Origin of the sequence: Rhizorhabdus sp. (assembly GCF_018006725.1) — a bacterium.
Lineage (GTDB): Bacteria > Pseudomonadota > Alphaproteobacteria > Sphingomonadales > Sphingomonadaceae > Rhizorhabdus.
Genome location: NZ_JAGMXV010000011.1, coordinates 1 through 47,427 on the forward strand (window position 1 = coordinate 1; position 47,427 = coordinate 47,427).

General features: G+C 66.4%; 45 protein-coding genes and 2 pseudogenes. 38 read left to right on the top strand and 9 right to left on the bottom strand.

From position 1 onward, the window contains the following. The 28 genes and pseudogenes from KAY22_RS03140 to tatC all read left to right on the top strand — a co-directional run. A partial coding sequence (locus tag KAY22_RS03140; protein ID WP_296619993.1) for a proton-translocating transhydrogenase family protein occupies nucleotides 1–117 on the top strand: 117 nt, incomplete at its 5' end. 10 nt (nucleotides 118–127) lie between these two features. Next, nucleotides 128–379 (top strand): annotated as a pseudogene (locus KAY22_RS03145) (NAD(P)(+) transhydrogenase (Re/Si-specific) subunit beta); the annotation flags it as partial. 482 nt (nucleotides 380–861) lie between these two features. Then, complete coding sequence (locus tag KAY22_RS03150) at nucleotides 862–2,601, top strand: penicillin-binding protein 2 (protein ID WP_296619881.1); 1,740 nt, start codon at nucleotides 862–864, stop codon at nucleotides 2,599–2,601. After that, nucleotides 2,588–4,006, top strand: coding sequence for a UDP-N-acetylmuramoyl-L-alanyl-D-glutamate--2,6-diaminopimelate ligase (locus tag KAY22_RS03155; RefSeq protein WP_296619884.1), 1,419 nt, complete (start codon nucleotides 2,588–2,590; stop codon nucleotides 4,004–4,006). The genes KAY22_RS03150 and KAY22_RS03155 overlap by 14 nt, the downstream gene beginning before the upstream one ends. Beyond that, entirely contained in the window at nucleotides 4,006–5,418 is a 1,413-nt protein-coding gene (gene murF, locus KAY22_RS03160; protein ID WP_296619886.1) for a UDP-N-acetylmuramoyl-tripeptide--D-alanyl-D-alanine ligase, read from the top strand. Before KAY22_RS03155 ends, murF begins: the two co-directional genes overlap by 1 nt. Then, nucleotides 5,406–6,476 carry a phospho-N-acetylmuramoyl-pentapeptide-transferase gene (gene mraY, locus KAY22_RS03165; RefSeq protein ID WP_296619889.1) on the top strand — a complete coding sequence of 357 codons (1,071 nt, stop codon included), beginning with the start codon at nucleotides 5,406–5,408 and terminating at the stop codon, nucleotides 6,474–6,476. Before murF ends, mraY begins: the two co-directional genes overlap by 13 nt. Next, entirely contained in the window at nucleotides 6,473–7,753 is a 1,281-nt protein-coding gene (gene murD / locus KAY22_RS03170) for a UDP-N-acetylmuramoyl-L-alanine--D-glutamate ligase (protein WP_296619892.1), read from the top strand. The genes mraY and murD overlap by 4 nt, the downstream gene beginning before the upstream one ends. Then, entirely contained in the window at nucleotides 7,750–8,967 is a 1,218-nt protein-coding gene (locus KAY22_RS03175; RefSeq protein WP_296619895.1) for a putative peptidoglycan glycosyltransferase FtsW, read from the top strand. Before murD ends, KAY22_RS03175 begins: the two co-directional genes overlap by 4 nt. Continuing rightward, nucleotides 8,964–10,124, top strand: coding sequence for an undecaprenyldiphospho-muramoylpentapeptide beta-N-acetylglucosaminyltransferase (gene murG / locus KAY22_RS03180; RefSeq protein WP_296619898.1), 1,161 nt, complete (start codon nucleotides 8,964–8,966; stop codon nucleotides 10,122–10,124). Before KAY22_RS03175 ends, murG begins: the two co-directional genes overlap by 4 nt. Continuing rightward, nucleotides 10,121–11,542, top strand: coding sequence for a UDP-N-acetylmuramate--L-alanine ligase (murC, locus tag KAY22_RS03185; RefSeq protein ID WP_296619901.1), 1,422 nt, complete (start codon nucleotides 10,121–10,123; stop codon nucleotides 11,540–11,542). Before murG ends, murC begins: the two co-directional genes overlap by 4 nt. After that, the gene (locus KAY22_RS03190; protein WP_296619905.1) at nucleotides 11,539–11,739 is read left to right on the top strand and encodes a hypothetical protein; all 201 of its coding nucleotides are present in this window, start codon (nucleotides 11,539–11,541) and stop codon (nucleotides 11,737–11,739) included. Before murC ends, KAY22_RS03190 begins: the two co-directional genes overlap by 4 nt. Next, the gene (gene murB / locus KAY22_RS03195) at nucleotides 11,736–12,656 is read left to right on the top strand and encodes a UDP-N-acetylmuramate dehydrogenase (protein ID WP_296619908.1); all 921 of its coding nucleotides are present in this window, start codon (nucleotides 11,736–11,738) and stop codon (nucleotides 12,654–12,656) included. Before KAY22_RS03190 ends, murB begins: the two co-directional genes overlap by 4 nt. A 283-nt stretch (nucleotides 12,657–12,939) precedes the next feature. Then, nucleotides 12,940–13,896 (top strand): D-alanine--D-alanine ligase, encoded by a 957-nt coding sequence (locus KAY22_RS03200; RefSeq protein WP_296619912.1) that lies wholly within the window; start codon nucleotides 12,940–12,942, stop codon nucleotides 13,894–13,896. Further along, a complete protein-coding gene (locus tag KAY22_RS03205; RefSeq protein WP_296619915.1) occupies nucleotides 13,893–14,807 on the top strand; it encodes a cell division protein FtsQ/DivIB in 915 nt (304 codons plus the stop codon). The genes KAY22_RS03200 and KAY22_RS03205 overlap by 4 nt, the downstream gene beginning before the upstream one ends. 36 nt (nucleotides 14,808–14,843) lie before the next feature. Further along, a complete protein-coding gene (gene ftsA / locus KAY22_RS03210) occupies nucleotides 14,844–16,103 on the top strand; it encodes a cell division protein FtsA (protein WP_296619918.1) in 1,260 nt (419 codons plus the stop codon). A 139-nt stretch (nucleotides 16,104–16,242) separates the two neighbouring features. Then, entirely contained in the window at nucleotides 16,243–17,718 is a 1,476-nt protein-coding gene (gene ftsZ, locus KAY22_RS03215) for a cell division protein FtsZ (RefSeq protein ID WP_296619921.1), read from the top strand. Nucleotides 17,719–17,834: 116 nt separating this feature from the next. Then, nucleotides 17,835–19,271 (top strand): tetratricopeptide repeat protein, encoded by a 1,437-nt coding sequence (locus KAY22_RS03220; protein ID WP_296619924.1) that lies wholly within the window; start codon nucleotides 17,835–17,837, stop codon nucleotides 19,269–19,271. A gap of 82 nt (nucleotides 19,272–19,353) precedes the next feature. Continuing rightward, a complete protein-coding gene (locus tag KAY22_RS03225) occupies nucleotides 19,354–19,596 on the top strand; it encodes a hypothetical protein (protein WP_296619926.1) in 243 nt (80 codons plus the stop codon). Nucleotides 19,597–19,660: 64 nt separating this feature from the next. Beyond that, entirely contained in the window at nucleotides 19,661–20,824 is a 1,164-nt protein-coding gene (locus KAY22_RS03230; RefSeq protein ID WP_296619928.1) for a deoxyguanosinetriphosphate triphosphohydrolase, read from the top strand. After that, the gene (locus KAY22_RS03235) at nucleotides 20,824–22,659 is read left to right on the top strand and encodes a M20/M25/M40 family metallo-hydrolase (RefSeq protein ID WP_296619932.1); all 1,836 of its coding nucleotides are present in this window, start codon (nucleotides 20,824–20,826) and stop codon (nucleotides 22,657–22,659) included. The genes KAY22_RS03230 and KAY22_RS03235 overlap by 1 nt, the downstream gene beginning before the upstream one ends. Before the next feature lie 51 nt (nucleotides 22,660–22,710). Continuing rightward, entirely contained in the window at nucleotides 22,711–24,447 is a 1,737-nt protein-coding gene (gene argS, locus KAY22_RS03240) for an arginine--tRNA ligase (protein WP_296619936.1), read from the top strand. After that, entirely contained in the window at nucleotides 24,448–25,251 is an 804-nt protein-coding gene (locus KAY22_RS03245; protein WP_296619938.1) for an SPOR domain-containing protein, read from the top strand. Nucleotides 25,252–25,320: 69 nt separating this feature from the next. Further along, the gene (gene nagZ / locus KAY22_RS03250; RefSeq protein ID WP_296619995.1) at nucleotides 25,321–26,340 is read left to right on the top strand and encodes a beta-N-acetylhexosaminidase; all 1,020 of its coding nucleotides are present in this window, start codon (nucleotides 25,321–25,323) and stop codon (nucleotides 26,338–26,340) included. A gap of 62 nt (nucleotides 26,341–26,402) precedes the next feature. Further along, on the top strand, nucleotides 26,403–27,170 hold the full coding sequence (locus KAY22_RS03255; protein ID WP_296619940.1) for a ScpA family protein: 768 nt from the start codon (nucleotides 26,403–26,405) through the stop codon (nucleotides 27,168–27,170). Next, entirely contained in the window at nucleotides 27,170–27,769 is a 600-nt protein-coding gene (gene scpB / locus KAY22_RS03260) for an SMC-Scp complex subunit ScpB (protein WP_296619942.1), read from the top strand. Before KAY22_RS03255 ends, scpB begins: the two co-directional genes overlap by 1 nt. Before the next feature lie 152 nt (nucleotides 27,770–27,921). After that, on the top strand, nucleotides 27,922–28,179 hold the full coding sequence (locus KAY22_RS03265; protein WP_296619943.1) for a twin-arginine translocase TatA/TatE family subunit: 258 nt from the start codon (nucleotides 27,922–27,924) through the stop codon (nucleotides 28,177–28,179). Between the two features lie 30 nt (nucleotides 28,180–28,209). After that, nucleotides 28,210–28,440 (top strand): annotated as a pseudogene (gene tatB, locus KAY22_RS03270) (Sec-independent protein translocase protein TatB); the annotation flags it as partial. A 176-nt stretch (nucleotides 28,441–28,616) separates the two neighbouring features. After that, the gene (tatC, locus tag KAY22_RS03275; RefSeq protein WP_296619945.1) at nucleotides 28,617–29,378 is read left to right on the top strand and encodes a twin-arginine translocase subunit TatC; all 762 of its coding nucleotides are present in this window, start codon (nucleotides 28,617–28,619) and stop codon (nucleotides 29,376–29,378) included. 41 nt (nucleotides 29,379–29,419) lie between these two features. Here the strand turns inward: tatC and KAY22_RS03280 are convergent, their stop codons facing one another. The 3 genes from KAY22_RS03280 to KAY22_RS03290 form a co-directional block, all read right to left on the bottom strand. After that, complete coding sequence (locus KAY22_RS03280) at nucleotides 29,420–29,560, bottom strand: entericidin A/B family lipoprotein (RefSeq protein ID WP_296619947.1); 141 nt, start codon at nucleotides 29,558–29,560, stop codon at nucleotides 29,420–29,422. Nucleotides 29,561–29,836: 276 nt separating this feature from the next. Continuing rightward, nucleotides 29,837–31,381 (bottom strand): sensor histidine kinase, encoded by a 1,545-nt coding sequence (locus tag KAY22_RS03285; RefSeq protein WP_296619950.1) that lies wholly within the window; start codon nucleotides 31,379–31,381, stop codon nucleotides 29,837–29,839. 61 nt (nucleotides 31,382–31,442) lie between these two features. Further along, the gene (locus KAY22_RS03290) at nucleotides 31,443–31,649 is read right to left on the bottom strand and encodes a NepR family anti-sigma factor (protein WP_296619952.1); all 207 of its coding nucleotides are present in this window, start codon (nucleotides 31,647–31,649) and stop codon (nucleotides 31,443–31,445) included. A 276-nt stretch (nucleotides 31,650–31,925) separates the two neighbouring features. Here KAY22_RS03290 and KAY22_RS03295 point away from each other — a divergent pair, with 276 nt between their 5' ends. From KAY22_RS03295 to KAY22_RS03310, 4 genes are all read left to right on the top strand, one after another. After that, on the top strand, nucleotides 31,926–32,726 hold the full coding sequence (locus KAY22_RS03295) for a response regulator (protein ID WP_296619956.1): 801 nt from the start codon (nucleotides 31,926–31,928) through the stop codon (nucleotides 32,724–32,726). A gap of 161 nt (nucleotides 32,727–32,887) precedes the next feature. Then, nucleotides 32,888–33,517 (top strand): sigma-70 family RNA polymerase sigma factor, encoded by a 630-nt coding sequence (locus tag KAY22_RS03300; RefSeq protein ID WP_296619959.1) that lies wholly within the window; start codon nucleotides 32,888–32,890, stop codon nucleotides 33,515–33,517. A 332-nt stretch (nucleotides 33,518–33,849) separates the two neighbouring features. Further along, nucleotides 33,850–36,543, top strand: coding sequence for a bifunctional [glutamine synthetase] adenylyltransferase/[glutamine synthetase]-adenylyl-L-tyrosine phosphorylase (locus KAY22_RS03305; protein WP_296619961.1), 2,694 nt, complete (start codon nucleotides 33,850–33,852; stop codon nucleotides 36,541–36,543). A 303-nt stretch (nucleotides 36,544–36,846) separates the two neighbouring features. Further along, nucleotides 36,847–37,308, top strand: a complete 462-nt coding sequence (locus KAY22_RS03310) for a peroxiredoxin (RefSeq protein ID WP_296619964.1) — start codon at nucleotides 36,847–36,849, stop codon at nucleotides 37,306–37,308. A gap of 5 nt (nucleotides 37,309–37,313) precedes the next feature. On the opposite strand, the gene KAY22_RS03315 is transcribed toward KAY22_RS03310, so the two are convergent. The 4 genes from KAY22_RS03315 to KAY22_RS03330 form a co-directional block, all read right to left on the bottom strand. Continuing rightward, on the bottom strand, nucleotides 37,314–38,378 hold the full coding sequence (locus tag KAY22_RS03315; RefSeq protein ID WP_296619998.1) for a PepSY-associated TM helix domain-containing protein: 1,065 nt from the start codon (nucleotides 38,376–38,378) through the stop codon (nucleotides 37,314–37,316). After that, nucleotides 38,375–40,534, bottom strand: coding sequence for a TonB-dependent receptor (locus KAY22_RS03320; protein ID WP_296619967.1), 2,160 nt, complete (start codon nucleotides 40,532–40,534; stop codon nucleotides 38,375–38,377). The genes KAY22_RS03315 and KAY22_RS03320 overlap by 4 nt, the downstream gene beginning before the upstream one ends. 81 nt (nucleotides 40,535–40,615) lie before the next feature. Beyond that, the gene (locus KAY22_RS03325) at nucleotides 40,616–41,089 is read right to left on the bottom strand and encodes an RNA pyrophosphohydrolase (protein ID WP_296619970.1); all 474 of its coding nucleotides are present in this window, start codon (nucleotides 41,087–41,089) and stop codon (nucleotides 40,616–40,618) included. Beyond that, complete coding sequence (locus KAY22_RS03330; protein WP_296619973.1) at nucleotides 41,086–42,036, bottom strand: alpha/beta hydrolase; 951 nt, start codon at nucleotides 42,034–42,036, stop codon at nucleotides 41,086–41,088. Before KAY22_RS03330 ends, KAY22_RS03325 begins: the two co-directional genes overlap by 4 nt. 35 nt (nucleotides 42,037–42,071) lie before the next feature. On the opposite strand from KAY22_RS03330, the gene KAY22_RS03335 reads away from it, so the two are divergent. The 6 genes from KAY22_RS03335 (at nucleotide 42,072) to KAY22_RS03360 (ending at nucleotide 46,645) form a co-directional block, all read left to right on the top strand. Next, on the top strand, nucleotides 42,072–42,986 hold the full coding sequence (locus KAY22_RS03335) for a histone deacetylase (RefSeq protein ID WP_296619976.1): 915 nt from the start codon (nucleotides 42,072–42,074) through the stop codon (nucleotides 42,984–42,986). Further along, a complete protein-coding gene (locus tag KAY22_RS03340) occupies nucleotides 42,983–43,813 on the top strand; it encodes a ferritin-like domain-containing protein (protein ID WP_296619979.1) in 831 nt (276 codons plus the stop codon). The genes KAY22_RS03335 and KAY22_RS03340 overlap by 4 nt, the downstream gene beginning before the upstream one ends. 208 nt (nucleotides 43,814–44,021) lie before the next feature. Then, nucleotides 44,022–44,576 carry a M23 family metallopeptidase gene (locus tag KAY22_RS03345; RefSeq protein ID WP_296619981.1) on the top strand — a complete coding sequence of 185 codons (555 nt, stop codon included), beginning with the start codon at nucleotides 44,022–44,024 and terminating at the stop codon, nucleotides 44,574–44,576. Nucleotides 44,577–44,650: 74 nt separating this feature from the next. After that, nucleotides 44,651–44,986, top strand: coding sequence for an iron-sulfur cluster insertion protein ErpA (gene erpA, locus KAY22_RS03350; RefSeq protein WP_296619983.1), 336 nt, complete (start codon nucleotides 44,651–44,653; stop codon nucleotides 44,984–44,986). A 59-nt stretch (nucleotides 44,987–45,045) separates the two neighbouring features. After that, nucleotides 45,046–45,822 carry an exodeoxyribonuclease III gene (gene xth, locus KAY22_RS03355; protein ID WP_296620000.1) on the top strand — a complete coding sequence of 259 codons (777 nt, stop codon included), beginning with the start codon at nucleotides 45,046–45,048 and terminating at the stop codon, nucleotides 45,820–45,822. Nucleotides 45,823–45,907: 85 nt separating this feature from the next. Beyond that, a complete protein-coding gene (locus tag KAY22_RS03360; RefSeq protein ID WP_296619986.1) occupies nucleotides 45,908–46,645 on the top strand; it encodes a hypothetical protein in 738 nt (245 codons plus the stop codon). Nucleotides 46,646–46,648: 3 nt separating this feature from the next. Here the strand turns inward: KAY22_RS03360 and KAY22_RS03365 are convergent, their stop codons facing one another. Together KAY22_RS03365 and KAY22_RS03370 are read right to left on the bottom strand one after the other, a co-directional pair. Continuing rightward, complete coding sequence (locus KAY22_RS03365) at nucleotides 46,649–46,945, bottom strand: DUF1244 domain-containing protein (protein ID WP_296619988.1); 297 nt, start codon at nucleotides 46,943–46,945, stop codon at nucleotides 46,649–46,651. A gap of 25 nt (nucleotides 46,946–46,970) precedes the next feature. After that, nucleotides 46,971–47,427 (bottom strand): LysE family translocator (locus KAY22_RS03370; RefSeq protein WP_296619991.1); only part of this gene is annotated, 457 nt, incomplete at its 5' end.

The window sequence follows — 47,427 nt, forward strand, 5'->3', positions numbered from 1 at the left end:
GGCACGGGCTGGGCCCGCGGCTTCGGCTTTGTCGGCCTGATCCTGGCGGCGGTGAACATTTTCGGCGGGTTCCTGGTGACCAGCCGGATGCTCGCCATGTACTCGAAGAAGAAGTGAGCGCACCGACATGAACGCCAATCTGGTCGCGCTGCTCTATCTCGTCTCGGGTGTCCTGTTCATCCTGGCGCTGCGCGGGCTCTCCAGCCCGGTCACGTCCCGCCAGGGCAATATTTTCGGCATGGTCGGCATGACCATCGCCATTCTAACGACGCTCGGCTCCTCCCCGCCGGCCGGCCCGGGCGGCTGGGCGCTGGTGCTCGGCGGCCTCGCGCTCGGCGGCGGCGCCGGCGCGGTCATCGCTCGCAAGATCGCGATGACGCAGCAGGATATCCGCGAACTGCGCACGCAGATCGATACGCGAGGCGGCCTCGCCCAGATCGAACAGTGGAACCAGAACGTCTATGGTCTGCAGGCGCCGGGGCCCGAGCAGTTCGCGACGAACTCGGTGCGGCTCGTGGCGATGACTCAGCCGCAGGGCCAGCCGGCGCTGCAGCTCGATCCGCAGATCGTCGCTAGCCGTGGCGCGGTCGACAAGGTCAGCTTCGACAAGATCGAGGACGCGGGCGGCACCACGACGCCGTCGCGGGCCACGCCGATTCCTGCCCCTGCTCCGGCCGTCGAACAGCCGCGCCTGCGGTCGGCCAACTTTGTCCAGGCCAAGGCTCCCGCGCTCGCCGAACAGGCGCCGTCGCCGGTACATGAAGTAGCGCTGCGCAAGGTCGGCAAGCCCGTAAGCCTCGGGGACGATTTCCTCGACGGGCTGAGCGACGACCGGTCCGCGCGCAGCCGCAAAGGCAAGCAATGAACGCGCCTGCGGTCGGGCTAAACCCGCCGCGCGACCGCGCCCTCGTCAAGACCGACCAGACGGTCCAGACCGCCCATGAGCGCCTGATGGTGCTGATGATGCTGTTCGGCCTGCTGATCGGCATCATCGCGCTGCGCCTGCTCTACCTCGCCATATTCGACGGCCCCGATCGGTCGGCAGTCGCTGCCACGAGCGGCCGGCGCGGCGAGATTCTCGACCGCAATGGCAAAGTCCTTGCCTCGACGATCCGCGGGGTCAGCCTCGCCATTCGCCCGCCGCTGGTGATCGGCGACAAGGCCCGTCTCGCGACCGAACTGGCTCGTCTATTCCCGAGCCGCACGGCCGACTATTATCTGCGCATCCTCAGCGGACGGCGCAAATTCGTCTATCTGGAGCGGGGCGCAACGCCTGCCATGATCCGCGCGGTGCGACTGCTGGGCGAGCCGGGCATCGAGGAAGTACCCGAACCGAAGCGCTTCTATCCGCAAGGCACGATGGCCGCGCAGGTCATCGGCTATATGGACATCGGCGGCGTGCCGGTGAGTGGCATGGAAACCTTCCTCGACAAGCGGCTGACCAGCCCGGGCGCGAGCAACCAACCGGTCGAACTGTCGATCGACAGCCGCGTGCAGGCCGCCCTCGAAAGCGCCATCCGCAAGCAGGCCGAAAAGCATTTCGCGGTCGGCGGCGCCGGCATCGTGCTCGACGTGCACACCGGCGAGGTCATCGCCATGGCCTCCTTGCCGGTGTTCAACCCGAACGCCCCCGGCCTCGTCCCCGTGGGCACCGATCCCCTGCGCCCCGATGCGCGCTACAACCGTGCGATCAGCTCGGTCTACGAGCTCGGATCGACCTTCAAGGTGCTGACGATGGCCAACGCCATCGAGAACGGCGTGATTACCGATTTCGGCCGCCGCTATGACGCGACCGCTCCGCTCAAGGTCGGCGGCTTCACGATCCGCGACGACCATCCGCAGAAGCGCTGGATGTCGGTCCCCGATATCCTGATCCACTCGTCGAACATCGGCACCGCCCGCATCGCCGAAGAACTGGGCCCTGAGCGCACCCAGGCCTTCTTCCGCAAGCTCGGCTTCGACCGCGCCGCCGACCTGGAGCTCGGTGCCCGCGGCAAGCCGCTCTGGCCTGGCTACTGGGCGCGGACGACCGTCATGACGGTCGCCTATGGCCATGGCATCGCCGTCAGCCAGCTACACCTCGCCAATGCCTATGCAGCGATGGTCAACGGCGGAATCATGCGCCCCGCAACGCTGCTGAAGCTCGCGCCCGGCCAGGCGCCCAGGGGCCAGCGCGTGATCTCCGAGGAAACCAGCCGCCGCGTTCGCCAGCTGATGCGTCTGGTCGTCAAGGAAGGCACCGGACGCGGTGCCGACATCCCCGGCCTGCGGGTCGGCGGCAAGACCGGTACCGCCGAAAAGAATCTCAATGGACGCTATATCCACAACAGCCTCGTCACGACCTTTGCCACGGCCTTCCCGATGGACGCGCCGCGCTATGTCGTGATCGTGACGATGGACGAGCCGCAGGGCATTCCCGAGACCTATGGCTTTCGTAGCGCGGCCTGGACCGCTCTGCCCGCAGCCAAGAATGTCATCGCCAGAATCGGTCCGCTACTCGGAGTCATTCCCGACCCGAGCAAGGACATCGACGTCTCCGACCTGATGCCGTTCGTCTACAAACCCGAGAAGGAGGATGCGGGCGTCCATGCGATTGACTGACCTGATCCCCGACGCCGCGAGCGACGACCGCATCACCGGCTTTGCGATCGACCATCGCAAGGTCGCGCCCGGCACCATATTCGGTGCCTTTCGCGGAAGCCGCTTCAACGGCGAGGATTATGTCGCGCAGGCGGTACAAGCCGGCGCGATCGCCATCATCTCAGCCCCCGGCGTCACGGTCGAGGGTGCTGCGCATATCGTCGACCAGGAACCCCGGCGGCTGTTCGCCCGGCTGGCGGCGCGCTTCTTCGCGCCCTTTCCCGATACCACTGTCGCCGTCACCGGAACGAACGGCAAGACGTCCACGGTCGAACTCACCCGCCAGCTGTGGCGGATGGCCGGCTTCCACGCCGCCTCGATCGGCACGCTGGGCGTCACAACGGCGGATGACCAGGTCTCGACCGGGCTCACCACGCCGGATATCGTCACCTTCCTCTCCAACATGGCCGGCCTCCGCAAGGAGGGCGTCACCCATGCCGCCTTCGAGGCCTCGAGCCACGGCCTGTCGCAGTACCGCACCGAGGGGCTGCCGGTCCGAGCGGTCGCCTTCACCAATCTGAGCCGCGACCATCTCGACTATCATGGTACGATGGAGGCCTATTTCTCGGCCAAGCTGCGCCTGTTCGACGAGGTCGTCGATGCGGACGGCGCGGCGGTGATCTGGGCCGACGATGCCTATTCGGCCGGGGTGATCGACGCCGTGAAGGCGCGTGGCATCCGCGCGATCACGGTCGGCGGAAGCGGCGATACGATCCGCCTGCTAGACCGCGTGCCGACCGCGCTCGGCCAGACTCTGAAACTCGAGATCGACGGCAAGGGCCGCGAAGTAAAGCTACCATTGATCGGCGCCTATCAGGCGGCCAATGCGCTCGTGGCCGCCGGACTGGTGATCGCCACCGGCGGCGATGTCGACCGGACGCTCGCCGACCTGCAGCGCGTCGCTCCGGTGCGCGGCCGCCTCGAGCGGGCGGCACTGTCGAAGAGCGGTGCGCCGATCTATGTCGACTATGCGCACACGCCGGACGGCCTCGAAGCCGCCATTGCGGCGCTTCGTCCGCACACGGCGGGTCGCCTGATCACCGTCTTCGGCGCCGGCGGCGACCGCGACACCGGCAAGCGCCCGCTGATGGGCGAGGTTGCGATGCGGCTCTCCGACATCGCCATCGTCACCGACGACAATCCCCGCTCCGAAGACCCCGCCGCGATCCGCCGCGACGTGATGGCGGGCGCCCCCGGCGCGATCGAGATCGGCGGGCGGCGTGAAGCCATTGCCGAGGCCATCGCCCGCACCGAGGCCGGCGACATCGTTCTGATCGCGGGCAAGGGTCATGAGCAGGGCCAGATCGTCGGCGACCGTGTCCTGCCCTTCGACGATGTCAGCGTCGCCCGGGAATGCGCGGCCTGATGAGCGCGTCTTCCTCCCCGCTCTGGACAGCCTTTGACATCGCCGCTGCGGTCGATGGCGAGGTGCACGGCGACTTCCAGGCGTCCGGCGTCGCCTTCGACTCGCGGGAGATCGGCCCGGGCGACCTGTTCATCGCGATGAAGGGCGAGACGACCGACGGCCATGCCTTCCTCGACAAGGCTTTTGCCGCCGGGGCGTCGGGCGCGATCGTGTCCGATGCCTGCGCGGGCCCACATGTCCGCGTCAGCGACACGATGCCGGCGCTGGAAGCGCTGGGCGTCGCATCGCGCGCGCGCATGGCCGGCAAGGTCATCGGCGTCACGGGTTCCGTGGGCAAGACCGGCACCAAGGAGGCACTGTTCGCCTGCCTGGATCGCGCCTTGCGTGGCCGGGTCCATCGTTCGGTCAAGAGCTACAACAACCATACCGGGGTGCCGCTGAGCCTCGCCCGCATGCCCGCCGACACCGCCATCGGTGTGTTCGAGATGGGCATGAACCATGCCGGCGAATTGGCCCATCTGACCCGTCTCGTCCGGCCGCATGTCGCAATTGTCACCGCCATCGCGCCCGCGCATAGCGCCTTTTTCGCCAGCGAAGCCGATATTGCCGAAGCCAAGGGCGAAATTTTCCAGGGACTCGAACCGGGCGGCACCGCCATCCTGCCCTATGACAGCCCGCATCGCGATCGGCTACGGGCGGCGGCCGACGCCCATGCAGGCCGCATCCTGACCTTCGGCCACAGCCGCGAGGCCGACGTCCGCGTGCAGGACGTCGTCCCTCTCGACAACGGCACGCTGGTCTCGCTGATCCTGCCCGACGCCGAACTGACCTTCACGATCGCCCCGCCCGGCACCCACTGGGTGTCCAACGCCATGGCGGTGATGGCCGCCGTGTGGGCCGTGGGCGGCGACCTGGCGGCAGCTGGCCTCGCCTTTGCCGACATGGAGGGTCTTCCCGGACGCGGTCAGCGTAGCACCGTCGCGATCGGCAACGGCACCGCGCTGGTGATCGACGAGAGCTACAACGCCAATCCCGGATCGATGGCCGCGACCATCGGCATGCTCGGCCAGCAGGCGGCCGAGCGCCGCGTCGTCGTGCTCGGCGACATGCGCGAACTCGGGGCCGGATCGCCCGATTATCATGCCGCGCTGGCAGGACCGCTGCAGGCCGCCGGCGTAGGCTTCGCGCTGCTCGTCGGACAGGAGATGACGGCGCTCGCAAACGCCCTTGAGGGGCGGATCGATTTCGCGCATGTGCCCGACGCCCGCGCGGCGCTCGATTCGATCGGGAGCCGGCTTGCGCCGGGCGACGCCATATTGATCAAGGGATCGAACGCGATCGGCCTTTCGCGCCTCGTCGAGCATCTGCGCTCGGGGGCGTTGGCCGGCGAAAGGACGCCATGCTCTACCTGATTGCCGAACAACTCGGGTTTCCGGGCGTCCTGAACCTCATCCGGTACATCACCTTCCGGGCGGGGGCGGCCGCGCTGACCGCGCTGTTAATCGGCCTCATCATCGGCCCTCGATTCATCGGCTGGCTGCGCGTCCGCCAGGGCAAGGGTCAGCCGATCCGCGCCGATGGCCCGCAGACGCACCTTGCCAAGGTCGGCACGCCAACGATGGGCGGGCTGATGATCCTGATCGCTGTCACCTTGTCGCTGCTGCTGTGGATGGACCTCAACAACCGCTATGTCTGGGCCTGCATCGGCGTGACCCTCGGCTTCGGCCTGATCGGGTTCATGGACGATTATGACAAGGTCAAAAAGCGCAGCACCGCGGGCATTTCGGGCAAATCGCGCCTCCTCGCCGAGTTCGTGATCGCCGGCCTCGCCAGCTGGCTGATCGTGTCGGGTAACGGCACCGAACTATATGTGCCCTTCTACAATGGCCCGGTGATAGACCTCGGCCCCTTCTACATCCTGTTCGCCGCCTTCGTAATCGTCTCCTTCGGCAATGCGGTCAACCTGACCGACGGGCTCGACGGGCTGGCGATCATGCCGGTGGTCATCGCCAGCCTCGCCTTCTTCGTCATCGCCTATCTGGTCGGCAATGCGAAATTCGCCCATTATCTGGGTATTCCGCACGTGCTGGGCGCGGGTGATCTCACGATCCTGACCGCAGCGATCATCGGCGGCGGGCTCGCCTTCCTTTGGTTCAACGCACCTCCGGCCGCCGTCTTCATGGGCGACACCGGCAGCCTGGCCCTCGGCGGCGCGCTGGGCGTGATCTCGGTCGTCACCCATCATGAAATCGTGCTGGCGATCGTCGGCGGCCTGTTCGTCATGGAAACCGTGTCGGTGGTGCTGCAGGTCTTCTTCTACAAGCGCACCGGCCGCCGGATCTTCCGCATGGCGCCGATCCATCATCATTTCGAACAGCTCGGCTGGAGCGAACCGACGGTGGTGATCCGCTTCTGGATCATCTCCTTCGTCCTCGCTCTCGCCGGCCTCGCCACGCTGAAGCTGCGGTGATCAAGAGCCCCGCCTTCGCCGGAAAACGCTACGCGGTGCTCGGCCTCGCCCGGTCGGGACTCGCCGCGGTCGAGGCTCTGCTTGCCTCGGGCGCGCTGGTCACCGCCTGGGACGGCAAGGACGAGGCGCGGGCCAAGGTCACAGGCGAGGTCACGTTCGCCGACCCGGTCGAGATCGACCTGACCGGCTATGCCGGCGTCGTCGTTTCGCCCGGCGTGCCGCTCAACAAGCATCCGATCGCCAGCCATGCCGCCCGCTTCGGCGTGCCCGTGATGAGCGATATAGAGCTGTTCGCCCAGGCCCGCCCGTCGTTGCCGCCGCACAAGGTGGTCGGCATTACTGGCACCAACGGCAAGTCGACCACCACCGCGCTGATCACGCACATCGTCGAGACGGCGGGCGTCCCGACGCTGATGGGCGGCAATATCGGCCTGCCAATCCTCGGCCGCGACCCGCTGCCGGCGGGCGGCGTCTATGTGCTCGAACTGTCGAGCTACCAGATCGACATCACCCGGAGCCTCGACTGCGACGTCGCGGTGCTGACCAACATCACGCCCGACCATCTCGACCGCTATGACGGCTTCGCCGGCTATGCGGCCTCCAAGGAACGGCTGTTCACCATGCAGTCGCCAGACCGCACGGCTATCATCGCGGTCGAGGATGCACCCAGCGCCGCCATCGCGTCGCGCCGTCCGGGCGTCCTCGCGGTCCGCTCCACAGAGGTGAGCAACCAGCAGGCCTGGCCCGCGCTGCAGGGACCGCACAACGCCCAGAACGCCGTCATCGCCATTGCCGCCTGCCGGGCGCTCGGCATCGCCGAGGATGCCATCCAGCGCGGCCTCGCCAGCTATCCCGGCCTGCCCCACCGCATGCAACGCGTGGCGGAGAAGGCCGGCGTGCTGTTCGTAAACGACAGCAAGGCGACCAACGCGACTGCAACTGCACCCGCGCTCGGCGCCTATCCGAAGATTCACTGGATCCTCGGCGGCCTGCCCAAGACCGACGATCTCGACGATTGCGCCCCCTATTTCGACCATGTCGTGGCCGCCTATACGATCGGCCAGGCCGGCCCGATGTTCGCCCGCATCCTGCGCGAGGTCGGCAAGCCGGTGACCGAAAGCGAGACGCTGGAGCGCGCCGTGGCGGATGCCGCAGCGGCAGCTGGTCCGGGCGAGGTGGTGATGCTGTCGCCGGCCTGCGCCTCGTTCGATCAGTTCAGCGATTATGAGGCGCGCGGGGACGCTTTCCGTCGCGCGGTGGAGGGGCTTTCGCTATGAACGTCGCAGTGTCCTTCGACTCCTCCGCCACTCCTGCGCAGCTTCCCATTCGCCGATCGCGTTTCGGCCGGGGCAAGCGCACGCCCGTCGCGCGCTGGTTCTGGGAAATCGATCGCGTCCTCCTGCTGCTCGTCACGATCCTGATCGGCGTCGGCCTGATCGCGGTCGCCGCTGCCTCGCCCGCCGCCGGCGTGCGCTATTCGGGTAACGGCGTCACCGTCGCCTCGCGCTATTATTTCTGGATGCAGTTGGCCTGGACCATGATGGCCGTACCCGTGATGCTCGTCGTGTCCGCCCTGCCGCAGAAGGCGGCCCGGCGCATGGCGCTGATGATGGGCCTCTTCTTTCTGCTATGCCTCGCGCTGGTCCCGGTGATCGGCAGCAGCGCGAACGGCGCCACCCGCTGGATCGCGATCGGCCCAGCCAAGTTCCAGCCGTCCGAATTCCTCAAGCCGATGTTCGCGGTCGGCATGGCCTGGCTGCTGTCGCTGCGCGCGCGCAATCCAGAGTTGCCCTTCGCGTTGATCTCGGTCGTGCCTATGGGCCTGATCGCCGTGCTGCTGATGAAACAGCCCGATTTCGGCCAGACGGTGATCTTCGGGGCGGTATGGATGGTGCTGCTGATCGTCGGCGGCGCCTCGATCCGCCTGATTGGCTCGTTGATCGGCGCCGGCATGGGTGCGGTCGTCACCGCCTATTTCTTCTATTCGGTCGCGACAGAGCGCATCAACAAGTTCCTGTTCAAGCAGGGCGATACCTATCAGGTCGACCGCGCCCATGCGACGCTGACCAATGGCGGCCTGCTCGGCACCGGCCCGGGGGCCGGCACGCAAAAGTTCACCCTGCCCGAACCCCACACCGACTATATCTTCTCCGTGATCGGTGAAGAGTTCGGGCTGATCGCCTGTATCGCCATCGCCTGCCTCTATTTTGCGATCGTCGCGCGCGTCTGCCTGCGCCTGATGCGCGAGGATGACGATTTCCTCCTGCTGGCCTCGGCGGGCCTCGTCGCGCAGTTCGGTTTCCAGGCGCTGATCAACATGCTGGTCAATGTCGGCCTCGCCCCGTCCAAGGGCATGACCCTGCCCTTCATCAGCTATGGCGGCTCGTCGATGATCGCGCTGTCGATCGGCTTCGGCCTGCTGCTCGCCTTCACCCGCGAAAATCCGCACCTGAAGGAAGCGACCTACACGGTGCGGTGGACCGGGCGATGAGGGTGACTCGCCACTTCGTCCTCGCGGCCGGCGGCACCGGCGGCCATATGGTCCCGGCGCATGCGCTGGCCGCCGAACTGATGCGCCGCGGCCATCGCGTCGCCCTCGTGACCGACGAGCGCGGTGCACGGATTCCCGGCCTCTTCGACGGTGTCCAGACGCACGTCATTCCCGCCGGACGTCTGGGCGGCGGGCTGCGCGCCATGATCAAGGCGGTGCGCGACATTCGCGCCGGCACCGCGATGGCGGGTCAGCTCTACGAGACCTTCGCGCCGTCGGCGGTGATCGGCTTCGGCGGCTATCCGGCCCTGCCGGCCTTGCTCGCTGCGTTCAAGCGGCGGATCCCGACGGTGATCCACGAGCAAAATGCCGTGCTCGGCCGGGTCAACCGCTTCGTCGCCGGGAAGGTCGATGCGATCGCGACCGCCTATCCCGATGTCGAACGGCTGAAGCCACGCTATGACGAGAAGACCGTTCTCGTCGGCAATCCGGTGCGCGACAATGTGCGGGAAATCCGGGAGCAGCTCTTCCCCGAACTGGGCCCCGACAGCATCTTCCGCCTGCTCGTGACGGGTGGAAGCCAGGGCGCCTCGATCCTGTCGGACGTCGTGCCCGACGGGCTCGCGCTGCTCCCGCAAGGGTTCCGCCGTCGCCTCCAAGTGACGCAGCAATGCCGACCCGAGGATATCGAATCGGTCCGCAGCAAATATAAGGTGCTCGGCATCCCCGCCGATCTTGCCACCTACTTCACCGACCTTCCCGAACGGCTCGGCTGGGCACATCTCGTCATCGCCCGCGCCGGTGCGTCGACCATCGCCGACATCAGTGTCGCCGGACGTCCCGCCATCCTGATCCCGCTGCCTTCGGCCGCCGACGACCACCAGACCGCCAATGCGCGCGAACTGGCGCAGGTCGGTGGCGCGCGCGCGATCCGCCAGTCGAACTTCACACCGCAGGAACTGGCGAAGCAGATGCAGAAGCTGGCGCTCGATCCCCAGGCGCTGATCAATGCCGCGCGCCGTGCGCATGGCGTCGGCCGTCCCAACGCGGCCGAGGATCTGGCCGATCTCGTCGAACGCATCGGCCCTGAGCCGATCGTCGATCCCATCCCCGTGGAAAAACTGGAACTCCGTCCCTTGAAAGGCGCATTTGCATGAAGGGTGTCGCAACCGACATCGGCACCATCCATTTCATCGGCATCGGCGGCATCGGCATGTCCGGTATCGCCGAGGTGATGCACAATCTCGGCTATAAGGTGCAGGGCTCGGACGTCTCCGAAAGCTATGTCGTCGAGGGGCTGCGCAAACGCGGTATCGCCGTGATGATCGGCCACAAGGCCGAAAATCTGGGCGACGCCGCCGTGGTCGTCACCTCGACCGCGATCAAGCGCGGCAATCCCGAGGTCGAACTGGCGCTGGAGAAGCGCATTCCCGTGGTCCGCCGCGCCGAAATGCTCGCCGAACTGATGCGGCTGAAGTCGACCGTGGCGATCGCCGGCACCCATGGCAAGACCACCACCACCTCGATGGTCGCAGCACTGCTCGACGCCGGCGGGGTCGACCCGACCGTGATCAACGGCGGCATCATCAACAGCTATGGCTCCAACGCCCGCCTCGGCGCCTCCGACTGGATGGTCGTCGAAGCCGACGAGAGCGACGGCAGCTTCCTGCGCCTCGACGGCACCATCGCGGTGGTGACCAACATCGATCCCGAGCATCTCGACCATTATGGCTCGTTCGACAAGGTGAAGGACTGCTTCGTCGAGTTCGTCGAGAACGTCCCCTTCTATGGCGCGGCGCTCCTGTGCATCGACCATCCCGAGGTACAGGCGATCATCCCGCGCGTCCGCGACCGCAAGGTCGTGACCTATGGCTTTTCGGCGCAGGCCGACGTGCGCGGCGACGATGTCACGCCCATCCCCGGCGGCAACCGCTTCGACGTCGTCGTCCGCAACCGCGACGGCGACACCCGCCGGATCGAAGGCGTGACCCTGCCCATGCCCGGCCGGCACAATGTCCAGAACGCACTCGCCGCGATCGGCGTCGCGCTGGAGATGAACATCCCCGACGATGTCATCGCCAATGGCTTCGCCAAGTTCGGCGGCGTCAAGCGGCGCTTCACCAAGGTCGGCGAGGTGCCGGTGGGCGATGGCGTCGCGACGATCATCGACGATTATGGCCATCACCCGGTCGAGATCCGCGCGGTGCTCGCTGCCGCGCGTGAAGGCGCCCGGTCGCGCGTGATCGCCGTCGTCCAGCCGCACCGCTTCACCCGTCTGCGCGACCTGATGGTCGAGTTCCAGACCGCGTTCAACGATGCCGATACCGTCTATGTCGCGCCGGTCTATCCGGCCGGCGAGGCCCCGATCGAGGGCGTCGATGCCGATGCACTGGTGTCCGGGCTGAAGCAGCGCGGGCATCGCTCGGCACAGACGGTGGCCGGACCGGAGGCGCTGGCCAAGGTGCTGGCTGCGACGATCGGAGCGGACGACATGGTGATCTGCCTGGGCGCAGGTGATATCACCAAATGGGCGGCGGGGCTTTCGGAGGCGATTGCCAGGGAGAAGGCAGCATGACCGATTTCTTCGGGCCTTGGAAAATGATCCAGGATCAGACGCTGCACATGCAGAAGACAGCCGTCGATGCGGCGTTCAAGGCGATGGGCAGCGGCGAGCATTTCGACAACGCAGCCAAGGCGGCCAAGGAACTGGCCGACATGCAGGTCCAGGCGTGGGAGCGCTGGATGGCGATGTGGGGCGTGGACAAGACGTGACCGATGGAGCGGTAGCCAGCGCTGCGTCCTCGTCCCTGCCGCCGGTGCGCGGCAGGCTGACGGCTGGCGCGCCGCTGGCGCCGTTCCTGTGGTTCAAGAGTGGCGGGGCGGCCGAATGGCTGTTCGAGCCGGCCGATGTCGACGATCTCGTCGCGTTCCTCGGCGCGCTCGATCCCGCCATGCCGGTCATGGGGCTGGGACTCGGATCCAACATGATCGTCCGCGACGGCGGGGTTCCGGGCGTCGTCGTGCGCCTGGGCAAGCCCTTCGCCAAGGTGGAACGGCTCGATGGCGAAACCCTCCGCTGCGGCGGTGGGGCGAGCGGCATCCTCGTCTCCTCGGCAGCGCGCGACGCCGGGATCGCCGGCGTGGAGTTCCTGCGTTCGATCCCCGGCACGGTCGGCGGCTTCGTCCGCATGAATGGCGGCGCCTATGGACGCGAGGTGAAGGACATTCTGGTCGAGGCCGATGTCGTCCTGCGCTCGGGCGAGCGGCGAACGCTGGCCCTCGCCAATCTCGGCTACACTTACCGCCACAGCGAGCTGCCAGACGGCGCCATCGTCGTCAGCGCGACCTTCCGGGGTGAGCCGGGCGAACCGGCCGCGATCCAGGCCGAAATGGACCGCATCGCCTCCGAGCGCGAAGCGAGCCAGCCGCTGCGCAGCCGCACCGGCGGCTCGACCTTCAAGAACCCGGTCGGGCACAAGGCCTGGCAACTGATCGACGAGGCCGGCTGCCGCGGCCTGCGGCGCGGCGACGCGCAGGTCAGCGAGAAGCACTGCAATTTTCTGCTCAACCTCGGCGAGGCCAGTTCGGCCGACATCGAGGCGCTGGGCGAAGAGGTAAGGACCAAGGTGAAGGCGACGACGGGCGTGACCCTCGAATGGGAAATCCAGCGCGTGGGGGTGGCTGAATGATGGCCACCAGCGGCAACGACCTCCGCGCCCACCCCTCCACCACGCTGCGCGTGGTCCCCCTCCCCGTTCCGGGGAGGAACTGTATGACGTGGGGCTCGCATCTCCTTGCGCTGCTCAGCAGCAGCAACTCGGCCAACACGTTCCTCCCCTGCAAGGGGAGGGGGACCAGCCGCAGGCTGGTGGAGGGGCACCGCGCCAGCGGCGAAACCCTTTCCGCCCGCACCGCCCTCCCCTCCACCACGCTGCGCGCGGTCCCCCTCCCCGCTCCATGGAGAAATTTTCTGTGACGCACGCACCGCTCCACATCGCCGTGCTGATGGGCGGCTGGTCGGCCGAGCGCGAGGTATCGCTGACCTCGGGCAACGGTGTCGCCGACGCGCTCGAAAATCTCGGCCATAAGGTGACGCGGATCGACATGGACCGCGATGTCGCCGCGCGGCTGGCGGCGGCGAAGCCCGATGTCGTGTTCAACGCGCTGCATGGCACGCCGGGCGAAGACGGCACGATCCAGGGCCTGATGGACCTGATGGGGCTGACCTATACCCATTCGGGTCTGACCACCTCAGTGATCGCGATCGACAAGGAACTGACCAAGCAGCAGCTTGTCCCCGCCGGCATCCGCATGCCCGAGGGTCGCATCATCGAAAGCGCGAGCCTGTATGAGAGCGATCCCCTGCCGCGGCCCTATGTTCTCAAGCCGGTCAATGAAGGCTCTTCGGTCGGCGTCGCCATCGTAAAAGAGGGTGACAATCACGGCTCGCCGATTCATCGTGACGCCCATGGTCCCTGGCAAAGCTTCAAGACGTTGCTCGCGGAGCCCTTCATCCGGGGGCGCGAATTGACCGTGGCAGTGCTCGGCGACCGCGCGCTGTGCGTCACCGAGTTGGTCCCGACCAGCGGCTTTTACGACTATGAGGCCAAATATACCGATGGCCTGACGACCCATGTCTGCCCGGCGAAGATCCCGCAGGACATCGCGGACGAATGCATGCGCATGGCGCTCGACGCGCATCGCGTGCTCGGATGCCGGGGCACCTCGCGCTCCGACTTCCGCTGGGACGACGAGCAGGGCATCGAGGGCCTCTATCTGCTCGAGGTCAACACCCAGCCGGGCATGACGCCGCTCAGCCTGGTACCCGAACAGGCGAAGCAGACCGGCATGACCTATGCCGATCTCGTCCAGGCGATCGTCGACGAGGCGCTGGCCGACAGCAAAGCCAAGGAAGGACCCCAGGGATGAAGGCCGCCCGCGCGCGTTCCGCAGACCGTCGACCGCGCACCAGCGCGCCGGCCCGTCGTGCGCCCGCGCGCCGCACGGCTTCGACGCTGGACAAGGCGGTCGACCAGCTTCCGATCTCGCGCGATGCGCTCCGCAAGACAGGCAACTGGGCGCTCGGCATCGCCGTCACCGGCGGGATTGTCGCCGGGCTGATCGCCATGGGCCTGCCCCAGATGATCGGCCTGATGATCGCCGACGGCATCGGCAGTGCAGGCTTCAAGGTCCGTAATGTCGAGATATTGAATCGCCGCCAGGTCGACAGCGCCGTCGTTTATGACATCGCCATGCGGCAGCAGGCCCGGCCGATGCCACTGGTCGATCTTGACGGCACCCGTGCCGAACTGATGAAGCTCGGCTGGATTTCCGACGCGCGCGTCTCGCGGCGTCTGCCCGACACGCTGGTCGTCGACATCGTCGAGCGGGTACCGACCGCGATCTGGCAATATCAGCATCGGCTGGCGCTGATCGACAAGGATGGGGTGGTGATCGGCCCGGTCGACGACCGCGCCATGCCCGATCTGCCCGTCGTCGTCGGTCCCGGCGCGAACCGCCGCGCCAGCGAACTCGCGATGCTGATGGCGAATGCCCCCTCGCTCAAGCCTCTGGTCACGGCGGCCAGCTGGCAGAGCGACCGGCGCTGGGACATCATCTTTCAGTCGGGCGAGAAGCTGCTGCTGCCCGAAGGCGATGCGGAAGCGGCCAAAGCGCTGGTGTTCTTCGCACAGGAAGACCGCCGCGCCGGCCTGCTCGGCAAGGGCCTGGTCTCGATCGACATGCGCGATCCCACGAGAATGGTCGCGCGCGTGTCGCGAGAGCCTGGCAGCCGCATCGAACCGCCGACGGCACAGCTCAGCCCGAAGTCGACGACATGAGGGCTGGCAATGGCAATTTGGGGAAAGGGAGCAGCGATGGCGCAGCCGCGCAATGAAGGTCTGATCACGGCGATCGACATCGGTTCGTCGAAGGTCTCCGCCCTGATCGCGCGCCCCAACGAGGCCGGCGAACTCGAGGTTCTGGGCAGCGGCCAGCGCGAGAGCCGGGGCGTGCGCCGCGGCTATATCGCCGACATGGAGGCGACCGAGTCCGCCATTCGCGAGGCAGTCGAGCAGGCTGAGACGATCGCGCGCACCAATATCGATCATGTCTGGGTCAGCTTTTCCGCCGGCGGCCTCGTCAGCGACGTAGCGCAGGTCGAGGTCGATCTGGGCGGTGTCCAGATCGAGCAGCCCGATATCGACGAGTTGCTCCGTCAAGGCCGGCAGTCGCTCAATCCCCAAGGCCGCATGGTCCTCCATGCGCAGCCGACGCTCTACACCCTCGACGGTCTCAACGGGGTGAAGAACCCGCTCGGCCTCCACGCCGACAAGCTGGGGGTCGAAATCCATGTCATCGCCGCCGAGCCCTCCCCGGTGCGCAATCTCGCTCTGTGCGTCCGCTCGGCGCATCTCGGAGTGAAGTCCATCGTTGCCTCTCCGATCGCGACCGGCGCCTCCTGCCTGTCCGACGAGGACCGCGAAATGGGTATCGCGCTGGTCGAGATGGGAGCCGGCGTCACCAACGTTTCGCTGTTTGCCGGCGGCCTGCTGGTGGGCCTGACCTCGCTGCCGATGGGCTGCGCCGACATCACCGACGACATTGCCTCGGCCTTCAACATCCGCCGCGCGCAGGCCGAACGGCTGAAGTGCGTGCATGGCTCGGCGCAGAACAGTCCGCGCGACAATCATGAGATGCTCGAAATCGGCTCGCCCGAAGAAGCCGCCGACGGCATCGACCCGCCACGCATCAGCCGCGCCCAGCTGATCCAGGTCATCCGCCTGCGCCTCGACCACTGGATGGACGCCGTCGCCAAGGCTCTGTCGGATCTCGGCTATGTCGGCCCGGTCGGCCGACAGGTCGTCCTGACGGGTGGCGGCGCGGAGCTTCGCGGCATTGCCGACTATGCGCAGGGCGTGCTGGGACGCAGCGTCCGGATCGGTCGGCCTCGCATCCTGTCGGGCCTCCCTGACGCGCATAGCGGCCCGGCCTTCGCTACGCTGGTCGGCCTTGCCCAGGTCGCGGCCGAAAATCCGGCCGAGCTTCGTCCCTTCGTGGCCGAACAGACCGTCCACCGGCCGCAGCCTATGGGTCTCGTCGGCAAGCTGATGGCGGCGATCAAGAGCGGTTATTGAGACGGGGTACCGCCGCCACGGCTCGGTTAACCCCGAAAATTGTGGATAGGACAACTTTTCGCGTGATTCGACGAATCGCGTCTGGCAAGATTCGGCCCATCCGGTGCTTCGGCGGGCAGGGCCGCAAGGGAGATTATCTATGACGATCGAGTTCATGCGTCCGCAGGTCGACGAGTTGAAACCCCGCATCAGCGTCATCGGGGTCGGCGGCGCGGGCGGGAACGCGGTCGCGAACATGATCCAGGCCGACGTCCAGGGCGTCGACTTCATCGTCACGAACACCGACGCGCAGGCCCTCAACGCATCCCCTGCCGAGCGTCGCATCCAGCTCGGTCTCAAGATCACGCAGGGACTCGGTGCCGGAAGTCGTCCCGAAATCGGACGGGCGGCCGCCGAAGAGACGCTCGATCAGGTCGAGAAAGCCCTCGAAGGCTCGCACATGTGCTTCATCGCCGCCGGCATGGGCGGCGGCACCGGAACCGGTGCGGCACCCGTGATCGCGAAGGCGGCGCGGGACCGCGGAATCCTGACCGTCGGCGTCGTCACCAAGCCGTTCAGCTTCGAAGGCAATCGTCGCATGCGCTCGGCCGAGGCCGGCATCGAGGAACTGCAGAAGCATGTCGACACGCTGATCGTTATCCCGAACCAGAATCTGTTTCTGATCGCCAACCCGAACACGACCTTCAAGGAAGCGTTCCAGATGGCCGATCAGGTGCTGCAACAGGGCGTTCGCGGCATCACCGACCTCATGGTCATGCCGGGCCTCATCAACCTCGACTTCGCCGACGTTCGCTCGGTTATGAGCGAGATGGGCAAGGCGATGATGGGCACCGGCGAAGCAACCGGCGACAACCGTGCGATCGAGGCGGCGGAGAAGGCGATCGCCAATCCGCTGCTCGACGGCGTGAGCCTGAACGGCGCCAAGGGCGTGATCGTGTCGATCACCGGCGGCGACGACATGCGCCTGCTCGAAGTCGACGAGGCCGCGAACCACATCCGCCAGCTGGTCGACCAGGACGCGAACATCATCTGGGGTTCGGCCTTCAACAACGAACTCGAGGGCCGCATTCGCGTATCGGTCGTCGCGACCGGCATCGAGGTCGACGCCGCGACGATGCCCGAACCGTCGAAGAGCTTCAGCTTCCCGCCACGCACTCCGGCGCGCGAAGAGAAGTCGGTCGTCGTGCCGCAGGCCGCCGCCCCGGCTCCGGCTCCCGTCGCCGCAGCTCCCGAACCGGCTTCGGCCGCCACGCCGGCCCCGCAGTTCGAGGCTGCTCCGCGCGTCGCCGCGCCGACTCCTGCCGAAGAGAAACTCGTTCTCGAAGCCCCCGAAGGCCCGGCGGAGACGCTCGAGCTGACCAGCCTCTTCAACGACGAATTGCTGCTCCAGCCCGAAGCCACCGTCCCCGCACCCGCGCCCGAAGCGCGTCAGGAGGACGCCGGGACCCGCTGGACTGCCGAACCCGAGCCTGCACGCCGCCCATCTTCGACGGGTGCAACCCTGTTCGAGCGGATGTCGAACATCGCCCGCGGCGCTGCCAAGGCACAGGTCGATGCGGACGAGCCCGGCAACGGTGCGGTTCCGCGCTTCCTGAACCGCCAGAGCAACCAGTAAGCAATTGATCGGACGGGTGTTCGTGGCCGACCGCCGCGAACGCCGCCCGGTCCGGCGACAATGGCTGGAATCGACTTGCGGTCCGCCGCATTGCTGTGGTTAAGCATGGCGGCATCATGAAGAAGATATATCATCTCTTGGGCAGCTGGTCGCTGCTGGCGGCCGTCACTGCAGCCGTGCCGCTTTCGGCGCAGTCGCTTGACGATACGTCCGAGGAAGCAGTCATCACCGACCCCGTCGCCAGCGCGCGCGATGCGATGGCCCGGGGTGACCCCGCCGAGGCGCTGGCCCGCTACCTGCGCGTTCTGGCCCGCGACCCCGGTGATCTCGAAGCGCTGACCGGAGCGGGCACCGCCGCGCTCGCCGTGGGCGACGCCGATGCCGCGATCAACTTCTTCGTACGGGCCGAGAAAATCTCACCGCGTGACGGCCGGGTCAAAGCCGGTCTCGGCTCCGCGCTGATTCAGAAGGAGCAGCCGCGCGCGGCGCTTCGCCTGTTCGACAGCGCGATAGACCTGGGTATTCCGCAGGTCGACGTCGCGCTCGACCGCGGCCTCGCTTATGATCTGCGCGGCGACAACCGCAAGGCGCAGGCCGATTATGCGCTGGTCATGCGGACCAAACAGGATCCCGAGGCGATCCGGCGGCTCGCCCTGTCGATGGCGATGAGCGGCGACAAAACCAACGCACTGACCATCCTCGACCCGTTGCTGCGCAAGAAGGACATCGCTGCCTGGCGCGCGCGAGCCTTCGTGCTGGCGATGACCGGCGATACCGTGGGCGCCGAAGCGGCGGCGAATGCGGTGCTGCCGCGCTTCCAGGCCGATGCGCTCAAGCCCTTCCTCGCCCGTCTTGCATCGCTCAAGCCGGCCGAAAAGGCCGCCGCCGTGCATTTCGGCCATTTCCCCGAAGATAAGGTGCCGATGCAACTTGCCGAGGCCCGGCCCGCTCCGTCCTCGAAACCCGCGCCATCCTCGAAGGAAATTCCGGCGCCTCAGCCGGCGACATCGTCGAGCGCGAGTGCCACGCCGGCGCAGCGTCCGCAATTCGACCGCAGTGGCCGGCTCGTAAGCCGTCCCGACAGCAGTCAGCGCACGACCACCACGGCCAGCGCGCCCGAAGCGACGGTCGGCTTGTCTGCAACCGAAGAGGCCGAACAGAAGGTCGCCGATCAGCGCAGTCTTGCGCAGGACCGCCGCGCCGCTCAGAAACGCGCCGCCGCCGAGAAGGCCGAGGCCGAGAAGAAGGCCAAGGCGCGCGAGGAAGCCAAGGCGAAAAAGTCGAATCCGGAACGCTATTGGGTCCAGATCGCCAGCGGGGCCTATAAGCCCGACCTGGACAAGGAATGGGACAAGCAGAAGAAGGCGCATGCCAAGCTTCTGTCGGGCCGCTCGCCGTGGACCACGCCCTATAAGGCGACCAATCGCCTGCTGATCGGTCCATTCGCCACTAAGGGCGCCGCCCAGGATTATGTGAACGAGGCGCGCGCCGCAGGCCTGAGCTGCTTCCCCGTGACGACCTCCGCCGGGCAGAAGGTCGAACGGATCGACTGATCCCGTCCCACCCTCGTGCAATGCCCGTGTCATAAAAGGGTAACGGCAAGGCCGCATTAGCGACTCCAACATCGGAGTCGTCATGTTGCTGCGTTCTTTCGTCCTGCTGCCCCTGTTGCTCGCTGCCGCCCCTGCCCTGGCGGTGACGACGCCCGTTGATCCGACCGCGCGGCCGCAGGCGGCAGCCGCCGAGCGGCTTTATCCCGAGGTGGAGATCGAGGGCGAAGGCTGGCGCGGCCTGCTGCCCATCATGCTGATGAACGCCGATCTTTCCAGCCGCCCGCAGTCGGCAGAGACTGTTACGCCCGGCGACAGCGCGCGTTGAACTAAGCTCCCCGGCGCGCAGTCGGGAGTCGACTTGCCCGATCCGCTCGGCCATCAGGGCGCTGATGCCTGATCTTGCCCCTTATGCTTCCGACCCGACCCGCAGCCGGGGCCGTTTCCATCGCCATGGCGACGGCGAGACGCGCGGACCACGCGACCCGTTTCAGCGCGACCGCGACCGGATCATCCATTCGATCAGCTTCCGCCGGCTGCGCCACAAGACGCAGGTGTTCGTGGCACCCGATGGCGACCATTTTCGCGTCCGCCTGACCCACAGCCTGGAGGTCGCGCAGATCGGGCGCACCATCGCCCGCGCGCTCGGTCTGAACGAAGATCTGACCGAGGCGCTGTGCCTGGGCCATGATATCGGCCACCCACCCTTCGGCCATGCCGGTGAGGATGCGCTGAAGGCCGCGATGGCCGATGTCGGCGGGTTCGATCACAATGCGCATACGTTGCGGATCTTCACCCGGCTCGACTCGCCCTATCCCATGCATGAGGGACTGAACCTCAGCTGGGAGACGCTCGAAGGCCTCGCCAAGCATAACGGCCCGGTGCGTCGGCGGACCTGGGCTATGGCCGAGGTGGACGATCAGTGGCCGCTGGACCTCGACAGCTGGGCCGGGCCAGAGGCCCAGGTCGCCGCGCTGGCCGACGACATCGCCTATGACAATCACGACATCGACGATGGCGTCCGCGCTGGCCTGCTGACGCTCGATCAGGTTCTCGAAGACCCGCTGGTCCGCAGCAGTTGGGACCGGGTTCGCCGGCGTTATCCCGACGTGGCCGAAGCCCGTCTGCTGGGCGAACTGGTGCGCGAGCAGATCGGCTGCATGGTCAATGACCTGCTGGCAGAAAGCCGGCGTCGGCTGGAGGAGGAGGCGCCCCGCTCGGTCGAGGACGTCCGCGCTGCCGGGCGGCCGCTGATCGGTTTCTCCGACGAGATGGCTGCACGGGAAAAGGGGCTTACCCGCTTCATGTACGCCAATCTCTACCACCACCCGCAACAGCTGGAGATCGCGGCGCGCATGGCGGAGGTCGTATCGGGTCTGGCCGATGCCTATCGCCGCGACCCGGCGCTGCTTCCCGACAACTGGCTCGCCACGCTGCCCGAAAGCGAACCGGCCCGAACGCGCCATATCGGAGATTTCATTGCCGGCATGACCGACCGCTATGCTCTGACGCGCTATGCCGAGCATGTCGGTCCAGTCTCGCTCGAGGGCTTCTGATGGCACGGGCGGTCGCGCTGCTTATCGCCCTCGCAGGCGCTCTGCTCTGGGCGATTCTCGCAATCGTTCCGCCTGCCGCACGAGGCTTGGACGCACCGGCGACCGCCTTTTCTTCTGCACGGGCCATGCGCGACGTCTCGGTGATCGGCCGGGTACCGCATCCGACGGGATCGGCGGAAAATGAACGTGTCTCCGCCTATCTGCTGCTGCGCATGCACGCCATGGGGGCCGCCGTCGAGGTCCAGCAGATGCCTTTGGGCGCAGCCTCGCTCCGTCGGCTGGGCAAGTGGAGCGGGCGCACCGAACGGGGCGTGATCGCGCGCAACCTGATCGGCGTCTTTCCGGGACGCGACCGCAGCCTGCCGCCGCTGCTGCTGATGGCGCATCACGACAGCGTGTGGGGCTCGCCCGGCGCCGCCGATGACGCGATGGGCGTGGCCGCTGCCCTCGAAGTCGCGCGCGCCATCGGCGAGCGTGGACCGCCCGAGCGTGACCTGTTGCTGCTCTTCACCGATGGCGAGGAACTAGGGCTCGATGGCGCCGAATATTTCTTCGCCCGTCACCCGCTCGCGCGCGGCATCGGCGCCATCATCAACATGGAAGCGCGCGGCGCCGGCGGCCGAGCCAACATGTTCGAAACCGGCCCGGGCAATGGCGCCATGATGCGCCTCTATGCCGAGCATGTGCGTCGCCCGGCGACCAATTCGCTGTCGGTACTCGTCTATAACAATATGCCCAATTACACCGATTATACGGTGGCCAAGCGCCGGGGGATTCCGGGCTACAACATCGCCGTGCTCGACCGGGGCTCGGCCTATCACTCGCCGTCCGCCTTACCCGAGGTGGTCGACCCCGCCTCGCTGCAGGACATGGGGGCGCAGGCCCTGGCGCTCTCGTCGGCGCTGCTTTACGCCCCTGACCTGCCCGCGCGCACCGACGATGCGAGTTTCTCCGACCTCATGGGTCGCGCGACGATCGTCTATCCGGCCGCTGGCGGCTGGCTGATCCTGCTCGGCGCAGCGCTGCTGATCGGCTTTGCGCTGTCGCGCGAGAGGCCCCGCCGCACCGCGATCGGACGCGGGGTGCTGATCACCCTCGCCATCCTGCTCCACGCTGCCCTGCTGCTGCTGGCGTTCAACGCGCTGTCCGGCAGTGGCGGCGCCAATTATTACGACCGCCTCGCAGCCTTGCCGCGCCTCGAAGCGATGGCGGCAGCGACGCTGGCGGCGCTGCTCTGCCTGCTCCCGGCGATCCGCCGAACCGACCCGCATCCCCTGGCGCTGGGACCGGGCATGGTCCTGATGTGGGCCGGACTGCTGACCGGAGGGCCGATTGCGATCGTCCCGGTCGCGCTGCTCGCCATGGCATCGGCCTGGTTCCTGCCCTCGGATCGCACCGCGCAGGCAGAGGGCGCGATCCTTCTCCTGCTGCTGGCCGGCATCCTAGTTCAGGCGACGCTGCCCACTGCGGCCCCGCTGCTCCATTGGCCGCTGCTTCTGGCCGCCATGGCCATGGCCGCCCGTGCATGGCTGGGCGAGCGCGCGGCGCTTCCGGCGATGGCGCTGTGCGCGGCGATCGCGGTGGGACATCTGCTCGCGCAGGCGCATTTCCTGTTCCTCGGCATAGGCGCCGAACTGTCCGTCGTGCTGGTCGCCCCGCTGTTCGCGGCGCTGCCGTTGCTGCTCACGCTGTGGCCCGCCAAAGCAACGCGGCTGGGCGCAGCTTTGCTGCTCGGCGTGGCGCTCATGATCGCCCTCTGGGTGCGCTTCGATCCGGTTGCCCCAACGATCCCGACCTACAGCCTTGCCGAGGGAGGCAAGAAAACTAGGGACTGACCTTTGAGCGACGATCCGCTAAGGCGACGCTCCACCTTATCGCCAGCGGAAATGAAATTGACCACGCTCTACGCCAGCTTTGCCGACCGGATCGGCGCCATTCTCGACGACCTCCAGGCTTCCGGCGACCTGCCGGCCGGTCTCGATCGACGGAATGTCACGGTCGAGCCGCCGCGCGACCCCAGCCATGGCGATCTCGCGACCAATGCCGCGATGGTGCTGGCCAAGCCCGCCGGCAAGAACCCCCGCGCGCTGGCCGAATTGATCGTGCCGCGCCTCGCCGCGCTGCCGGAGATCGCAAGCGCCGAGGTGGCCGGGCCGGGCTTCATCAATGTCCGCCTGACCGACGCCCGGCTGCGCGAGGAGCTCGCCGACATCCTTGCGCTGGGCGGCGATTACGGGCGCTCGACCCTCGGCAAGGGCAAGCGCGTCAACGTCGAATATGTCTCGGCCAATCCGACCGGTCCCATGCACATGGGGCATTGCCGAGGTGCGGTCGTCGGCGATGCGCTCGCCGCGCTGCTGGAATTCGCAGGGCACGACGTCGTCCGCGAATATTATGTCAACGACGCGGGTGCGCAGGTGCAGACGCTCGCCCGCTCGGCGCACCTGCGCTACCGCGAGGCGCTGGGCGAGAGTGTCGAGATTCCCGAGGGCTTCTATCCGGGCGACTATCTGGTCCCGATCGGCCAGACACTCGCTGCCGAGTTCGGCGACCGTTATGTCGGCAAGCCCGAGAGCGAATGGCTCGACCTGTTCCGGGAAAAGACCGTCGCGGCGATGATGGACATGATCCGAGACGACCTCGCTCTGCTCGGCATCAAGCATGACGTGTTCGCGTCCGAAGCCGCCGTGCAGAAGGCCGGCAAGGTCGACGCGGCACTCGACCGGCTGCGCGCCGAGGGGCTGGTCTATGAAGGCACGCTCGAACCGCCCAAGGGCGAGCTTCCCGACGACTGGGAACCGACCGAGATGACGCTGTTCAAGGCGACCGCCTTCGGCGACGACAGCGACCGGCCGGTGCGCAAGTCCGATGGCGGCCTGACCTATTTCGGCACCGACCTCGCCTATCATGCGCAGAAGGCGGAGGACGCCGACGTCCTGATCGACATCTGGGGCGCCGACCATGCCGGCACGGTCAAGCGGATCAAGGCGGCGGTGCAGGCACTGACCGGCGGCAAGACGGCGTTCGACGTCAAGCTGGTCCAGATGGTCCGGCTGCTGCGCGGCGGCGAACCGGTGAAGATGTCGAAGCGCTCGGGCAGCTTCGTGACGCTGGCCGACGTCGTCCGCGAAGTCGGCAAGGACGTTGTCCGCTTCACCATGCTGACGCGCAAGGCCGACGCCCAGATGGACTTCGACTTCGCCAAGGTGGTCGAGGCGTCGAAGGACAACCCCGTCTTCTACGTCCAATATGCCCATGCGCGCGGGCGCTCGCTGCACCGGCGCGCGGCCGAGGCGGGGATCGACCTGACGCCGGCAGCCGATCTCGGCCTGCTCGACGCCGAAGAACTCGCGCTGGTGAAGCTGGCCGCGCAATTCCCGCGGATCGTCGAGAGCGCGGCACAGGCGCATGAGCCGCATCGCATCGCCTTTTACCTCTATGATCTGGCGGCGATGTTCCACGCACTGTGGAACCGGGGCAATGACGACCCGGCCCGTCGCTTCCTGCTCACCGACAGGCCCGAAATCACCCGGGCCCGGCTGGCGCTGAGCGATGCGATCGGGCAGATTATCCGCAACGGCCTCGCCGTCATGGGCGTCTCGGCCGCCGAGGAGATGCAGTAGATGGCGGATTATTCGCGCGACAGGCTCGGTCCTCAGGACGAGGACCGCCTGCCGTGGCTCGAGCCGGTCGAGGAAGAATATGACGAACCGGCGGGTCTCACGACGCCGAAGCTGATCATCTGGCTGGTCGCGGCGCTGGCCGTTGCCGGCCTCGTCGTCGGCGGCTTCTTCTGGCTGCGCCAGCGCGACGCATCGACGGCGGGCGACGGCTCGCTGATCCAGGCGCCCGACAGCTATTATAAGGAGCGCCCGGGCAATGAGAGCGCGCCCGATGATGGCGACGAGATCGTCTACAGCGCCAGCAAAGGCAATGAGGTCGAGAGCGTGATCGACATCAGCGGCGCCGCCGAGACGCCGGTCAATGTCGACCGGCCGCAGCCGGCTCCGGCCGTGCCGACAATGGCCACTCCCGCGCCCGCCCCTGCGCCGAAGGTTGCTGCGCCCGCACCAAAGCCTGCCGCTCCTGCCCCGCGCGCTGCAGCGAGCGTCGACGAGGCGGTCGTGAAGCAAGCCGCCAAGCCGGTCGCCAAGCCCAAGCCTGCCCCCGTCGCCACCCCGACACCGTCCGAGCCGGCCAACGGGTCAACGGTCCAGCTCGGCGCCTTCTCGAGCCAGGCCAAAGCCAATGCCGCATGGAAGACGCTGTCGGGCCGCTTCTCCTTCCTCTCCGGGCTGACCCAGTCGGTTGTCCCGGTCCAGTCGGGCGACAAGACGCTCTATCGCCTGCGCGCGAGCGGCGGCAACGGCGCCGACATCTGCAAGCGCCTGAAGGTCGCCGGCGAGAGTTGCTCGATCATTGGATGAGGTTATGCGCTGGCGGATCGCCCTCGCGCTCCGCCGGACGACCTTTCGACGAATGGACTGACGATGGCGATGACGCCCCTGTTTCTCGGCCTGGCCGGCACCACCCTCAGCGATGCCGAGCGCGGCTTTTTCCGCGACCTCGACCCGGCCGGCTTCATCCTGTTCAAGCGCAATGTCGAAGATCCGGAGAAGCTTCGCGCGCTGACGGACTCGCTTCGCGGCCTGTCTGGTCGCGACGATCTGCCGATCCTGATCGACCAGGAGGGCGGCCGCGTCGCGCGGATGCAACCGCCACACTGGCCCGCCTTTCCGAAAGCCGAACTGTTCGACCGGCTTTACGACATCGCGCCGATGACGGCGATCGAGGCGGCGCGTCACAATGCCCAGGCCATTGCGGCGATGCTGCGTCAGGTCGGAATCAACGTCGACTGCCTGCCGCTGCTCGATGTCCGCCAGCCGGGCGCACATGACATCATTGGCGACCGTGCGCTGGGGGCCGAGCCGCTTCGCGTGGCTGCGATGGGCCGCGCGGTGATCGAGGGCCTGCGCGCCGGCGGCGCGGTCGGCGTGGTCAAGCATGTTCCCGGACATGGCCGCGCGATGGCCGACAGCCATGTCGAACTGCCGGTGGTCGACGCCGATGCCGAGGCGCTGGAGACCGACCTCGCCCCCTTCATCAAGCTGGCCGACGCGCCGATGGCGATGACCGCCCATGTCGTCTACCCGGCCTGGGACAGCGAGCATTGCGCCAGCCTGTCGCCCACCATCATCGCCGACGTCATTCGCGGCCGTATCGGCTTCGACGGCCTGCTGATGTCCGACGATCTGGGCATGCACGCGCTGACCGGCGATTTCGGCAGCCGCGCCGCTGCGGTGCTGGCAGCGGGATGCGACATCGCGCTCCACTGTTCGGGCGACATGGCGGAGATGGAGGCGATCGCCAAGGCGGTCGGCCCGATCGGGGTTGCGGCACAAGGCCGACTGGCCCGGGCCATGGCGACGATCCAGGACAGCACCAGCGTTGCCGGCGTGGGCGTGGAGGAACTGATCGCCAAGCGCGATGCCCTGATGGCCGTTTTACCGGCCTGATCCGCTCAGCCGGCACGGCTCGGCTGTTCCCTTGGCGAGCGAATCCTGATTAACTCCCCGCGATGGGGGACGACGACGACACTCTGGATCTGCCGCTGGCGGACGAGCGCTCCGACGAGGTTCTGACGCTCGATCTCGACGGATGGGAAGGACCGCTCGATCTGCTGCTCAGCCTTGCCCGCGCTCAGAAGGTCGATCTCGCGAAAATCTCGATCCTCGCGCTGACCGAGCAATATCTGTCCTTCATCGACAATGCGAAGGCGCTGAAGCTGGAAATCGCGGCCGACTATCTCGTGATGGCGGCGTGGCTCGCCTATCTCAAATCCTGCCTGCTGCTGCCCAAGGACCCAGAGGTCGAACCCAGCCCTGAAGAGATGGCCCTGCGGCTCCAGCTGCGGCTGCAGCGACTGCAGGCGATGCGCGAGGCCGGCGCACGGCTGATGGCGCGCGATCGGCTGGGCCGGGACGTGTTCGGCCGGGGAGCGCCAGAAGGACTGAAAGTCGTCCGCAAGGCCGCCTGGGATGCCAGCATCTACGACCTGATCTCGGCCTATGGCGCCGTCCGTGCCCGCGCCGAACCGCCGGTCCATATCGTCCAGCGCCGACCGGTGATGACGCTTGAACAGGCGATCGAGCGGGTGTCGCGGATGATCGGCGCGCTGATCGACTGGACCAGTCTGGAGGCTTTCATCCCCGTCGAGGCGCAGGGGGATTATCGCCGTTCGGCGCTCGCCTCCAGCTTCCTCGCCGCGCTCGAACTCGCCAAGCAGGGGCGGCTGTCGCTGGCGCAGGAGACGCCCTTCGCACCGCTGCTCGTGCGGAGCGCGTAATGATCGAGGAACCCGACGATCTGCTCCGCGCGCTCGAGGCAGCCCTCTTCGCGGCAGAAGCACCGATGACCCCGGCCGAGTTGGTGGCGGTGATCGGCGTGGAGGCGCTGGGCGACGCCCTCCCCCGCCTCGCGCGTCTCTATGCCGGTCGCGGCATCGAGCTGGTCGAGCGCGGCGGGCGCTGGCATTTCCAGACGGCGGCCGATCTCGCCCACATATTGCGCCGGACCCGCGAGGAGCCGCGCAAGCTGAGCCGTGCGGGTATCGAGACGCTGGCGATCATCGCCTATCACGAACCGGTCAGCCGCGCAGAGATCGAGGCGATCCGGGGCGTCCAGATATCGAAGGGCACGATAGACGTGCTGCTCGAAGCAGGTTGGATCCGCCCGGCCGGACGGCGCGAGACGCCGGGCCGCCCGCTGCTCTACGCCACCACCCCCGCCTTCCTCACCCATTTCGGGCTGCAGAGCCGCCGCGATCTGCCCGGCATCGCCGACCTCAGGGCCGCCGGCCTGCTCGATCCGGTCGATCTGGCCTTCGAACAGCTGCAGATGGAGACAGGCGGACCCGACAGACCGGACGACGGCGACGCCGACTAGCGGTCAGCGCCGCGGCCGCTGTCACCGCCCTGTCGCAAATCTGTACCAAGGGGACCTCCTCCGCCGGCCCGCCCGCCACGCCAATACGCAGCCTGCGCCATTGCGATTGGCAGGGGCAGGGCTTAAATGGAGGCTATTCTAGGAGATTTTCCATGGGCGGTTTCGGCATTTGGCATTGGCTCGTCGTCGGTATTGTTGTGCTCCTGCTGTTCGGCAAGGGTCGCTTCTCCGACATGATGGGTGACGTCGCCAAGGGCATCAAGAGCTTCAAGAAGGGCATGTCGGAGGAAGACGACGCCACGTCTTCTGCGCCGCACCAGCCCGCCCCCCGCCTGCAGCAGCAACCGCCGCTGGAGCCCAGCGCCGAGCAGCGACTCCAGCCGATGCAGGACGACAGGCCCAAAAACTGATCGCGACCCGAACCCTTACGGTCGCGCTCCATGCTGGACATCGCCCCTACAGAACTGCTGCTCGTCGCGGTCGTCGCATTGGTGGTCATAGGTCCCAAGGACCTGCCCAAGGCGATGCGCGTCGTCGGCCAATGGATCGCGCGCGCGCGGGGCGTGGCCCGGCATTTCCGCTCGGGCATCGACGAGATGATCCGCCAGTCCGAACTGGAGGAGATGGAGAAGAAATGGGCGGCCGAGAATGCGCGTATCATGCGCGAGCATCCGCCCCAGCCTGCTGCCGAGTCGGACCCGCAGCATAGCGACATGATCGCGATCGGGTCGCAGCCGGGCCAGGTCGATGCGACTGAGCACCCCACGACAGAGACGGTCGCCGGCGATTCGGCGCCTGACGCCATTGCCGCCACCGACACTCAGATGCAGAAGCCGCACCCGCAGACATGACCGATCTGGACGAAACACGCGCGCCGCTTCTCGATCATCTGCTCGAACTGCGGCGACGGCTGCTGATGTCTCTGGCGGCACTGGGCATATGCTTCGGCATCTGCCTCTATTTCGCGCGGCCGATCTTTGCCTTTCTGGTCCAGCCGCTGCTGCGCGCCGGCCAGGGCAAGCTGATCTACACGCAGATCTTCGAGGCCTTCTTCGTCGAGATCAAGGTCGCCTTCTTCGCAGCGATGATGCTCGCCTTTCCGATCGTCGCCAACCAGGTCTGGCAGTTCGTCGCACCCGGCCTCTACCGCAACGAGAAGCGGGCGCTCCTGCCCTTCATCTTCGCGACCCCGGTTCTTTTCACGACCGGGGCGGCGCTCGCCTATTATGTCGCCATACCGGTAGCCCTGCACTTCCTGCTCGGTTTCCAGGGCAATCTGGGCGGCGTCCAGCAGGAGGCACTGCCCGGCGTCGGCAATTATCTCTCCTTCGTGATGCAGTTCCTGTTCGGCTTCGGCATATCCTTCCTGCTGCCGGTGCTGATCATGCTGCTGGAGCGGGCGGGCGTCGTGACGCGCAAGCAGCTCGTGAGCGCGCGCCGCTATGCCATCGTCGGCGCCTTCGCCGTCGCTGCGGTTCTCACCCCGCCCGATGTCGGATCGCAGCTCCTGCTCGCGATCCCGCTGGTCTTTCTTTACGAACTCGGCCTGATCGGCATCTGGCTCACCGAACGCAGTCGCGCCAAACAGAAAGAGCCCGAGACGGCCTGACCGTCCCGGGCTCTGCCGTTTCGGCCTTTCGGCCGAACGCTTTACTTGACGTCGTTGGCAGCGTCCGAAACCGCGCGACCAGCCGACGACACGTCCTTCCCGGCGCCTTCCACCGTATTGCAGGCGGTGACCGAGAACAGCGACAGACCGGCGAAGGCGAGGACGATAGTGCGCTTCAACATGGCAACCCTCTTTCGAAAGAACTTGGGCCTCCCGATCCGGGAAGCTCGGTGAACAAATGCACAAAGATCGGATTGGTTCCGCTCATGAAACAGAGCGGCCAATCCAAATGATTGAGATTTATAGAAAAAATGGGGGCCCGGTCACACACGGGGGGATAGGTGACCGGGCCCTTTGTTGGTTTGGATAGCGGGAGCGGGGGGGCAAAGCATCGCTATCCGAAAATAAGAACGTATCATCGTTTCCCGGGTTCCCGGCGATGACAGGATTTTTTCGAGTCAGCGATACGCGGCGATTTCGATCTCAAACCGGCCGGCATCGCGATCCTCGACCAGCGGCGCGCGGAACTGGCGGGCGATGCCGGTGACGACCCGCTCGAATCTGACGATGGCCGGGTAGCTGGCGATCGCGCCCGGCTCCATGCCGAAGGTCTCGATCTTGAGCATGGCGCGATAGGCTGCTTCGGTCGGCTCGAGCGATATCAGGATCGAACCATGCGGATTGCAATGCATCATCAGTTCGACGACTTCGGTGATGAGGAAGGCGGCCGGTACGGCAACGTCCTGAGTGACGTAGAGATCGGCCATGTTCAGCGCTATCGGCATGCCGGCTGCCGCCGCAGGGGCGGAACCGCGCAATGACGCCGCCAGTTCGCCGGCCAGTGCCCGCATCGCAAGGCCGCGATTCTCTTCGAGCTCCGCATAATGGTTGCGGTGGACCACCGCCAACGCATCGACGCGCCGCTGGATCGCACCATAGGCCGCCGCGACATCCCCCTCGGCGCCTCGCGCATGGAGGTTGATCAGACTGGAAACGACCTGGAGATTGTTCTTCACGCGATGATGCACTTCGCGGGTCAGGCGCGTCTGGCGGGCAAGCCCCTCCTCCAGTTCGGCCTCATGCTTCTGGATGCGCGCGGTGACCGAGGCGAAACTCTCTGCAAGGTCGCGAATCTCGTGGCTGGGCGTGGTGATGCGCGGGAGCGGAAAGGCACCCCGCGATCCTTCCCATGTCTCGATCGAGCGCTTGATCTGGGCCAGGGGCGACAGCAGCAGCCGATTGATGATGTACCACCCCGCAAAGGCGGCTGCGGCCCACATCAACAGCGGAAGCAGAACGAGCAGCAGGGTCCGCGCGCCAGTCGAGGCCGGAGCGAATTCGGCGACGAGTGCCAGACGGCCGTCGCTGACGGGCAGTGAGATGATCAGCGGCGCGCTATCCACCATGTGAGAGGCACCACCGAACATTTCGACCTCGGCATCGCCCTGGCGCAGCGTAACGCTCGTCGGACGAATGCCGACATCGCCCGCGACGTCTCGCCGGACGTCTTCGATCGGGACATCGGCCTCCGCCAGCAAGGTGCCATCGTCGCGCGCGGCCGTCAGGCGAAAAGTCTTGCGCTGCGCGTCGAGCCACACATGGTCGACCATGGGATGGCTGGCAGCGACCTGCTGGATCGGGGTACCGTGCGACTGACAAATCTTGCGCCCCGCCTCGTCGAACAGCGCGATCGGGGGGCGTGACGGTGTCGCCAGCGCCTGACGCGCGAGCACGGCACAGAGGAAAGACGCATCCTGCGCGCTGGCGGCCGGCATGCGCACCGCGTCCAGCCCGCGATTGATCCGCGCCTCGATCTGGGAAACATAGAGCGCGGCGGCCGTCTGCGCTGCTGCCCGACGCTCGGCAGAGGCCGATCGGGCCATGTCCAGCGATGTGAGCAGGGCGATCAGGCCCAGCGGCAACATCGCCGCCGACATGATGATGAGCATCTTCGTGCCGCTGGGCAGCCGCGCGAAGGAAAATCTGTCTGGAAATCCGCGCATCAAAAGCCCCTCCGGCCCCTGACGCGGATCCGCAGGGGAACGGAAGGTTCTGCGGACATGGTCAATTCAACTTGTTCAACAGATCCAGGAACTCGTTGGGAATCGGCTCGTCCACGGCCTGCGAATAGACCGAACGCAAGGCATCGCCCACGTTCGCGTCGCGGGGAGTTTCCTCCCGCTGCCGCTGCGTGGACCTTTTGCCACTCTTGTCGCCCTCGGGCGTCCCTGAACTTTCCTTTGCCAACCGGCTTTGGCCCCTGACCTGCATGTGGTTGTCCAATGTTCTCCCACGCAACGGTGCCGATGGACTCCGCCCCGCCTGGATCGATCCGGACACGTATCATTTTCCCCGTGCTGGTAAAATGTGCGTGTCGGCGATGAAACAAAAAACTCTGACGATTGTTCCCATCCCCGAGCGCCTCTTTTTTAATAGGTTCGAATTTGAGGCGGCGGACGACTTCCGCGTTACCTGTGGGGCTGCTACCTTCCCCATCGGTACGAAGGCGGTCTCCCGCATTCATATCTTCAGGGAGTGTTGATACACATGTCGCTCGGTCAGAAAATCGCCCCGCACCTGCCGTTCCTCCGTCGCTATGCCCGCGCGCTGACCGGCAGCCAGCAGCACGGCGATACCTATGTCCGCGCTACGCTGGAGGCGATCGTCGCCGCTCCGGAGGATTTCCCCAAGGATGTCGACGTCCGCGTCGGCCTGTACCGCACTTTCCAGGCTATCTGGAATTCCGCGCATTATGACGAGTTCGCAGAATCCGCAGTCGACACCGATGTCGAGCGCGAAGCGATCGCCAATGCCCGGCTGAGCCGCATCACCCCGCTGTCGCGTCAGGCACTGCTGCTGACCGCGATGGAAGGATTCACCGTCCAGGATGCAGCCTATCTCATCGAGACCACTCCGGACGAAGTCGACGCGCTGGTCGCCGAAGCCATTGCCGAGATCGACCGCCAGACCCAGACCGACGTGCTCATCATCGAGGACGAGCCTATCATCGCGATGGATCTCGAGACGATCGTTCGCGACCTGGGCCACAATGTGAGCGGCGTCGCCGTCACCCGCGACGAGGCAGTGGCACAGGCCCATGCCCAGCGCCCCGGCCTCGTCCTGGCCGACATCCAGCTGGCCGACGACAGCTCGGGTATCGATGCGGTGAAGGACATTCTGGCCGAGTTCAGCGTGCCGGTCATTTTCATCACGGCCTTCCCCGAGCGCCTGTTGACCGGCGAGCGTCCGGAACCGACCTTCCTGATCACCAAGCCGTTCCAGCGGTCGACCGTGAAGGCCGCCATCAGCCAGGCCCTGTTCTTCAACGCCGCAACGATCGAGGCCTGAAGATATCTGTTTCGCCTCCGTTTCGGTGGGAACCCAGCCTCCCCTTCGTCGTTGTTGCGGCGTGGTGTGGACGGTGAGGTCCCCGCCAAACCGATGGGGAGCCGATGGCTGTATTGGCGAAAGTAGCGGCTGGTTCGAAGCCGAACGGGGTGCCTGACCACATGGACGACGAAGACGATCTTGTCGAAACCAGCGAGGCGGTGCCCCATGCGGCGCTTTCCGATGACGAGTTCAAGGCCGAACTGGCTCGGGTGATTCCGCATTTGCGCGCCTTTGGCCGTTCGCTGTCGGGCAACCGCGATCTGGCGGACGATCTGGTGCAGGAAACGCTGATGAAGGCGTGGGCCGCACGGGCACGTTTCCAGGCGGGCACCAACATGCGCGCCTGGACCTTCATCATCCTGCGAAATCTGTTCCTGTCGCAGATGCGGCGCGCCCGTTTCCGCGGCGAGTGGGACGAGAATGCGGCTGCCAAGCTGCTTTCCGCGCCTGCCGCGCAGGATCGCCACATCGAACTGGCGGATATGCAGCGCGCTCTGCTGCATCTGCCCCAGCCGCAGCGCGAGGCCCTGATCCTCGTCGGAGCCGGCGGGTTTTCCTATGAAGAAGCGGCGGATATCTGCGGCTGTGCGGTCGGTACGATCAAAAGCCGCGTTGCCCGTGGACGCACCGCGCTCGAACAACTGCTCGATCAGGGACAGCTGCCGTCGCGCCGCGAGCACCACACCGATCCGTCGACCTCGACCCTCGAACAGATCATGGCCGATGTGGATCAGTTGAGCAGGGACTGAAACGTCCCTCCCGCTGTTCGGCGGACATTTTCAGAGGAATCAGAAAGGGCCCCTCCGATCGCCGGAGGGGCCCTTTTCTTCATTGACCGTCTAGCTTGCCGAGAAGGCGCCGCATGTCTTCCGGTATCCCGTAGCTCGCCGGGTCGAAAGCGGAGCGCAGAGCATTGCCCAAGCCCTCGTGCCGCTGGGGCGGCTGCACGATTCGACCGCGGCTGAACCGGGCCATCGTGGCTGGATCGGAGGAGGGACGCTTTTCCATGATGTTGATAACGCTCTGAACCGCGCAAGTTTCCGGATGTTGCACTACCGTTCAAATACCCTATCGGTCAGCTATGGACGCAAGATCCCGGCATGACCGACTGGCCGACGCACTTCGCAGGATAGCGGACGGCTCACCCTTCCTGCACAGCCTGGTGCAGCGGCACCCTGCCACTGTTCGCGCAATCGAAGAAACGGGCCTCGCGGGCGCGATCGCCGCCGGTCTGGCCGCAGCGGAGGACGAGGATATCGGCCGCATGTTGCGGGTTCAGCGGCAGCTGGTTTCGCTCGCCACCGGTCTCGCAGATCTCGCGGGCCTCGCTTCGTTCGAGGAGGTGGTAGCCCAGCTGTCCTCCTTTGCGGACCATGCGCTCGACTGCGCGATCAAAGCAGCGATCCGCGAACGCGCGCCGGGCGAAGAGCCTCGTGGCATGGCGGCCCTGGCCTTGGGCAAACATGGCAGCCGCGAACTCAACTACTCCTCCGACATCGATCCGATTCTGATCTTCGACCCTGCGACACTGCCGCACCGGGCGCGCGAGGAACCGGTCGAAGCGGCCGTCCGGATCACGCGCCGGGTGCTCGAACTGCTGCAGACCCGCGACGCCAACGGCTATGTGTTCCGCGTCGACCTGCGCCTGCGCCCCTCCCCCGAAGCCTCTCCGCTCGCGCTGCCGATCGACGCCGCCCTCAGCTATTATGAGTCGGCCGCTCTTCCCTGGGAGCGCGCCGCCTTCATTCGCGCCCGCGCTGCTGCCGGCGATGTCGCACTGGGTACCGAATTTCTCGAGGCGATCCGTCCCTTCGTCTGGCGCCGGTCACTCGATTTCGGTGCCGTGCAGGAAATCCGCCAGATATCGCGCCGGATCAGAGACCATTTCGCGCAAAGCCAGTTGCTCGGTCCCGGTTACGACCTCAAGCGCGGCCGGGGCGGCATTCGGGAAATCGAGTTCTTCGCGCAGATCCACCAGCTGATCCACGGCGGGCGGGAGCCTGGGCTGCGGGCGCCGGCAACGCTCGATGCTCTTTCCGCACTGGGCGAGGCAGGCCGGATCGACGCCGAGGTGGCGAGCGACATGGCCGTCGCCTACCGGCTGTACCGCACGATCGAGCATCGCCTGCAGATGGTCGACGATATGCAGACCCACCGCCTGCCCAAGGATCCGGCGGCGCTCGACAATGTCGCGCGGCTGCACGGCCTGAGAGACGGCGCGGCGCTGACCGAGCTGTTGCGACCCCATGTCGAGCGGGTCGGAGCGGCCTATGACGGTCTCGACGGCGACGCTGAGGAACGGCTGCCGATGGAAGCGGAGAAGCTGGAGGCGGAGCTTTCCGCCGCCGGCTTCGCCGATCCCGGAGCGGCGCGACTGCGGATCGAGACGATGCGCGAGGGCAAGAGCCGGTCGCTGCGCACCTCGGTTGCCCAGCAGGCACTGGAGGCGATGCTGCCGACGCTGGTCCGCGCTCTGGGCAAGGCACCTGCCCCGCAGGACGCCCTCAGCCGCTTCGAGGATCTCGTTGCCGGCTTACCCAGCGCCATCAACCTGTTCCGGCTCCTCCAGGCACGGCCTGCCTTGGCCCGCGCGCTGATCGACGTGCTCAGCCATGCGCCGACCCTTTCACAGGCATTGGGGCGCCGCCCGGCGCTGCTCGACGGGCTGATCGACGCCACCGCATTGGAACCGCCGCCCTCAGTCGAGGTGCTGACTGAAGAGTTTGCCCATGGCGAGCGGTCCGAAAATTACGAACTGCTGCTCGACCGCGTCCGCCAGCTCGTCGGCGAGCGCCGCTTCGCGCTCGGCGTACAACTGATCGAAGCGGCGTCCGATCCCATCGAGGTCGGCCATGGCTATGCCCGCGTCGCCGAGGCGGCGCTCGATGTTCTCGCCCGCGCTACCATTGCCGAGTTCGAGGCGGCGCATGGCAAGGTCGCAGGCGGCGAACTCGTCATCGTGGCGCTCGGCCGCCTCGGCGGCGGGGCACTGACCCATGCCTCCGACCTCGACATCGTCTATCTCTTCAGCGGCGATATGATGGCCGAGTCCGACGGCGCCCGGCCGCTGGGCGCGACCACCTATTTCAATCGCCTCGCCCAGCGCGTTTCGGCGGCGCTGTCGGTCTCCACCGCCGCCGGGCCGCTCTACGAGGTCGACACGCGACTTCGGCCCTCGGGCACGCAGGGGCCGCTGGCAGTCTCGATCGAGAGCTTCGAACGCTACCAGCGCGAGAGCGCCTGGACCTGGGAGCATATGGCGCTGACCCGCGCCCGTCCGATCTTCGGCTCCACAGAGGCGCGCGCCCAGGTTCAGCACATCATCGACGAGACGCTGCGACAGGAGCGCGCCGACGAGAGCCTCACCGCCGATGTCGTAAAGATGCGTGGCGACATCGCCCGACATAAGCCGCCGTCGAGCCCTTTCGACGTCAAGCTGGTCGACGGCGGCCTGGTCGATTGCGAGTTCACCGTCCATCTGCTGCAGTTGCGCCACCGCTGCGCCTTCAGCCCGCGTCTGCGGGTCGCGATGCGCGCGCTGGCCGAAGAGGGGCTGATCGATCCCGCGCTGATCCCGGCGCACGAACTTCTGACCCGGTTGCTCGTGACCCAGCGCCTGGTATCGCCGGCGTCGGCCGAACCACCGGCCGCCTCGCGCGACCTCGTCGCGCGCAGCTGCGGAGAGCCCGACTGGGCATCCTTGGTTAAAAGCTACGAAAGCGCGAGGGCGCTGGTGCGCGGCGAATGGGAAAGAGCGGCGCGCCTCACGAAATAGCGGAAATCCGGGCTTCGCTGTCTTTGGGCTAAGCCTAAAGAATAATCAGGGTTTCCGGACGTTAACCAGTCTGATCGACGCTCGCTTAAAGACTGGCTGCTATTCCAGACAGCATCGAGAGTGTGTTGCGTAAGCGTAAGTGGACCGGTGGTCGTATTCACCGAAGGGCGCCCCAGCGTAACGGGGCGCCCCCAGTCCCCCGCCTCTCCGCATGACTCTCGCACACTGCCGCGCTTCCCGCTGGGGAAGGTTGAAAGGCGCCTGCCCGCCGTCCTAAGGACGAGACAGCAAGGGAGACAGGCGATGCTCAAGGAAGGCGACAAGGCACCCGACGTGAAGCTCGATCTGCCGGGTGGCAGCAGCACGAGCGTTTCGGGCGAGACGGGCAAGACCCTGATCCTCTATTTCTACCCCAAGGACGATACGCCGGGCTGTACGACCGAGGCGCAGGCCTTCTCCGCACTTGCCGACGATTTCGCCGCGGCCGGCGCAACCGTGATCGGCGTGTCGAAGGACAGTGCGGCGCGCCACGTCAAGTTCATCGGCAAGCATGGCCTCAAGCTACGGCTGGCATCGGACAATGACGGCAGCATCTGCGAAGCCTATGGCACCTGGATCGAGAAGACCCTCTATGGCCGCGCCTATATGGGCATCGACCGGGCGACCTTCCTGATCGACAAGGACGGGCAGATTGCCCGCATCTGGCGCAAGGTGAAGGTCAAGGGCCACGCCGAAGAGGTGTTGGCCGCCGCGCAGGCGCTCTGACGCGATCAGGCCCGGCGTATCTGCGTCCTGCGCCGGGCGAACCAGAAGCTCCAGCAGGTAAAGCCGCCGAGCAGCGCGAGCGCGAGCCCGGAGATCGTCATCACCAGCCGCCAGGCCAAGCCGCCGACTTTGGCGGCATGGAGCGGGTAGAAGAGGTTGAAGGCCCGGGCCTGCCATCCAAGATCGCGTGCATCGCGCGCGGCAACCAGCCGCCCGCTGTCTGCCGCGAACCACAACGTGGTTCGACCATTGGGCAGCCACTCTTCCGGCTGCCGCATCCGCACGCTGATCAGACCGCTATCCTTGCGCGGCAGCGAGACGAGGCGAAGCTCTGCCTCGGGGAAGCGCTTGTGCGCAGTGGCGACAATCGCGCGCCAGTCGATCGCGTCGGATAGCCTGGCGCCGCTGGCGCGAGGCGGCTTCAACGCCGCCTCGATCGCGGCCGGCGCGCCCGGCCCCAGGGTCAGCGCGGCGAAGGGGCGAAAAACCAGCGCTGTCCCGGTGTAGAAGGACAGCAGCAAAAGCGGGGCAACCAGCACGCCGAGGTCGCGATGATGACGCAGGATCGCCGGCCGGGTAATCCGCGCCGGCCACAGCCGAAAGGCGAAGCTCTTGCGCGTCCGCCACCACAGAGTGACGCCCGAGATCACGAAGAACAGGCCGACCGCTCCAGCCACGCCGATGATCGCCTCGCCGACGTCCCCCGCCAGAAGATGGTGGTGCAGGTCGAACAGCCAGAGTTCGGGCCGTTCCCACTGGCTCGACCAGCGGGCGACGATCGCCCCGCTCTGGTCGGCATAGGCGCCTGCTCCACCCTTGCCCGATAGCCGCACCAGCCCCAGCGTGTCGCTGGCGAAGATGATGCTTTGCGGCCGGGTGGCGGGATCAGCCATAAGCCGCGTCGTCAGGTCGCCGAGGGCGGCAGGATCTACCAAGCGTTGATCGCTCACATGCGGCAGGCCGATCCAGGCATCGCGATGGACCAGGGCCGCCCCCGACAGGCCGAGGACGAGCAGCAGGATGCCAAGCACCCCGCCGGCCCAACGATGGAGCTGATCGAGCAGTCTCAGAACCGGTAGTCCCAGGTCAGAGTGAAATTGCGCCCGCGACCGGCGAAGTAGAAGAAATTGTCGGTCGCGCGCTGGGTGTCGCTCGCATAGTCGATATATTGCTTGTCGAGCAGGTTCTGGACCGAAAAGGTAAAGCCGCCGATACCGGTCTGATAGCGGATGCTCGCGTCGGTGAGGTTGTAGCCGCCGAAATTGTTGCGCTGGTCGAGCGCGATCTCGCTGCTTTTGAACGTCCGGCTCAAATAGAAATTGCTCTGGACCCGCGCGGAGACGGCGCCGCGCTGGTAGACCGCCGCGAGGTTCACACGATCCGGCGAGATGTTCGCACCGTCGAGATCGGTCCCGACCTTGCCGTCGGCAACCGGGCTGGCGTCATAACGGCCCTTGAGCTGTGCATAGCCGACCGACAGCTTCAGGCCCTTGATCGGCATCTGCACGCCGGCATTGATCTCCAGCCCTTCGATCTCGACGCGCTGGCGCAGCACGTTGAAGATACCGTCGGCATTGGCCACGAGGATCTGGCCCTGCTTGCTGCTCGACCAGAAATAGGTGACGCTCGCTTCGAGCGGCCCCCGCTTCACCTCGAAGCCGACCTCGCGGTTGTTCGAGATGACCGGACTGATGTCGAGATAATTATCGAGGTCGATGCCAGGCTTCCCAATTGCACGCGTAATGCGGCCGATGTCCGCGACAGTGAACCCCTCGGCATAGCTTGCATAAGCGCGAATGCCCTGCCACGGCTCGACGACGACGCCGCCATTGAGCAGGACATCGTCGAAGCTCGGCGTGCCGCCCGCCACCGCCACGCCACCGGGTGGCGTCGTTGTGGAAGCAAGCGTGACATAATCGTCGATCTTGATCCGGACATTTTCCCAGCGCGCGCCGGCCGCGAGCCGGACCTTCTTGTCGAACAGTGCGAGATTGGCCTGGGCGAAGGGCGCGAGACTGCGGAAGTCGGTCGGCGGGACCCATACGCGGTCGGTGGCGATCAGGCGCTGTTCGGTCTTGTCGACGAGCGCATCGAAGCCGACCGTGGCGGTCAGCGCCTCGAAGCCCGGCATGGCTCGCTCATAACTGATCTTCCCGCCCAGCTTGCGCGACCGGTTCTGCGACTGGTCGAGCAGCGTGCCAAACGGTGCAATGCGGACGTCCTGGAAGGTGCCAATCGGGAGAGGCTCGCCGCCGAAAGTGTCGCGGGTGCGGTTGAAGAATATCTGGCTGATGAAATTGCCGCCCTGCAGGTCGGTATCGGTAACGGACAGCGCCAGGCTCTCGGTGCGGCTCTGCGCCGGATCGAGCGGTGGCGTGCCACGTCGGGCGCTCGTCGGCAGGCCGGTGTTCCGGTTGCCGGCCACGGCAATATAATCCCCGTCGACCTTGAGCTCGTAGCGGCTGGCGATCAGGTCGATGCGGCCGGTGTCTCCCAGTTGATAGCCAAAGCGGCCGAACAGCGAGACGCTATCCGAATCCTGCGTCTCGCCCTGGGTCAGGTTGATGCCGACGCGGCGGCCCTTGCCGTCGTAGAAGACGCCACGCTTTTCATAGGCCGCGCCGACCGAAGCGTCGAAGCGATCCTGCTTATATTGGATCAACCCGGCAGCCTTTCCGCCGATCCCATCCTTGGTGAAGCTGTCATCGGCGTTGCCCTGCAACAGGACGCGGCCGCTGATCCCCTCCCGGTCCGGCGCGCCGACCGTTACCTGGTTGACGATGCCACCGGTGCCGCCAATGCCCTGGAGCGCGTTCGAGCCGTAGATGAGCTCGACGCGATCGACGAAGAAGCCGTCGATGGTGAAGCCGTCGCGGCTGCCGTCGCGCAACGGGGTCGTCTGCGGAATGCCGTTGATGGCGTAGAGCGGGCTGCGCCCCCGCAGCGTCTCACCCGCCCCCGACAGCTTCTGCCGCGTCGGAGAAAAGGACGGCGTGAGCGTCGCGATCGCATCGGTGACCGAACCGGAGATCGCGATCTGCTGGTCGAGATCGGCCTTGCCGACGACATCGACGGTGAGCGGAAGCGCGTTGGCCGGCAGGATGCTGCGCGCCGCCGTCACGACAATGTCGCGACCGCTGTCATCGAGATCGGCAGCCCCCTCGGCAAAGGCCGGTGCAGCAAGCACGAACGTGGCCGAAGTCAGAAGGCGGGACAGGTGACGCATGACATTCCCCTTTGTTTCGGGGAGCGGCTACTGCGCCAGCCTTACTAATGCAAGTGATTATCAATAGTGATCAGATGAGATTCAGATGAGGTAAGGCCGGAATAATTCGACGACGCGGGCATAGAGATCGCGCTTGAACGGCACGATCAGGTCGACCAGGCTGTCCGCATCCGCCCATTTCCAGGCGCGGAATTCCGGCTCGGCGGTTTCCAGATTGACGTCCTCGTCCCGACCCAGGAAGCGAGCCACGAACCAATGCTGCGCCTGCCCGCGATATTTGCCGCCCCAGATCTTTCCCATCAGTTCGGGCGGCAGATCGTAGAGCAGCTCCTCCGGCGCCTTGCCGAGGATCTCGACGAGGTGCGGCGGGATGCCGGTCTCCTCTTCCAGTTCGCGCAGCGCACCCGCCTGCGGATCCTCGCCCTTGTCGAGACCGCCCTGCGGCATCTGCCAGGCTTCGGCGAGATTATCGATACGCTGGGCGACGAAGACCTTGTTCTCCGCATTGAGCAGCATGATTGCGGCAGCGGGGCGATAGGGGAGCGTCGGCTTCACGGGCGATATTCCTCGATGAGGTTGCGAAACGCCGCGAGCGAGCTTTGCAGGTCCTGCTCGGACGAGGGGATGCCCCGCCGCAAGGTTAGCCAGCCGTGGATATTGCCCCTGGCCTCGCGATAGGTGACCGGCACACCGGCTTCGACGCAGGCCATCGCATAGGCGCGCGCCTGATCGAGCAGCGGATCGAGCGTCGCCCCGCCCACCAGCGCGGGCGGCATACCACGGAGGTCCCCCCGGCCCGGCGACGCGCGCCAATGATTGAAGTCGGGCGCATAATGTTCGTTGAACCAGCGCAGCGTATCGAGCGTCAGCATATAGCCGTTACCCAGGCGCTCGGTCGACGGGAAGCGCTTGCGCAGATCGACCGCCGGATAGAGCGGCCACAGCGCGATCACCGGGAGCGCGGCGGGCTCGTTCCGCAGCGCCATCGCGGTGACGATGGCAAGCGTCCCGCCGCCGCTGTCGCCGCACAGCGCGAGCGAATCGAAGCGGCGACCGAACAGAACCGCCTGCGATGCCACCCAGCGCGTCGCGATCTCGCAATCGTCGGGCCCGGCCGGCCAGGGATGTTCGGGGGCCAGCCGATAGTCGACCGACAGCACGGGCAGGTCGAGTCCGATCGCGATGTCGGTCACAGCCGCATCGTACAGATCGAGATCGCCGAGCACGAAGCCGCCGCCATGGTAGAAAATGACCAGCGGCCCATCCTCACGGTCGCCGCGCGAATCGTAAAAGCGCGCAGCGATGGTGCGGCCGTCATGAGTCGGGATCAGCAGATCTTCGCGCGTAGCGATCGGCGCGCTGTCGACATCGGCCAGATCGCGCAGGCGCGCCGACATGACGCGCGCCGTGGGGGGGGCGACTTCATAGGTCTTGGGCCCCGGCCTGGAATTGATGTCGTCGAGAAAGGCGCGGACGTCGGGACGGATGAATTGTTCGTTCATGGCTTTCCATCGGCAAAAGGCGCTAGCGTCGCAGGATGCTTCGCGTCGTCCATCATCCTGATTATGTCTCTCCGCCGGCTGCGGGAAGCCGTTTCAGCTTCGATAAATATCAGCTCGTCATGACAGCCCTCGAACAGAGCGGCATCGCCATGGAGATTCGTGAGCCCGAGCCCATGCCGACGAAATGGATCGAGGCGCTGCACGACCCCACCTATGTCGAGCAGGTCCGCAACTGCCGGGTCCCGACGGCAATCGAGCGGCGCATCGGCTTCCCGGTCACCGCACATGTCGCGCGCCGCGCGGTCCTCGCGCCCGGCGGGACCTGGCTCGCCGCGATGCTCGCGCTGCGCCACGGCTTCGCGGCTAATGCGGCGGGCGGCAGTCATCATGCGCAGGCGGCGCATGGCGCGGGCTATTGCGTGTTCAACGACCTGGCGATCACGGCGAACAGGCTGATTGCCGAAGGTCGGGTCGCACGCGTCATGATCGTCGATCTCGACGTCCATCAGGGCGATGGCACCGCCGCACTGCTGCATGACCGGCCCGATATCTTCACCTTCTCGATCCATTCAGAGAGCAATTTTCCGGCGCGCAAGGCGCGGTCGGATTTCGACCTGGGGCTTCCCGACGGCACGGACGATGCAGACTATATGGCGGCACTCGCCGAACATCTGTTGCCGGCGCTTGATGCGCATATCCCCGACATCATTCTCTACCAGGCAGGGGTGGACCCGCATCACGACGACCGGCTCGGGCGGCTGGCCCTGACCGACCGGGGATTGGAACTGCGCGACCGTTTCGTCATGCAGGCCGCGACGGAGCGCGGCATCCCTCTCGCCAGCGCCTTGGGCGGCGGCTATGGCGACGACCGCAGCGCGGTGGCAGGGCGACATGCCCGGTCTATCCTCGCACTCTACAGACAGTTTCATGAGGGACCGACGGCGGCGTGAGCGGCAGCGACATTTCCGAGGCCTGCCGGTCGGTGCTCGACCAGCCATCGCCTCTCGGCAAGGTGAAGGCCGCCCGCAAGGCGGCCCGCGACTGGCGATGCGGACGTCTGGCCTGGGCCTTCTCTATGCCCATGCCCGACCAGCCCGCCAGGACCGGGCGGCCGCCGCTCCTTCCGCCCTCGCGCATGCCCAAGCGCGGCCGCGCCGGATCGCCCCGCGCGCGCATCGCGATGCTCCACGCCCTGGCCCATATCGAATATGTCGCGATCGATCTCGCCTTCGATCTGGTCGGTCGCTTCGGCGCGCTTTTCCCGCCGGCCTTCGTCGATGAATGGATGGCCGTCGGAGCGGAGGAAGCGATGCACTTCGCCCTGATCGAGCGGCGCCTGCAAAGCTACGGGGCTTCCTATGGCGACCTCCCGGCACATGACGGGCTGTGGGAGGCTGCGGCAGCCACCGCACACGATCCGCTGGCGAGACTGGCCGTCGTACCGATGGTGCTCGAGGCCCGGGGCCTGGACGTAACCCCTTCTCTGATAAGCCGTTTCGAGGCGGCGGGTGACCTCTGGTCGACGCGCGTCATGTGCCGCATTGCGGAGGATGAAGTCGGCCATGTGGCGGCTGGCGTACGTTGGTTCCGGCATCTGTGCGACCAGCAGCGATTCGATTGCACGGAGCAGTGGACGATGCTGGTCGGCCGCCATTTCCGAGGAATGGTTAAGCCTCCATTCAACGATTCGGCGCGCGAGCGAGCCGGTTTAACGAAAGCGATGATGGCCGGGGTTGCCGCTCTCTGTGATCTCCAACACAAGAGCGGCGTCGCGTGAGGGGGGGCAATTCCTGACAGCGGCGAAACAGGGTCGACCGGCTTCCCGGTTCGAGTCATCCGGTCGCGGGGGAATTATGCACCTAGTTGACACTGCCGTTCGTTTCGCACGCCGACTTGCTCGCTCCATCTCTCAGGTACAGATCAAGATTATCGCCGCCACATTGATCGTTACGGCGTCGGCACATCCTGCTCTTGCGCAGGAGGATATGTCGGATAACGCCCGGGCGGCGGCTCAGTTCCAGGCGATCTTCCAATCGTGGAAGAAGCTGGATGCGGTGAACGTCGGCGGTGCAGCCGGCGCGATCTCCATTCCGTCGATCCAGCCGATCGCCAACTTCACCTTCACCAGCGCCTTCGGCGTCCGGTCGGATCCGTTCCGGGGCGCCGCCGCCATGCATGCGGGCATCGACCTCGCTTCGCCCTCCGGCACGCCGATCTACGCGACCGCCGACGGCGTCGTCGATCGCGCCGAATGGTTCGGCGGCTATGGCAACATGGTCGAAATCGATCATGGCAAAGGTGTCGCCACCCGCTATGGTCATATGTCGCGCATTGCCGCGCGGGACGGCCAGCGCGTGAAGCGCGGCGACCTGATCGGCTATGTCGGTTCGACCGGCCGCTCCACCGGCAACCATCTTCATTATGAAGTCCGCATCGACGGCCGCGCCGTCAATCCGCTGCCCTTCCTGCAGTCGGCCAACTATCTGATGGCAGCGCGCGAAGAGAGCCAGGCGATCGCCCTCGGCGGCCCTGAAGAATAAGACATACGGAATATCAGGGGGGAGAAGGGCCGCCGGCGATTGTCGACGGCCTTTTTCATGCCTATCTTAGACCCATGGAAGCAACGACAGACATCGACCTCACCCCGTCCGCCGCAGCGCGGGTGGCGATGATCGCCACCAAGACCGGCAAGCCACCGATCCTGCGTCTCGCGATCGACGGCGGCGGCTGCGCCGGCTTCCAGTATAAATTCGAGCTCGCCGATGCGCCGGCCGAGGACGACATCGTCACGGTGCGCGATGGCGTCTCGCTCGTCGTCGATCCGATGAGTCTCGATCTCGTCCGCGGCGGGGCGGTCGATTATGTCGAATCGCTCGGTGGCGCGGCTTTCCGGGTGACCAACCCCAACGCCGCCTCGGGCTGCGGCTGCGGTTCGAGCTTCTCGATCTGATCGACTGATCGCGCTTCTGCATGGGTGACGCCGGCACTGCGGCGCGCTATCCCCCTGCCATGAAGATTGCAACGTTCAACATCAACGGGATCAAGGCCCGTCTCCCCCGGCTGATCGAATGGCTCGAACAGAAGGCCCCCGATGTCGCCTGCCTGCAGGAGATCAAGACCTCCGACGAGACCTTCCCGATCGCCGATATAGAGGCGGCGGGCTATGGCGCGATCTGGCATGGACAGAAGGGCTTCAACGGCGTCGCCATCCTCGCCCGTGGCGCGCAGCCGGTCGAACGGCGCAAGGGCCTGCCCGACGATCCCGATCCCAGCCACAGCCGCTATATCGAGGCAGAGGTGAACGGCGCCATCGTCGCTTCGATCTACCTGCCTAACGGCAATCCGGTTCCGGGGCCGAAGTTCGACTATAAGCTCGCCTGGTTCGACCGGCTGATCGATCATGCCGGCTCGCTCTGGGAAACCGAAAAACCGGTGGTGCTGGCTGGCGACTATAACGTCATTCCGACGCCTTCGGCCGACGACGTCTTTTCGGAACGGGCGATGGCGAGCGACGCGCTCACCCAACCCGAAAGCCGCGCCGCCTTCCGGCGCCTCTGCGCCGCCGGCTGGACCGACGCGCTCCGCACCGTGCATCCACATGGACCGGCCTACACCTTCTGGGATTATCAGGCGGGCGCCTGGCAGCGCGATGCGGGTTTCCGCATCGATCATCTGATGCTGAGCCCGGCGGCAGCGGACCGGCTGATCGACGCCGGCGTCGACAAGGATACGCGCGGCCTCGAGAAGGCGAGCGACCACGCCCCGGCCTGGCTCAAACTGCGGTAGGGGAACAGCGCGCCAAGGTAATGGCGCAACCATAACGTCTTTCCTCCGGTACATCGGCACAAAGGTGCAACGAGGGGGACGGGTTATGGCGAGCAGGGCAAGTGCCGCGCGGGCGATGAGCGCCGAACGGTGGTTCTTCGGTGGGACGGCGATCGCGATGGCGGCGTCGATCGTGATCGGCTTCCTGCCCTCCTATTATCTGCGCGGCGTCGTCGCCGCCGGGCATCCGATCCCCTCACTCACGCCGCTCGTCCATCTCCACGGGCTGATCTTCACCGCATGGATGCTGCTCTATGTAACGCAAGTCCTGCTCGTGTCATCCGATCGCCGTGATCTGCATCGCAAGCTCGGCATGGCGGCTGTCGGGCTTCTGCCGGCGATGATCGCGATCGCTCTCGTTTCGGCCCTCTATCAGGTCGGCCGCGCTTCGGGGCCACCGATCGTCTCGCCGCTGAGTTGGCTTGCGATTCCGCTGATCAGCGTTCCCGTCTTCTCAGGATTGATCGGCGCGGGGCTTGCCAAGCGATGGGACGCCGCCAGCCACAAGCGCTACATGTTCCTCGCCATGATCGAGATGACCAGCCCCGGCTTCGGCCGCTGGCCTTGGCCGCCCTCGGTTCCGGGTCCGATGGTGATCTTCGGATTCAGCGACCTGTTTCTGCTCGCGCTGATCGCCTGGGATCTGAAGCAGCGCGGCAGAGTTCACCGCGCCACCCTGATCGGAGGCGGGATCATGGTCGCTTCGCAGATCCTGCGCTTTGCCGTGTGGCAGACCGAGCCATGGCTCGCGTTCGCGCGCTGGACGGCGGGCCTGGTGGCCTGAACCTCAGGACGCGCGATTGCGCGCGACGCTCGCTTCCATGCGGGCGAGTTGCTCGGGGGTAGCCGCCGGCTGGCGTGCCTTCCACTCGGCATAGGGCATGCCGTAGACCGCCTCGCGCACCTGCTCCTTGCCGATCTCGCCGCCAGTCGCCTCGGCGAGCCAGTCCGACAGGCAGTTGCGGCAGAATCCGGCCAGACCCATCAGGTCGATGTTCTGCGCATCCTCGCGATGCTGCAGATGCCGGATCAGCCGGCGAAAGGCGGCAGCTGCGTGGCGGTCGTCGATATCGTCGATGGTCATCTCGTCTCTCCCGATCAGGTCGATGTCAGCGCTGCCGCCAGGCGAGCAGCGATAGGCCGAAGGCGATGAACAGCGCTCCGCTCACGCGGTTGACGAGCCTCTGCCATTCCGGCCGTTTCAAATAGCGCGCCATCGTGCGTCCGCCCGTCGCATAGGTCATGTACCAGGCGGTCTCGATGACGACGAAGGTCGCGACGAGGATCGCGAATTGCGGGGCCTTGGGCAATGCCGGACTGACGAACTGCGGAAAGAAGGCCGCTGCGAAAATCAGCGCCTTGGGGTTGCTGATGCTGATCAGGAAACCCGAGCGGAACAGGTCGGCCGGACGCAGTACCGGCCCGGCCGCCCCCTCCCCCGCAAGCTCGACCGGTACGCTGTCGTCGCGCCAGCTCTTGATGCCGATCCAGATCAGATAGGCCGCGCCCGCGACCTTTATGGCCGTCAGCATCTCGGGAAGCGCCGACAGCAGCGCGCTCATGCCC

Bases quoted from the DNA above. Each gene is read 5' to 3' on its own strand.
- KAY22_RS03150 (WP_296619881.1), top strand. From the start codon at position 862: ATGAACGCGCCTGCGGTCGGGCTAAACCCGCCGCGCGACCGCGCCCTC.
- KAY22_RS03155 (WP_296619884.1), top strand. From the start codon at position 2,588: ATGCGATTGACTGACCTGATCCCCGACGCCGCGAGCGACGACCGCATC.
- murF (WP_296619886.1), top strand. From the start codon at position 4,006: ATGAGCGCGTCTTCCTCCCCGCTCTGGACAGCCTTTGACATCGCCGCT.
- mraY (WP_296619889.1), top strand. From the start codon at position 5,406: ATGCTCTACCTGATTGCCGAACAACTCGGGTTTCCGGGCGTCCTGAAC.
- KAY22_RS03175 (WP_296619895.1), top strand. From the start codon at position 7,750: ATGAACGTCGCAGTGTCCTTCGACTCCTCCGCCACTCCTGCGCAGCTT.
- murG (WP_296619898.1), top strand. From the start codon at position 8,964: ATGAGGGTGACTCGCCACTTCGTCCTCGCGGCCGGCGGCACCGGCGGC.
- murC (WP_296619901.1), top strand. From the start codon at position 10,121: ATGAAGGGTGTCGCAACCGACATCGGCACCATCCATTTCATCGGCATC.
- KAY22_RS03190 (WP_296619905.1), top strand. From the start codon at position 11,539: ATGACCGATTTCTTCGGGCCTTGGAAAATGATCCAGGATCAGACGCTG.
- KAY22_RS03205 (WP_296619915.1), top strand. From the start codon at position 13,893: ATGAAGGCCGCCCGCGCGCGTTCCGCAGACCGTCGACCGCGCACCAGC.
- ftsA (WP_296619918.1), top strand. From the start codon at position 14,844: ATGGCGCAGCCGCGCAATGAAGGTCTGATCACGGCGATCGACATCGGT.
- ftsZ (WP_296619921.1), top strand. From the start codon at position 16,243: ATGACGATCGAGTTCATGCGTCCGCAGGTCGACGAGTTGAAACCCCGC.
- KAY22_RS03220 (WP_296619924.1), top strand. From the start codon at position 17,835: ATGAAGAAGATATATCATCTCTTGGGCAGCTGGTCGCTGCTGGCGGCC.
- KAY22_RS03225 (WP_296619926.1), top strand. From the start codon at position 19,354: ATGTTGCTGCGTTCTTTCGTCCTGCTGCCCCTGTTGCTCGCTGCCGCC.
- KAY22_RS03230 (WP_296619928.1), top strand. From the start codon at position 19,661: ATGCCTGATCTTGCCCCTTATGCTTCCGACCCGACCCGCAGCCGGGGC.
- KAY22_RS03235 (WP_296619932.1), top strand. From the start codon at position 20,824: ATGGCACGGGCGGTCGCGCTGCTTATCGCCCTCGCAGGCGCTCTGCTC.
- argS (WP_296619936.1), top strand. From the start codon at position 22,711: ATGAAATTGACCACGCTCTACGCCAGCTTTGCCGACCGGATCGGCGCC.
- KAY22_RS03245 (WP_296619938.1), top strand. From the start codon at position 24,448: ATGGCGGATTATTCGCGCGACAGGCTCGGTCCTCAGGACGAGGACCGC.
- nagZ (WP_296619995.1), top strand. From the start codon at position 25,321: ATGACGCCCCTGTTTCTCGGCCTGGCCGGCACCACCCTCAGCGATGCC.
- KAY22_RS03255 (WP_296619940.1), top strand. From the start codon at position 26,403: ATGGGGGACGACGACGACACTCTGGATCTGCCGCTGGCGGACGAGCGC.
- scpB (WP_296619942.1), top strand. From the start codon at position 27,170: ATGATCGAGGAACCCGACGATCTGCTCCGCGCGCTCGAGGCAGCCCTC.
- KAY22_RS03265 (WP_296619943.1), top strand. From the start codon at position 27,922: ATGGGCGGTTTCGGCATTTGGCATTGGCTCGTCGTCGGTATTGTTGTG.
- tatC (WP_296619945.1), top strand. From the start codon at position 28,617: ATGACCGATCTGGACGAAACACGCGCGCCGCTTCTCGATCATCTGCTC.
- KAY22_RS03280 (WP_296619947.1), bottom strand. From the start codon at position 29,560: ATGTTGAAGCGCACTATCGTCCTCGCCTTCGCCGGTCTGTCGCTGTTC.
- KAY22_RS03285 (WP_296619950.1), bottom strand. From the start codon at position 31,381: ATGCGCGGATTTCCAGACAGATTTTCCTTCGCGCGGCTGCCCAGCGGC.
- KAY22_RS03290 (WP_296619952.1), bottom strand. From the start codon at position 31,649: ATGCAGGTCAGGGGCCAAAGCCGGTTGGCAAAGGAAAGTTCAGGGACG.
- KAY22_RS03295 (WP_296619956.1), top strand. From the start codon at position 31,926: ATGTCGCTCGGTCAGAAAATCGCCCCGCACCTGCCGTTCCTCCGTCGC.
- KAY22_RS03300 (WP_296619959.1), top strand. From the start codon at position 32,888: ATGGACGACGAAGACGATCTTGTCGAAACCAGCGAGGCGGTGCCCCAT.
- KAY22_RS03305 (WP_296619961.1), top strand. From the start codon at position 33,850: ATGGACGCAAGATCCCGGCATGACCGACTGGCCGACGCACTTCGCAGG.
- KAY22_RS03310 (WP_296619964.1), top strand. From the start codon at position 36,847: ATGCTCAAGGAAGGCGACAAGGCACCCGACGTGAAGCTCGATCTGCCG.
- KAY22_RS03320 (WP_296619967.1), bottom strand. From the start codon at position 40,534: ATGCGTCACCTGTCCCGCCTTCTGACTTCGGCCACGTTCGTGCTTGCT.
- KAY22_RS03330 (WP_296619973.1), bottom strand. From the start codon at position 42,036: ATGAACGAACAATTCATCCGTCCCGACGTCCGCGCCTTTCTCGACGAC.
- KAY22_RS03335 (WP_296619976.1), top strand. From the start codon at position 42,072: ATGCTTCGCGTCGTCCATCATCCTGATTATGTCTCTCCGCCGGCTGCG.
- KAY22_RS03345 (WP_296619981.1), top strand. From the start codon at position 44,022: ATGTCGGATAACGCCCGGGCGGCGGCTCAGTTCCAGGCGATCTTCCAA.
- erpA (WP_296619983.1), top strand. From the start codon at position 44,651: ATGGAAGCAACGACAGACATCGACCTCACCCCGTCCGCCGCAGCGCGG.
- xth (WP_296620000.1), top strand. From the start codon at position 45,046: ATGAAGATTGCAACGTTCAACATCAACGGGATCAAGGCCCGTCTCCCC.
- KAY22_RS03360 (WP_296619986.1), top strand. From the start codon at position 45,908: ATGGCGAGCAGGGCAAGTGCCGCGCGGGCGATGAGCGCCGAACGGTGG.
- KAY22_RS03365 (WP_296619988.1), bottom strand. From the start codon at position 46,945: ATGACCATCGACGATATCGACGACCGCCACGCAGCTGCCGCCTTTCGC.